This is a genomic window from Phaeobacter sp. 11ANDIMAR09 (assembly GCF_001294455.1).
Lineage (GTDB): Bacteria > Pseudomonadota > Alphaproteobacteria > Rhodobacterales > Rhodobacteraceae > Pseudophaeobacter.
In genome coordinates, this window is sequence record NZ_LIKT01000003.1 from 225,971 (window position 1) to 266,584 (window position 40,614).

Sequence of the window (40,614 nt, forward strand, 5' to 3'; positions counted from 1 at the left end):
TGGCGCGCCATTTTGGATATGGGGGAGCGGTTGAGCCTGTTGCCGCCAAGCAGCCGCAGCACGGTGGAAAAGATCCTAAACCTGTTTTCCACCGGATCCGGCAGCGACGCAAAAATCGACACGACCCTGCGCTTCCAAGATGGGCAGATGTGGGCCGGTCCGCTGCCGATTGGCAAAGCTCCGACACTCGTGCTGCGATAGGCCACGAGCGTTTCCCTCCACTCCAGGCCAAACCATCGCTAACAAAAAAGGGGGGGCTCCCGCCTGATCTGGGACTTTCCACAGGAAAGCCCGCCTCAGTTGGGCCCGGCGCCGCGCCAGGCGCGGCGCGGTCACGTTTCGTTGCCAAGGTGTCACAAGACAGGAAGTGCAGCGCCTCCGCTGGCACCCTGCGCTGGCCGCCCACCTAACGGCAATAGGCACCGCCGCGATGCCGCGCCACGTCCAGATGAAAATGATCGCGGTGATACCGGTCCGCCTCAGGTCCCAACACGGTTCCAAAGGGCCCACAGGCGGCTTTCCAGATCCGCCTCATGGATTTGCGGGTCTCGCGGGCAGTCCAGCCCTGAAGCACTGTTACCAAGGTGCCGTCCTCCAGCTTGAAGCCCGCGATATCAATCGCCTTGCCACGGCCATGTTCCGAGATCCGGGCCCCAGGGCGGTTGTTGCGGGTGCGGCAGGCGTAATGCGCCGCGACCCGCAGACTGACGACTTTGTTACGCCGCCCAAAGGCCGTCTCCACGTCCTTGGAAACCCAGCGTTTCAAGGCCTTTGCCATTTCGCAAGTCATTATCGAGCCCTGGCTGAGCGTGACCCCAGCGACGGAGGTCACCCGCACTGCATCTTTGGCGCCGCAGCCAGGTATTTCAGCCGCCACCGCCCCAATGGGTTTTCCCTGGATTTCGATATCACCGCAGACCGCGCCCCGGCGCAGCATGCGGCGCTTGAACAGGGCCTGTTCGACAATTGCCTCCGGTCGGACCAAGGGCACCAAGGACTGATCAATCCTGTTAGGGGCAAGCCCTGCGGGCAGAGCCGCCGCGGCCAGAACCTGCTCTGACACGGGACGCCCCACAGGACGCACCCTCGCGCCCACGACCCTGCCTGCGGATTCGAGATCAGCCAGCGCTGCAACAGTAGACTGCGGGCGTGAGGCCTGCGGGGCCTCCATCGCCACAGGACGCAGCGAGGGGCGCAGCGAGACCTCGGGCGCCTGAGAGGCCTGTGCCACGGGAAGACCCATCCCAAGTGCAACGGCGACAAGCCAGGGCGCCCCCCCGGTTGGGCTGAGATGCAGAAATCTGCCTGCCCTGCGCCCGTTCACGATTTATCACTCCGGCCCAATTCACCCCGACCGAAGTTGGGCGCAGATGTATCCTGCCCAGCCTCGATAATGCCGCGCCGAATGGCCCGCGTATGGGTGAAATAATCATGCAGATGCTCGCCATCGCCAGTCCGGATAGCCCGCTGCAGCGCAAAAAGCTCCTCGGTGAAGCGTCCAAGAATTTCCAGCGTTGCCTCCTTGTTGGTCAAAAAGACATCACGCCACATGGTGGGGTCCGAGGCGGCAATCCGGGTGAAATCGCGAAAACCCGCCGCCGAGTATTTGATCACTTCGCTGTCGGTCACCCGGCGCAGGTCATCCGCGACCCCAACCATGGTATAGGCGATCAGATGCGGCGCATGGCTGGTCACCGCCAGCACCAGATCGTGGTGATCCGCATCCATCTCATCCACATTGGCGCCCATGCCCTCCCAGAGGCCACGCAGCTGGTCAACCGCCGCCCGATCACTACCCGCCACCGGCACCAGCAGGCTCCAACGGTTGTCAAACAATTCGGCAAAGCCCGCCTCGGGGCCGGAATGCTCGGTGCCCGCCAGAGGGTGGGCCGGGACAAAATGAACGCCCTCGGGAATATACGGCCCAACCGCTTCAATCACATGCGCCTTGACCGAGCCCACATCCGAGACCGTAGCTCCGGGTTTCAGGGCCGGGCCGATTTCGCGCATCACCGCTTCCATAGCCCCAACGGGCACGCAAAGGACCACCAGATCGGCTCCCTCAACAGCCTCAGTCGCGGTGTCGCAGACCCGGTCGCACAGGCCGATGCGGCGCGCGGTCTCGCGGGTCTCATTGCTACGGGCATAGCCGGTGACCTCTCCGGCCAATCCGGCACGTTTCATCGCCCAGAACATTGACGACGCTATCAGCCCCAGGCCAATCAGGGCGACGCGGTTATAGATGACATTGCTCATGTGGCAGCCTGCTGTGACTTGAACTCTGAGATGGCAGCGATCAGAAGACGACAAGCCGCTTCATCGCCAATTGTGATCCGCAAGGCGGTGGGCAGGTTATAGCCAGCAACCCGGCGCACAATCAGGCCCTGACTCTGCAAATAGATATCGCAGGCCTCGGCCTCGGCCTGGGAGGCAAAACGCGCCAGAATGAAATTGGTGCAGGAAGTATCCGAGGCCACGCCCAGCTCCGCCAACGCTGCGGCCAGCCAGCTGCGCCATTTGGCGTTCTCTGCGCGGCAATGATCGATATAGGAGCGGTCCCGCACAGCGGCCTCGGCCCCGGCCAGCGCCGTGGCGGAGACGTTGAAGGGCCCCCGCACACGGTTCAACACATCGACGATTTCCGCCGGGCCATAGCCCCAGCCGATCCGGGCTCCGCCTAGCCCGTAGATCTTGGAGAAGGTCCGGGTCATAAAAACATTGCTACGCGCATTGACGAGGGAGGCCCCCGCATCAAAGCCTTCGACATATTCCGCATAGGCCCCATCCAATACCAAAAGCGCCCCGGCAGGCAGGCCATCTGCCAGACGCGCCACTTCGGCGGCGGAAATCATCGTGCCGGTGGGGTTGTTGGGATTGGCGATGAACACCAGTTTGGTGCGCTCGGTGCAGCCCGCCAGCAGGGCGTCCACATCGGTGACCCGCTCGCGCTCGCGCACTTCCACCGGGGTGGCACCTGCCGCAAGCGCACTGATGCGATACATGGCAAAGCCGTGCTCGGTATAGAGCACCTCATCCCCCGGACCAGCAAAGCACTGGCACAAGAAGGCAATGATCTCGTCGCTGCCAGCGCCGCAGATGATCTGTTCAGGGTTCAGCCCCTCAACCTCGCCAATTGCCGCGCGCAGAGCCAGATGATCCGAGCTGGGATAGCGATGCATATTCGCCGCCGCCTCTTGCATGGCTGCAATTGCAAGCGGGCTTGGCCCAAGTGGATTTTCATTGGAGGAGAGCTTGACTGTGTTGCTCACCCCCGCCACATGGGCCGCGCCGGCCTGATAGAGAGCGATATCCATAATACCGGGCTGCGGCGTGATCTGGGTCATACTTCGGGCTCCTTGGTTCCCCCTCGTAATAACGAGGCCCAAGCCAATGGGAAAGCGGCAAGATTACTGCGCCTGCGCAATTGCCACAGGAACGGGCGGCAGGGGTCGAAAATGCAAAATCACCCCGCCTGAACCAGGTTGCCAGCCCAGTGTGCTCACTTGGCCTTTTGCAATTTCTTCAGTTTGGCCTCGGCCTTTTTCTCCACCATAGCGGTAAGATCTTTGCGCAGTTTGGCATCCTTGCGCATGGCTTCCTCCATGGTCTTTTGCAAAACCTTGACAGACTGCGAGCCATCAGAGCCTTCCAGAGCCTTATTGGCAAAGGCCACAAAGACCTTGTCTTGCAAAGCCCCGGCCACCTCCGCATAGATCGCGGGGCCGTGCTTTTTGGCAAACTCTTCCACCGCATCGGCGCCGTATTTCTTGATCAGATCCCCCTTCCAAACCGGATCCATCACCCGTGGGATCAGTTTTTGCGCCAGAAAGCTCTGCGAATTGGCCAGGTAGCTGGAACCAAAACCAGACACCGCCTTCATCGGCCCAGAAGCCATAATCCCCCCGGAAAGCACCTTGACCACCGCATCTGTAAATTCTTTCTGGTTCGGTGCGCGTCCCTTTTCCACCAAAGGCTTGAACAGCATGATCGCCTCTTTGGCGGCATTTTTGACCATTTCGGCACCGACACCGGTGGTAAAGACCTTCTCCATAAACAAAGTCAGCGACTTTTGTGAAAAGGTTTGAAACATCTTTGAGGGCAGTTGGGCCGCCACCTTGGTGGCAATGCCTTTCAGAAAGGTGCCGCTCAGCTTACCACCCGCAGCCCCTGCGGCCCCGGCAAACATCGTGTCCAGCGCAACCTTCTTGGCCGCCCCTTCCCAGGTGACCTTGTTGCCCGCCAGATATTCCCCAAACTGCCCGGCGCTGGATTTCATCGCCTCGGTGCCCGCCGCCGCAATCGCATGGGCTTTGACAGGGTTCATGCCCTTGGTCGCAACCAGGCGCGCGGTCGCATAGACTTCGATCACCGTAAAGGAGGTCTCGCGCACAATTTCCAGGGTAAAGACCGCTTTGCTCGCGGTGCCAATGCGCGCCTTGATAAATTTATCAAAGGCCTTTTGCCCAGTGTTGTAGACCCGCGTTGCCTTGGCATCCTGCTTTTGCACCTTGGCCCAATCCGGTTTGGAACGGCTCACCAGGGCTTTCAGGCTGCTGGCCTCAGAGCGTGCGTTCAGGATGGGTGTCCAGGGTGGGTCGGTGTTTTCGTTCAGCGTCGACATGGTGAATTCGGCAATCGCCATCATCATGCCGTCTTCAGCCTGACGGGTTTTTTCCACGTCATTGCAGAAATCCACCCAACACTCCGCCTGGCCCAGCATCATATTGGCCTTGGACAGGATCTCATGTTTGAGCGCCTTTTCTCCCGCCTCGAACTCGCGCATCTCGACCTGCTTGGTCTTGCCCTCTTCCTTGACCTCATAGACCGAGATCTTTTGATCATTTGCGATCATCGCCTGCAACTTGGCCAAGCCCGCCTTCCAGGTGCGCATGCCAGGGTCGACGATGCCATCGGGCTTCTTGAACCCGAGGGCATTTTTTTGAAAACTGCGGATATCCTTGATCAAGCCCGCATCGCATTTTTGCGAGATGGCGATTTTGCCAAAGCCATTGGCCTTCAGCATCAAGCGCACCAGCTCCACATCAGCGCCTGCGTTTTTGACCGGTTTGAACTTTCCTTCACCAGACTTGGCATCTGGTTTGGTAATACGGTTTTTATCCCCCACAGGGGCCGACAAATTAAGTGCCATAACAGGGCTCCGAGTAAAAAAATAAACAACTCAGTCAGCCTGCCACAGGATTTTTAATCTGTCATGGGGGTTTCGCCTTTGGTTTTCCCCGTCATGCGGCGCGGGGTTGAAAGCGCGCAGTTTTGGGATCTGCCAGATAGCTTTGGGCCAGATCTTCGGCGCGCAGGGTCAGCTCGTTCACGCTGTCGATGATGTATTGCACCGTCTCATCCTCCATCAGGTAGGAGAAGTTGAGCCTGACCCAGCCAGGTTTCTGCAACTCCAGGCCAGACTGCAACTCTGCAAACAGAGCGTCAGACTCGGCGCGTTCAATATCCAGCAAACGGTGCGCATAGGGGCCGGCACAGGCGCAGCCGCCGCGAGCCTGAATGCCGTAATAGTCGCTCAGCATGCGGGTAAAGAGCTGTTGATGCACAGCCTCCCCCGAAACACCTTTGACCGTGAAGGAGAAAATCGGCAAGCGATGTGCGGTCTCATGCCCCAGCACGGTGAGCTGCGGATTGTCCGCCCAGCCCGCGCGCGCCATACTGGCAAACCGAGCCTCCTTGGTGGCGATTTCGACCTCACCCACGGCTTCTTTTACCAAAAAGGACAGCGCGGCGCGGATGTCCCCAATTACATTCGGGGTTCCCGCTTCTTCGCGGGCAGCCAGATCTTCGCTGTATTCATGCCCCCAGGGCGAGACAAAGCTGACAGTCCCGCCCCCCGGCCAAGAAGGGCAGCGCCGCTGCACCACTGATGTGTTCACCAGCAATACCCCGGACGCCCCAGGCCCGCCGGGGAATTTATGCGGCGAGACGACAACGGCATCCTTATGGGCGCCATGTTCCCCTGCCATCGAAATCGGCAGATAGGGACCGCCGCCCGCATAATCAAAGATCACCAGCCCGCCAGCGGCATGCATCATGCGACTGATCGGATCGGGATCGGTGACAATCCCTGTCACGTTTGAGGCCGCCGAGAAACTGCCAATAATCAAATCGCAGCTGGCGTGGTCGTGCAGCGCGCGCTGCAAAGCCGCCAGATCAACACCCCCCTCAGCCGCTTCCGGGATCTCGACCACCTTGGCCTTGCTCTCCCGCCAGGGCAGAATGTTGGAGTGATGCTCGTAGGGGCCGATAAAGATCACCGGATTGAAGGCCTCATTCACCCCAAACAGGCTGACCAACCGATTGAGCCCAGCCGTGGCGCCCGATCCGGCAAAGATCACCGCATCCTCTGACCCACATTGGGTCACCCGTGCGATCTCAGCCCGCGCAGCGCGGCGCAACCGGGTGACATAAGAACCGCAATAGGACGCCTCGGTGTGAGAATTTGCGTAGAAGGGCAAAACCTGGTTGCTGATAAAGTCTTCGACCTGACGCAGGGCCCGACCCGAAGCCACATAATCGGCATAGACCAGTGCTACATCGCCACCCGGTCCTGGGATCATGACTCCATCACCAATGACGCCGCGCGCCAAACTGCCATCAGTTGCGGCTAGGGCCAGGTCTTTTTTGAAGGTTTCTAGGGGCATGCGCGCGTCTCCAATTGATCGTTTCACCGATATTCCTATGCCAGATACCCAAAATCACCCCCAATGACTGATTGATTTCACCTATTCTCGTGTCATATGATCTAACGATGACCAATTCTATAGATCATATTGACCTGAACCTCCTGCGCGCCCTGCAACGGGATGCCAGCCTCTCTCAACGCGAACTGGCAGATGTGGTGGGCCTCTCGCAGAACGCCTGCTGGCGGCGATTGAAGGCTTTGAATGACAAGAAGGTCCTGCAAGGTGCCACCATGCGCCTGGACCGCGGCCAGCTGGGGCTGGATCTGGTGGTCTTTGTGATGCTGCGCACACGGCATCATTCAGCGGAATGGCTCGACACCTTTCGCCGCCATGTGCTGACCATCCCCGAGGTGGTGGATTTCCACCGAATCGGCGGCGATTACGACTATCAGCTCAAGGTCGTCACCCAGGATATGGGCAGCTATGACCGGGTCTATCAGCGGCTGATCAGCGGCGTTGAACTGGACAGCGTGACCTCCTATTTCGCGATGGAGACCATCGCCGAGGCCCGCCCATTGCCCCTGTGACCCACATCAGGACATCCGATTCATGACCTCATTCAGGCCTACACTGCAAGTGATCTGCGGTAGAATTGCCGCAGGAAAATCCACCCTGGCCGCCAAACTGTCAGAGCCTGACGATATCATTTGCATCAGTGAAGACGCCTGGCTTTCCACGCTCTACGGTCCACAGATGCAAACCGTGCAGGACTATGTGAAATTTTCCGCCAAGCTGCGCGGGATCATGACGCCGCATATTTCCCAGCTATTGCAAGCTGGGCTCTCTGTGGTGTTGGACTATCCTGCAAATACCATCGACAACCGGCGCTGGATGCGCGACTGCGCCACCCAGGCCAAGGCCGAGGTTCTGCTACACCTGCTTGATGTGGACGAAGCCACCTGCTGGCAACGTCTACAGGATCGCAATGCGCGCGGGGAGCATCCGTTTAAACCCAGCCGAGCGCAGTTCACTCAGATCTGCCAGCACTACACTCCACCGCAGGCCGAAGAAGGCTTTGCTATCCACATACACAAACCTGAATAGCGCTAGCCGGGCCTGTGATGATGACAGGAGGTCGCGCAGGGTCAGTGGCCAAAGGCCTTGTTTGGCATCCAGCGGGGGCGCTTGCCCTGGGGCCCCATGCGCATATGCAGACAGGCAGTACCAAGCCGCTGAAAATACAGGATATCCACCTTGTACCAACCAGCCGATGGCACGTCGACTTCACTCATGATGGTGCTGTCGCAGGCCTGACGCCCATCAAACTTGCCGACCACCTGCCCGCCAATTCTGGCTCGCAGACCGTCATTGGTGAGGAAATCGATGTTGTGGATGCCCGGCTTGGCAAAATGCACATAACCCTTGATCCCGGCCACAACATGTTCAGCACGTTTTGAGGTCAGGGTCTTCTCACCCTCATTGGTGTCACGATGATCCAGCCCGGCCAAAGGTTGCCCGCGCTCTGCGTTGATCTTCAGCGCTGAAGAGGCCTCGACCAGGTTCCTGACATCCACCGGATAGGCATAGCGCACCGCCAGCCCCGGTTTCAGCCCCGAGGGCTGCGGATTGGCGGGCTGCAATTTCAAAGGCGCCGCACTGAGCGCCGTGGCACAGGTTACAACAATGGCGGCAATTGTACCGGTCAAAAGACGTTTCATTTCACACTCCCGTTTTGCCGAACTTCTATATGGCCCGGCGAATTTCCCCCACGGTAGCGACGAGTTCTGGCCTATGACAACCGCTTTTCCGTTTTAGGCTCATCACAAGCCTCGCCTCCCCCTCAAGGCGAGCACTCTGATCTGCAGCAATCTGACGATACGGGAGGCCGAGAACCCAGAAATTCAAAAAGGGCCGCCCAAAGGCAGCCCTTTCCTCCAACACCCAAAGGGCGTGTGGATTAGTTTTTGGCGTAGAATTCGACGACCAGATTTGGTTCCATAACAACTGGGTAAGGCACATCGGCCAGACCAGGCGCACGCACAAAGGTGGCTGTCATTTTGGAGTGGTCAGCTTCGATGTAGTCAGGCACATCGCGCTCGGCCAGAGCAACGGCTTCCAGCAGAACTGCCAGCTGCTTGGATTTGTCACGAACAGCGATAACATCACCCTCTTTCACACGGTAGGACGCGATGTTAACGCGCTTGCCGTTGACGGTGACGTGGCCGTGGTTCACAAACTGACGTGCCGCAAAGATGGTTGGCACGAACTTGGCGCGGTAAACAACAGCGTCCAGGCGGCGCTCCAGCAGACCGATCAGGTTTTCACCGGTGTCGCCTTTGACACGCTCAGCTTCGGCGTAAACGCGACGGAACTGCTTTTCGGTGATGTCGCCGTAGTAGCCTTTCAGCTTTTGCTTGGCGCGCAGCTGAATGCCGAAATCGGACAGTTTGCCCTTGCGGCGCTGACCGTGCTGGCCGGGGCCATATTCACGACGGTTCACGGGGGACTTAGGACGACCCCAGATGTTTTCGCCCATACGGCGGTCAATTTTGTACTTGGCAGCTGTGCGTTTGGTCACGGCTGTTCTCCTTCGTTATAGTCGCAGCCCAGAAAGGCCGCTATGAAGGGCGTTGTCCTCTTAGGGTTGGATCAATGATCCGCGCCTATGACAGGAATCCCCTTGCGGGGCCCACCAACACCAATGAAGTGGCGCTTATATGCGCAAAGGCAGCAGAGTCAACACTGCCGCCTTTGGTTTTTCATCCGCTTTTTGATTTTTGCGCCCTAGGCGGCCTCATGCATCAAAATGGCCGCTTCCGAGCTGCTGAGATTGCGGCGCGCATAGGCCCCATAGCTCATTGGATCATGCTCGACCTGCGGCAGCAAACCGCCCAACCTGATGCGGTCTTCCGCATCCAGCGCCGACATTGCAGCGCTGGCGGGGTGAAAGCTCTCGCTCTCAACCCCATTGGCCCAAAGCACCTGATGGCTGTCCAGCAACAGATGAATATAGGTGACTTCCCGAACGGCGCTGTCCACGGCAATCGTGCGCCCATTGATCAGATCTCTGGCAGCCACCAGAACCTCATCGGTATTGAACAGGGCCTGGACCTGACGCCCCCGCAGCAACATGCGATGTTCGGGCGAAACCAGCAGCTCTTTTTCTGGCCGGTCAATGCCCAGCGCGCCGGCGCGAATGCGTACGGGCCGCAGTTTTGGAACCACAAACAGCCGCGCCCCGCTGATCCGGCGCGCTCCGATCCACTGGACCTCCTGCGCGCCGCTGTCGCGGGTTTGCACCTTGTCGCCTTCGTGCAGATCCTCTATCCGGCGCGGCCCGTTGGGGGTGGCAATCTGAGTGCCGGGCGTAAAACAAATCACACCACTGCCGGGTTGGCCTGGCATGGTATCCGCAGGGCAGCCAATACTGCCCAATGAGTGATGCACCACCCAGAGATCCGTGCCCTTTGGCGGGATCTCATTCACGAACATCAGCAAAGGCCGCGTCGTGTCGCTGACCTCGATCAGGGTGACGGTGTAGCTCTGCACCCCATTTGTCACCACAAAACTCTTGTCCAAAAGCGGATCTTCTACGGTGACATCCTGCAGGTCCGTACGATTTTGCACCGCCGCCCCGACCAGTCTGCGCACCGAGCGCGCAGCCCGCCGCCTCAGATCCGTTTCTCCATTCGCCATACCCAAGCGCAACAGTTCAGCCGGGCCATCAACCCGCACTGCTTCACCTTGCCACGACCACGCGGCCCCGACATCGATTGACTCGACCGGTGCGGCCCAAAGACCGTCTACTTCTGTTTGCGACCAAGAAATGACGAACGTGCCCTGAAAGCCCGTTTTCATCTGCCTGTGTGCCTGCTCTTATTTTTTTATTAACCAAAACTTAACAAAATCGCCTGGTCAGATAAAGAACAAAGTCACCGCAAGTCCTGCCCTCGCATGGGGTGTGTTTTCAAAACCTCAATTGCAGCTGCAAAGACCCCGTCAACTGGCCCTCGCTTTGGCTGGAGAATTCTTTTCCAAGATAGGTAAGCCCGTAGAAAGCAGTGGTACGCTGCCCCTGCCAGTGCAGTCCCAAACGGGCTCTTTGGCGAGTATTTTCCAGGGAGTATCCGCTGCTGTCGGGCAGAAAAACCGAATTTGAAACATAGGCGATATCCGCCCCCGCTGTCAGCGTCAGCCCCTGCGCTTCTCCCTTTGCAGTGCGATAGCGCTGGCCTGTGATGCTCTCGCGCACCAAAAATCCCTGGGACAATTGGCCGTAGGAAAAGTCCACCCCGGCGCGCATATAGGTCTCGTCCCCGGCGCGTGCCTCGACAAAGGGACGCAGGGCGGCACGGTCAGACAGCGGCAATTGCCGCCCGATTTCCGCAGACAGTACCGGTCTGAAGCTGTTGCCGATTTGGCCATTCAGAACTGCGTCCGAGGGCTCTGGCGCGCCAGCCAGATCATGTAACCAGCCCTGTATCTCGTCCAATTGCGTCTGAGGCCCCAGCATGGTCACACCACCGCCCAGTGCGATCTCGGTGCCGTTTCGCTGCACGTGGCTGTTCAACTCGACCGTCAAGGCGCCAACCCAGGGGCGATCTGCCGGGTTTAGCTGAGTCAGGTCTGAGGGCGCGATGATCTGGCCTTGGATGCGCAGTTCCAGCAATTCTCCAAAGGTCGCGGGGGCTTGTCCCTGCCAGTCCTGCCCATAGATCCGCGAAGAGGTCAGCGACCCAGTGCGCCAGCGATCCTTGCCGTCGCCCAACAGGTCATTGGAAAACACCAACCCATAACCGATCCTGTGGCGAGCGCTCTCCTGCTCCAGGGGCTCAGCGCTTGCCTGCAGAGCAAGGCAAAAAGAAAGAGCCATGACGGCCAGCTGTCGATACATCTATTTCATCCTGCTTAATGCGCCCAGTTCTGCCAGGTTTACCCAAATGCCAGCGCCAGTGGCGGATCATGCAGGTGGGTCGGCACAATGGTTAATACCGCAGTAACACTCTCGCAGATCGGCGCACTAGTGCAGCAGAGCCACAGATATTGGATATGGCCGAACCTCTTGCCCGCCGAGCGCCACAGTCCTGCCACAGTTGCAGGATCTGACAGCCCCTCCACCGACAAACCCTATGGGAAACGCCCTCCAGGACGCTGCGCCCGGCCTTGGGCGCTCCAAAATCCTTGCCACAATTGTCCTGTCTTTTATGAAAAAATTACAGCCTTGCTTGGATTCGAATATGACAAAACCGCAAACAGCGCTAGCCCAGGCACAGCGTTGCCCGCGGCTAACATAGTCGACTGGTTTCTTAGCGCCGTTACGCCTGCTCGAGACGCAGACCGATGATGGTGCCAACAAATTCAAGACCGATCTGCGACAACTCCCCAGCCGCAAAGGCCTCGGGTAGCGCGCCACCCTCCATCCACAATCCGTCGATCAACGCGTTGCAGGCAGTGGCCAACTGATACAGACGGGCCGGGTTTGCTGGCCTACCGGCTTCCTCCAAAGTTGCGCGGATCAAATCCTGCAGCTGATCACGAAAGTGGAGATAGGTGCGGGCATGAGTTTCCTTCATCTGCGCATCATGCTGCACCTTGTTGAGAAACCCAGCCCAAAGCGCGATCGAATGCGGATCCACCACCGGCGGCATCAGAGCGGACTGCACAAAGACCCTCAACCGATCCCGCGCAGATCCTTTGACCTCTGCCACAGGCGCAAAGGTCAGGTTTGCCATTTGTGTCATGTGGTGATCAAAAGCGGCTGTGATCAGATCCTCTTTTGAAGAGAAATAATGCCTGATCAAGCCCTGCGTCACCTCGGCACGCTCGGCGATGCCGCGCACGGTTGCCCCCTGAACACCTTTTTCTGCAACCAACTGCAGCGTGGCTTCGATCAGGGCCGCTTTGCGTTGCTCAGCCCCTTCACGCGTGAATTTTCGGCGGTCATCGCTCATCCCTGCCCTCACATCGGCTTGCTTCAAGTCTGTCAGGCGCAGATCTGGCACGGCGCCCTGTCTCCCAATACCTAAGGCCGGGCAAAGATGCCAACAATTGCCTCGCTCACGCAACAACGCGCAGGGCACTCTGCGGCAGGGGACAGGCAAGCCCTGTGACAATCCCCCTCGGTCACCACCTCCACGGTATCAGCCAGGCCTGGAGATCATGCACTGCGAGCTTCAGCTCTTTGCTTCTACCTCACCGGGTTGCCGTCTGAACCAGTTGAGTTGGACGACCGTCGAGAAAGAAGCCCGCTTTGATCCAGCCTTCCCGGATCTCTGCGGCGTCCTGCCAGGCCTCTTCGACATAGGCGCGCGGTTGCTGAAGTTGCTGCGCCACCACGCCCAGCGCCGCCTGAACGGTCCTGCCGCGGCACATTTCCTGCACAAAGAGGAAATGGGGCAAGCTGAGCGGGATGGTATGGGTGACATAGTCCTTGCGTAAAACCGCCAGATAGACCTGTTCACGTTCTGGCGGGGAGGGGGACAGATCTTGTCTAACCGCATGGTAGTAGCCTCCCACCGCAAACCCATAGGCCGCGACCGAAAGGCTGGGCTGCGGACGCAGCGCAGTATCAGGGGTTGTCAGCCCGGCCAGCTGCAAGTCTTCTGCTCCGGGGCAATCAAACGTGGAAAACACCTGCCGCTCAAACCGGGCCAGGTCGATGATAAAATCCACCCAGGGCTCAGGCTCTGACGCCTTCAAATCAGGGCGGTTTGCCTGCAGATAACCCGCGAACCGACGCCCCAGATCGTACAGCGTATAGCTTTCCGGAGGCGCCTGCCGGATGTAATCGGCAACAAAATCGTTGAACAATCCTTCGCCCAAAGCATAGCTCAGCGCCGGGAATTGATCGCGCATACAGGCTGCAATGCGCAGGCTATAGCTGTTTTGGTAGATCGACAGCGCCGCAACGGGCGTAAGCCTAGAGGTGGCCCGCACCCGGCTTTCAATCTCCTGGCGTTGCGTCCCCTGCGGATCCACCAGGGCCGCCTGCATCCATTGCTGCAGCTCTAACAATTCTGGCGGCGCGCTCACCCCTTCTTCATCTCTGCGGCGCCTGCCATAACATCCGGCACCATGAAATTTACCGGATTAGAAATGGCCAGTGGTACCGGATCCGGTGTCAGCCTGTTCACCAACTCAGACAGGCCGCCCTTCATATAGGCCTTGGACTTCAACAGCTCCGCATGACAATCCTCAAACGAGGGGATATTCCCGTCCCATTCCAACAGGGTGGCCGCCCCCTTGCTGCGCGTCCAGGCCAAGGCAAAAAGCGCCCAGACCTCGGGCCGGACCGGCTGGTCATGGGTATCGATCAGATGGGTGCCACAATCCGTATGCCCCGCCAGATGCATCTGCACCACACGGTTCCATGGAAAGCTGTCAAAATAGTCAGCAGGATCACTGTCTGCATTGAAACAGCTGACATACACATTGTTTACATCCAAGAGTAACCCACAGCCCGTGCGCGCGCACAGGGCACGCAGAAAGTCTGGTTCCGAAAGGGTATTGGCGCGAAAATCCAGATAGGTAGAGGGGTTTTCCAGGATCAGCGGGCGATCCAGAACCTCCTGCACCCGATGTACGCGGGCCGCGATGTGATCAAGCGTGGCTTCGGTCAGGGGCACCGGCAACAGATCATGCGAGTTCACCCCCATGACCCCGGTCCAGCACAAATGATCGCTGATCCATTGCGGCTGCACCTCCTGCGCCAGGCGTTTCAGGCGATGCAGGTAGTCCATATTCAAAGGGTCACTGCTGCCAATGGACAGGGACACCCCGTGCAGCACAACCGGGTAACGTTCGGCCACTTTGCGGATCACCTGGCGCGGGCGGCCGCCGGAATCCATGAAGTTCTCCGAGATCGCTTCGAACCAATCCACATCCGGCCAGCTGCTCAGTATGTGGTCAAAATGACTGTTGCGCAGCCCCAAACCAAGGCCAAGCCTTGGCAGTGCGGATATGTCCCCTGGTTGCGGTGTCACGAGCAACTGCCCCCGCCCGACAGCCCGCTGGCGCCACAGGCTGCAAAACTGTTGCAGTTCTCCGTGATCCAATGGGCTGTTGGGCCTGTCTCGCGAAAGGGGGCTGGGGCCTGGCCCGGCGTTTTGCCCGCATGTTTTTCCGCATAGGCCGCCTCAAACACCTGGCGAGCGCGCCCCCAAACGCTCATGCCTTTGTGATCACCGTCGGTGATAAAGCGTTCGGCATTGATCGGCGTGGCACAGGATCCCATCGAGCGGCATTCGTTCTGGCCCGGCTGATCCATATCCGGCCCCCAACCATAAAGGCCGCAGCCTCCCTGATTGGCGCAGTTGTTGTTGGTGTGACAGGAATGTATTTCGGTGGTGGCGCAATACCCCTGCCCGGCACAGCTGTTTGGATTGTTGCCATTGGGACCATGCACGCCATAGCGGTCCTGCCCCTTGCAGGAGTTCAACCCCAGACAGGCATGTAATTCAGCGCCCGTGGGCAGCTCCATCGGCCCCCCGGTCTTGCCATAGGGGGTGTCTTTCCAATTGAAGGGCGGCGGCGCAACAGGGGGCAATTCAGCCTGTGTTTCTGCGGGCATGCGGGACGTGGTATCAGACATTGGTTTTGTCCTTTCGGGCGTCTTCAAGTGGCGTGGTGGCCAAGGTGTTTGCAATCTATTCAGACCTGGGTGCGCGTGCTCTTTGCTAAGAGTTCGACCAATACTGGCTGACATCCGGCAGATGCATGCCCTCACCATCTGATGCTGTCTTATTGACAGTCAGCGCCACCAAGGGCGCGACAGAAGCGTTCAGCCCGCTGTCTCCCGCTGTCGCCAATAGCGCTTCAGCTCCGAGTTGCTTGAGCCTGCCAAAGGCCCCGTCGCGTGACCCCAGCCCCTGCCCCTCGGGGCCAAAGCCTGCGTTGTCAAAACTTGGGGCCAGAGCGATGGTTGACCCATCTTTCAGCGTCACCTGCCGAGCGCGCATCAAGGCAATGAATTTGTCCAGAATCCAGATCATCGAACGATGCAGAGCAATGTTGAAAAAGTACTTTTGATACGGGACGGTACCGTCTTTTGTCACCTTATCTGCCCCGGCTTTCGCCGGGTCCACATAGGTCGGTTCGATCTTGTAGATCGTCTCCGTCAGGATCAGCATGTATTGAAACAATCCACTGCAAAAATCGTTCAATGCAGTCGCCACTGGATCATGGGCATAAAGCGCCCGGGTTGGATTGGCAGGGTAGTCGAATAGCAAACCCTCGGCCTTGAGCGCGCCCGAGGTCCATTTGTTTGCCTTGCCCTTTACGGCTTCACCCAGCCATTGGCGGTCAATCTGGCTTTCCATCCAGGGCGGCAGGCTTTCCAAGCTCTGGGAAAACTCCTCGAACTGCATCTGCAACTCCAGGAATTTGTCAAAATGGCTGTGCTCTGCCTCTGAATTTGGATCATCCCAGATTGCCTCCGCGCCGCCGGATTTGGCCGAATAGCCCTCGCCCTGCTCGCAGATGGTTTCCAGGGCCAGCATGACATCCTTGCGGCTGGAGATGGCCATCAATTCAAAGGCGCCGGTAACCTCATGCCCTCTATGATCTTCGACCGGCCGCAGGGGCGCATCCGAGCTGCCCTCTGCATCGGCATAAACTGCGACTTCGGCCGCCCCCGGCAGCCCTATTGCCGGACATCCAGACCCGCCCCCCAAAGACGAAGGCGCCGGTTTTGACTTATCAAAAGCCTTGGCAGGATATATCGTGTCAATATTGTTTGGGGCATAATTATAGGGCTGAATTTGCTGCTTTGGGTTGCCGGCCTGGAAATCTTCGTCAGTGAAATGCGCCGAAGCTATGATGCAGCGAATAAATGAGTAGAACTGGCCAATAGAGTTCCAGTTCTGATCCATTGGCCATCCATGCTGGTTGAGAAAAGCCATCGCCTCCTCAGAGGGGAGATCAGCCAGATAGGCCATCAGCTCCGGCAGATCCTCAATCGGAATCTCGCTAAAGAACGGGTTATGCGGATACTCGATCTGCAAAAAATGCCACAGCTGATCGGAACAGAGGGGCCGCAGAGGGATCCCGCCCTTGACCTGTGGGTCTGGCCCCTCTGGCACCACGGGGTTGTGATGCGGCAGCAAGGCAGGATAGCTTTGGGGGGCGGCCTGATAGAGTTTTGGCGGCTCCCCTGTCAGAGCAAAATAGATATTGCTGGACAAAGACATGTGCAGCATCTCTTCGACTGCAACCGACATGATGACTCCGCCCGCCTCATTGGCAAAGATCTGTTCGGCATTCAGATTGGCGTCCTGCAGCTTGGTACGATTGATCGAATAATAGCTGTAAAGATAGAGCGGGATTGTTGCCAGTTCGACCTGAATCGCCGCCTGCAAATCCGCGACCAAGCGCGCTTTTAAACTGGTTTTGTCCCCTAGCAGCCCAGCATTGATAATGGTGACCATCATAACTTCTGCTGGGGATAAATCGAAGGCCTCACGCACATTCAACACGTGTTTCAAATTCGCGTCCACGTCCATTTAGCTACCCCAACTGATCAAAATACTTGGTACTGGCACCCCACATTTCCACCCTAAGGAGATTCAGTCAAATAGTTTCACTCCCCTTAAGGCTGCATTCCTTCAACGAGACTGAATATTGCGGCTTTGCAGTCTCGACGGCTGGCGCTCATTGCTCCTGCCGGATTAGACGCACAAAAGTTGGGGCAGCCGGTACTGATCGTAAATGCGCTGAATGAACCGCCCGGTGGGGCGTTGCCTGAGCTCTTGATAGGTTTGCTGCATAAACACCGGGCAAAGCGCATGGTTGGGCAGCATCCCATGATAACCCTGCGCCAGGATCATAGGCCCCCCAGAGGTTGCCAGGGCCAGATCTGCAAAACTCAGACGATCCCCAACCAGATACTCCCGCCCGTCGCTCAAGAGCGCATCGAATTTGTCCCAGCCCTGATGGATCCTGTCCAAGGACGCATTGGCAACAGATTGATCCAGCTTCAACCCTCGATACATCAAGGCCCGAACAACTCGGAAAGCCACAAGACAGGTCAACTTTTCATAGACTGGCACCTGGGTGGTAATCGACGGCCAGACCACTGATTTATATTTCAGAAGGTTCCAATAGGACCAGTTCACTACATCACTGCCCATTTTCCAGCGGGCATAGTGTTGCAGCTCATCAACCTGCTTATACTGCGCGGGATTTTGGTCCGGATCGGGCAACAGCTTGAGCGCTGCAGGCGCGGCGGCCTCCAGTTCGGGGAGCAGCTTTTCAATGCCGCCAAATTTGTCCCCTCCGCGCACAAACAGCGGGTAGTCATCCGCCCCGACACCCCAGGACTTGAGCGCCAGAACATGGAAAATTGGCGCGTGAGGGCGCTCCGTATAAGAAATCTCATAGTGGCTCAGCAGCCAGCGCCCCAGATCGACATCAGCCGAGGGCAACAAAGTGATCAAAAGCGGGTCTGCCATGGCACCTCTCCTAGGGGTCGAATTCAAGATGAAAATGCTGTGGAAAGCTGGAAGTCCCGGTATCAATCTGGCCAGCTGCCCCAGCGGCCCGGCGGAGATTCTTCTGCGCAAGCAACGGCTTCAAAAGGACCGGAATAACGGCCTTGTTGATGGCAGCGCCAAAACAGGTATGCATGCCATAGCCCCAGATGATGTAGTCCTCCCAGGGGCGATCCGTGCGGAAGTCATTTGGGGATTTCACCTCGAACCGATCAAAACAAGCAGAAAAATTGGCAGCAAAAACCATTTGCCCTTTGCGCAGCTTTATCCGTCGGAGGGTCGAGGCCGCCACCTGGGTGTCGCAGGTCGCGCGCCTGTAAATAACGGGGTTAAAGGGATTAAACCGCAGGGCCTCCCAAATATACTGGGCCAGCAGTTCGTCATCGCCTTGTCGAGCGGCCTGTTGCGCTCCGGCAAGAGCAGCTGGCCGATCAAGTAGCTCATCAAGCGCCAGGCAACTGGCCTTAGATATGGTGGGAACTGCCCCGATCAACAGGCCCAACATATTGTTGCGAATGCCCAGATCGCTCATCCCTGGCGTTTGTGCTGATTGCAAAGCGAGACAGCGGTTCAGCACGTCTGCTGCCTCGCTTGGGTTCGCCTTGCGCGCGGCAATCGCGCCATCCAGGTAAGACCGCAGCTCCGCGGCCTGCTGCATCGCCCGCGCGTCCAGATCCGGGTCAGCCACAAGATCAAGGAACAGATAGGTGAACAAGGTTGTTGTCCATTCTTGCATCTGCGCTCGCTTGGCACCGGTGCCAAAATAGCGATCCGTCATATCCCAAGGAATTTCCAGAGTGAGGCTTGGCACGATATCGATTTGCCCCTGGCTCTGCGCCACAGCCCGCTGCGCCAGGAGCGTGGCACGCGGTACCACAATATCGGCCACATCTGTCATCCGGGCCGCCAAATGCATCGCCGAGGTGTCACGGGTGTAATCCCATCCTGGCTGCATCCCGAGAAAGAAGTTCTCTCCGGCGGTCAGCTTTTTCATCCGCGCACCATAGACCACTTCAAAATCTTCGTTGCGATTCAGCACTTCCAGACAGTCTTCTCGCCGGGTCACCAGGGCCGTGCCGGTATTGTCATAGGCTTTCATCACCACTTTGCTGATCGAGATATTGGGCCAGACTCCACGCAACAGGGCAAAGACCCAGCGCTGTGTTTGCGGTTTGAGAAAAAACGCCGCTACCCCGCCCTGCGCCAGGGCAACACCGCCCATCACGACCAGCTTGGCCAAGGCCAGCGCAGATTCAGCCCAAAGCGCCACCCGCTGGAGGATCCAGATAAAGACATTTGCCAGGGCAGTGATCATTGGCGCCCCCTCAGGTCGGGTCAACGATGCCCATCGCAATCATGCGTAGGGCAGTCATTGAAGGGATGAAAAAATAGTCACCGCCGCGGCACTCCACAAAGGTCTTGAGCTTGCTCATGACATAGGGGGGCCGACCACTTGCCGGATCCGAGGGAATGGTATGGCGCTTGCTGTGATCATGATTGCCCAGCATCGGGCAGGTATTGTTACCCTGATGAAAATCTAGCCCGTACTGAATCCATTGCTGCTGCACGAATTCAAACTGGCGCTCTAGGCTGGTTCCGACGATCAGCATGATCACACCCTGTTCGGTCTCATCGTCCTTGTGCTCGAAATTGGGTGGCCCGTAGGGCAATCCCCGCCTCAGAATGCGCCGCCGCTTGTTGAGCGCGCTTGTCGCTGTCTCGTTTTTGTAGGGCGCGCCGGTTGCGGGGTCTGTGCCGCTTTTGTTCAACGGGTCCAGATAGTCCCGCGTATTGACCCGACGCATATGGGCACCGCCCGGGCATTTGGCTCCGGACATATCATCGCCATACCGGAAATCGCGGGCTTCCGGTGAGCCAATGTAGCTGAGATTGTTTTTATAGCCGTCCAGGGGTGTCACGTCGCCACCGCGAAACTGCATCTTCTCTCCAAAGGCAACCCACGCGTCATAGGTTGGCACTTTGGACAGGGGCACCCCATCCGTCCAACGCCCGCACATTTTGGCGCGCAGCGTCTCCTGCGCCTCTTCTTTGCTGACCCCCATGAGTTTTGCATATCGAGCGGCCTCTTCCGCCAGAACCGCCTCAAAGCTGCCGACATTTTCATGCAGTTTGCGAAAGGCCATAAAAGTTCCGTTATGCATGAATTCCGGAGGCTTTGCGGTCGGCGGCAGCTCCTGGCTTTCGTCCGGATGCCCCAGGATGAACTCCCCCGTTGCAAGAGGTTCCCAGCCCTTGCTTGTCAGTTTCCCGCGCCCAATAACCGTGTCTGCCGAGCCCCTATTGCCGTGTTGCCCCTCAAACACCGGGTCGCCGATGCCATCGGTAAAGCCAAGGTGTTCCTTGGCTGTTGGCAGAGTGAGCGGGCCAAATTTATCAAACACGGCAGACGCGTCTTGGAACCGGGCCTTGCCATCTTTGCAAATGCCATCCAATTGACGCACCCCCACTTCTTGCGCCAGCGCCGTCAACCAATCAATTCGCCCCTGCAGAGCAGGATGTGGCTTATCCGCCTGTTCAAGACTTAAGGACTGTGCATTCAGCGTCACCAGCATGTGCACATCATCCTTGCCGCCCGAGCCCGGCTCCCGGCTTTTTTGCCAGATCGGATCCCAATGAGCGTCCCAATCGTCGCGCAGTGCTTCTTCCTCGGTCTTGTTCTGGTCGCGGTCCCCCAGAATAAAGGCCCGCGCCTTCATTCCTTCGATAAAGGCCGCCGGCATCTGTTGCAGCATGCGCACCGGCAATTGCAAAACCAAAAGACCGGGAAAGGTCAGCGCCACGTTTGTGGTGCAGTCCGGTTTCTTGTTTGCCCCCTGCCATAACGCTGCTGTGGTCACCTTTTGACGCACCGCATCAACAAAATTCCGCCCCGCGACTGCATTGGGGAAATGAAAGAAGAAATACCGCGCAAATGGAAAACTGAACCGCCCATAGGCGCGGGTCACGTTCCCCTGAATATCGTCAAGATTGAGATCACGTGTCATTGTCGCCCACCAAATTCTAGGAAATCACGTTCTTGGGATCTGCCGAGGAAATCACCCCTGGCTTCTGCGTCATGGATTGCATGTTTTCAGGTTTGTGTTCTTTGATGAATGCGCCAAAAGCCGCATGCAGCTCCTCTGCTGATGCCCCCTGCTGGTCGACAAAAAAGGCAGACATTTTCTGCTGTATATAGATCGCCTTGAGCACCGTGGGCAGATCATCATATTCACCAGGCGCCAAGGGTTTTTCCCCGTTTCGAATGGCAAACCGGATCGCCAATAGTGCCAATACTCCGCCCAGGATGAAGGCTCCGACAGCAAGCTTCAGGCTCGACCAGCCCAGAAATGGCAGGCTGCTCCAGCCAAACAACCAAAGCACCAAGGCCAGCAAGCCGATGATAAGCGGAGTCAATACGCCGTAGATCAGCGCTTTCAGCGGCAGGGTGTGGAACTTGGGCAATTGCAGGTAATAGTCATGGAAGGGCATGGTGGTTTCGACATGGCAACGGTCCAGGTAGTCGGCAAAGCCCTCGGCGCTGTTCACCCCTTCAAAACCGTGACAATTGGAATAGAGATCAACCAGTTCCTCCTTCATCGTGCCCCAAAGCTCACGCGCATAAGACGCCCTGACCTCACGCTGCTGTTGGGTTGTCAGGTTCGTGGGCAGGGGATCGCCCGGTTGCGTCACCGCATCCACATCCGCACAAAAGATCAGATAGGGCGTCTTCAACCGATCGACCGGCTGCGGCACCGCCGGGTTTTCCCCCTCGATTTGGGAGACCAGTGTATTCTGCGTGGTGCGGCCATTGTAGACCACATCATGCAGGACAAACATCCGCGCCAGATGGTTCCGCATATTGCGCGCAAAGGGGCTGTTGAACTCCGCATTGCTGGTGGCGGGCGACTGACGTGCTGTCGGCAGGACCGCCAGGGCCATTCTGACCCGCTGCTCATAAGAGGTATGCGGATCCTCTGGCGGCGCCCCCTTTTTGATCGGAGCAAAGGTCGTCAGAAAGATATGTCCAGAATCAAGATCAGGCATGGGTCACTCCTGCCGTCCGGTGGTTTCTGAGCTTTGTTTTGCCGCCTGCCGCTGCTTGGCAAAGGCGCGCTGACTGTCAGAAATATAGACCGCCAGATTGACGTCATCACGCTCGGTGTCCAGGCTGGCCACCGGACCAAAGCCAAGATCCCCCAGCCCGATCTGCATCTTGTTGGCCGCAGCATCATAGGCCTTTTTGAACTCCTCAGGCGGCAGAGTTTCGTGCTTTTCAGCCAGGCTGAGGATCTGGTCATAGATCAGCAGGCTGGTCTTGATATCGCGCTGCGCGGCGCCGGGCGTGGCATTGTAGTAATAGTCTGTCTGGATTTGATTGAAGGTGATGTAATTTTTAAAAGGCGTGACCGGAATTGATTTAGGATATTTCGTCGCCGAATACCAAAACAAATCTAGTCCGCTGGGAATGCCATCAGAAAACGCGTCAATATACTGATCCCAAGTCCCGTTAAAGTTGGAGCAAAACAACATATAGTCATTCCGCAAAGCCTCCTTGCCCTGCCCCAGATCCGGCCAGTCGTTGGGTCTTATAATCACCCAACGGGCAAAATGGATCAAAGATAGCCCCAATAGCCCCATCAGATTTTGCGGCAAACCGCGCGCCGCCATAAACAGCAACCTGTTAATCCACGTAACTCTTGGGTTACTGGGTGTCACCACATTCATGGCATAGGCTTTACCGGCGATATTCGACATAACTGTCCCCCACCCAAACTCACACTGAATACCCTTTAAATTGCATTCAACTTTACACAACATATTAAGATTGTATACGGGTTTTAATCTCAACCCCTGCGAGCAGGGCGCGCTCACCAGCCCGCTGCACAGTTCTGACGCCAGTTCACTTATGCTACAAAGGTAGGTCGCCGCTCGGTGAGCAGCGATAGGAGCCCTACAAGAGCCAGCTTGCGGGACAGGCGAAAACTGAGGCACACAACCAAAGACCCCGCAGCAAAGTGGCAGGGCGGTTTCCTACAGGTTCACCTCTATTGTTTCGGTTTTCCCGGACAGTGCAGGTGTAACGGATCACCGGGGCAGACCAGCAGTGTTGATAGGCGAGCCCGGGTCGAGTGTTACTTTTTCACAGCATAGCCAACAGCGCCTGCCCCAAAATCACCAGGCATCCACATACCGCGGGTTTGCAGAATTGCCAGAGGTGGTGGCCAAAACTCGGCCTATTTCATCACGGGTTTGGGTCGGGTCAATTACCGCATCAAATTCCAGCAGGCTTGCCGCGTTCAGGGCTGATCCGTTCTCGTATAGCACGCCAACCAGCCGCCGATATTCCGCCTCACGTTCTACCGGATCAGAGATGGCTGCCAGGTGATCACGGTGACCCAGTTTAACCGCCCCCTCCAATCCCATGGCTCCGACCTCTCCGGTTGGCCAAGCGCAGCAAAAATGCGGCCGATCAAAGCCGCCACCCGCCATCGCCATGGCGCCTAGCCCATAGGCCTTGCGCAGGATAACCGTCACCAGGGGCTGACTGAAATGGGCTCCGGCCAGGAACAGCCGAGAAACATGAGCCACCTGCCCGGTCTCTTCAATTTCAGGCCCCACCATAAAGCCGGGCGTGTCGCACAGGGTGACAACAGGCAAGGCCCAGGCATCACAGAGCTGCAGGAAGCGCGCGCCCTTGTCTCCCGCGGGTGCGTCAATGGCTCCGCCCAGGTGCAACGGATTGTTTGCCAGAACACCCAGTGCCTGACCGTTGATGCGGAGAAATCCGGTAATCATTCCTTGGCCGAAATCACGACGGATCTCCAGAAAGGTGCCGGAATCCCCTAACGCCTTGATGGCCTGACGCATATCGTAGGCGCGAGTGCGATCTGCCGGGATCACGTGACGCAGACCCTCGTCCTGTTCCGGCTGGTGCACAGACGCGCCTGCGAAAGGCAAGGCCAGCAGTTCCTTGGCTGCGGCCACTGCCTCCGCCTCATCCTCGCGCAGAAGATCAATGACACCATTTGCCCGCTGCACTTTGGAAGGCCCGATCTCCTGCGCCTTGACCTGCCCCAAGCCGCCACCTTCGATCATCGCCGGACCTCCCATGCCGATCCAGCTGTTTTTGGTCGCAATGCGCAGATTACACAGACCAAAGAGTGCGGCATTTCCAGCAAAGCAATGCCCGGCAGCGATACCGATCTTGGGACCTTTGTAGGCGGCAAAATGGCGAAAGGAAGGGACATTCAGCCCCGCCACCATGAGCGGGGCGAGATCATAGTCGTTTGGCCGCCCGCCGCCACCTTCGGCGAACAGGACAATTGGCAGATTGTCCCGCTCGGCGCGCTCGATCAAACGGTCCATCTTGCGATGATGATTGTAGCCCTGAGTGCCCGCCAAGACCATGTAATCCACCGCCATGGCGGCGACAGGTCTCCCCTCCACCGTGCCAGTTCCGCAGATGATCCCATCCCCTTGGGTACGCGACTGCAGCTCTGTCAGAGGGCGTTTGCTGCGTTGGGCCGCCACCGCGAAGGCGCCGTATTCGGTGAAGGAATCTTGATCGAACAGATCCTCAATGTTTTCCCGCGCTGTTCGCCCTCCCGATTGATGGCGCTTGGCGACCGCCTGTGGCCTGCTGCTGTCCGCCAGCAAAGCCAGGCGCGCTTCGAAGGCGGTGAAGGCCTGGCGCGGGCCCTGATCCTCCTGCGGGGCCTGCAGCGAGACCTCAGCAGGTTCAAAACTGATCAGGGGCTCACCGCCACGCAGCTCATCCCCGGCACCAACATGCAGGGTCTTGACTACGCCGCTTTCTCTCGCGCGGATCTCGTGCTGCATTTTCATCAGCTCGGTCACAAGCAAAACACTGCCCGCTGTGATCTCATCCCCCAGTCCAACCCGAATTTCGGCAACAATGGCGGGGTTTTCAGCTTTGATGGTCTTCACGGCGGTCCTCTTTGCTTGCTGCCTCCTGCTTGATCGCACTGCAACCCGGACCAAGCCAAGGCGGGGGTCAAAGCCCAGCATGCGCCAGTTGTCCCGCCCTGTGCAAAGGACGTTCCGTCACATCGCAAAGCGGCGCTTTCTGCCCTGCCAAGGCGTTGACTTGCAAAACCCGGCTGATCAACCCTAGCCGCAACGTCCCTGCCGGACGCCCGCCTTCCTACAGCCTGAGAGGTCACAAAATGCAGATAACTTCCATGATCAAACGGGCCGCCCAGATCAATCCAAACGGGACCGCAACTATCTTCAAGGACCGCCAGCAAAGCTGGAGCCAGATGCTGGACCGCGTCGCACGTCTGGCAGGCGCCCTACAGGCGCTGGGTATGCGACCGGGCGACCGCGTAGCGCTGATCTCACTGAACTCGGACCGGTTCATTGAGTATTACTTTGCTGTGGTCTGGGGAGGCGGCGCAACGATGCCCATGAACATTCGCTGGAGCGCAGCCGAATGTGCCTATGCGCTGAACGACGCCGGGGCCGAAATTCTGATCTGTGACGAGGCTTTCAAAGCTCTGGCCGCCGAAGTGAAGCCACAGGTCACCAGGCTAAAGACCTTGATCTATGCCGGTGACACCGCGACGCCTGCGGGCATGGACAACTACGAAGACCTCATCGCCGATGCCCAGCCTGCCGCCGATGCCGAGCGCAGTGGCGATGATCTGGCCGGGGTCTTTTACACTGGTGGCACCACAGGTTTTCCCAAAGGGGTCATGCTCTCTCATACCAATATGTATGTGGGTGCGGTGGCAAATGCGCATGACATTAACATGCAGGACAGAACCGTCTATCTGCATGCAGCACCGATGTTTCACATCGCCGATCTGCTCTGGTTCACAGCCGTTACCTTGATGGCGGGCACCCATGTGGTCATTCCAATGTTCACCCCCGAAGGCACGCTGGCCGCGATCGAAAAACACCGCCCAGACCAAACGCTTCTGGTGCCGGTCATGTTGCAAATGGTGCTGCAAAGCGACAAGCTGGCCCAGACGGATATCTCGTCCCTGCGTCAGATCGCCTATGGCGCCTCCCCTATTACCGAAGCCGTTCTGAAGGAGGCCTTTAAAAAGTTCCCGAATGTGTCCTTCCTTCAGGCTTTTGGTCAAACCGAGCTCAGCCCTGTGGCGACCATTTTGCCGACGGATTATCATGTTTTGGAAGGCCCGAAGGCAGGCAAACTGCGCTCGGCGGGACGAGCCACACGGGTCTGCGAAGTCCGCATTGTTGATGACCAAAACCAAGAGGTAGCCCGCGGCGCCGTTGGCCAGATTGCCGTCAAGGGACCAACAACCATGCTCGGCTATTGGAACAAGCCCGAGGTCACAGCCGAAACCATTGTCGACGGTTGGGTCATGACCGGAGATGCCGGTTACATGGACGAAGACGGCTTTGTCTTCTTAGTGGACCGGGTCAAGGACATGATCGTATCTGGCGGCGAGAACGTCTACTCCGCTGAAGTGGAGAACGCCCTGGGGCAACATCCCCAAGTTGCCACCAGCGCCGTCATCGGCATCCCCAGCGATCAATGGGGTGAAAGCGTCCATGCCCTTGTCATCCTGCATGCCGGAGCCACAGTGACCACAGAAGAATTGCAAGCCCACTGCCATGAGCTGATCGCCGGCTATAAATGCCCCCGCAGCATTGAATACCGGACCGAGGCGTTTCCTCTGTCTGGAGCCAACAAAGTGCTGAAGACAGAATTGCGAAAACCTTACTGGCAAGGGAAGCGCCGTCAGATTTCCTGACGCACTCCGCGCGGGAGATTAGCCATGCCAGTGAACGAGTTCAACGAACAGAACCCTCGCATCGCTGTTCACGATACCGCTAGCCACAAAGCCTGTTGCGCCCATCTTTGGCCCATAGCCTTGGTAGGTCAAAGGTGGCATCGGCAAAGCGTCAGTGATGGCGCATTCGACGTAAGGCGTTGGAAGTATCGGGGCTTGGAAAGGACCTAGGCCAAGAGGCTAAAAACCGGAGGCTGTGAAGACCGAGCTGAAGAAGATCTTGCCCCAAGATATGCTTGATGTGGCAACGCTGAAGCAGATGCTCGAAATGGAGGCAAGTGCGGGCATCTCATTTAGCGCTTGAAGTCGATCACGTGGAATTGCAAAGCACTCCGTTCAGGCGCCAAATTTAAGGTGCTAGCATTCTTGTGTAGGCGATTTGATAATGCGCTGCGGCTTCCAAATTCTCAACCGCAATCGCTGAGTGGATATTGTTGACATGTGCGTCAAGATTTTCACAGGCAGACCCAAACCAAACGAAGTCCTTTGCCAAACTGTGCAACTGATGCCGCGTGGTTCGACCGTAGTAACTTTTTCCGCTGGCCCGCAGGGCGAGGTTTTCGGTAATTTCGACAAAGGCATCAAATGCCTCCATGTCAAGCCGCGCAAAGTCGACGACATTTGGTTTCGCTTTCAATTGAGCGCAACGCTCAGTCAAGGCTTCAAAGCGAAGTGAGGCAGTTGCCAGATCAGTTATCGGGTCGACTTCAATGATCGAACGTTCCAGTGTCGTTCGCACGACAAAGCTTTGCGCAAGGGAGGCAGAATCCATCTCAGTCACAAAGGTACCAACCCCCTGGCGGGATGCGATAAGCTCTTCTCTCTCTAGCCAGGCCAATACGCGGCGCAGGGGCGTGCGACTACAGGCGAACTCCTTTGCCAAGTCCGCTTCCGACAGGCGTAGTCCTGGCGGGTAGTGCAGCGTGCAAATACGACGCCGAAGAGTATTGTACATGATGCTCAAGCGATCCTGGACACCTTCCGCGGCCTCCAGAGTTTTGACCAGCTTATTCATATCCAGTCTCCTGGCGATGGATTGCTTGCTGCCATTAAAGGAGGCAGGTTCTCAAGAAATCACACCTGCCTCCTCTGGCGAAAGACTACGCAGTTTCAAGCTCTAAGGCGTAGGAACCATCCTCTCGATGGGTTTCATTGCCTGTTACCGGCGGGTTGAAACAACAGGCCATGACCAGTTCTTCTTCAGCAACAAGAATATGGCGGTCATGTTTGTCCAAAGCATACATAACCCCTGGGCGAATGAGGTGGATCTCACCTGTCGCGAGGTCCGTGATCGAACCGGTTCCTTGCATGCAATAGACACTCTCAAAGTGATTTTTGTACTCAAATGTGTGCTCGGAGCCAGCCTCGAGGAACGTGATATGGAAAGAAAACCCCATTTGATCTTCTGCCAGCAGCATCCGCACGCTGCTCCACTTGGCGTCTGAGACGACGCGGCCACGTTCGCTTTTGATGATTTCGTTGAAGTCTCGTACAATCATAGCCTTACTCCGCGGCAAATTTATGGGCGCCAATCACATCCTGTGCGGCGTTGATCAGAATAGTGAGCCCGCGCTGCAGCATGCTGTCAGGCGTTGTAAGGGGCGCAAGGATCTTAACCACCTGATCTTCGGAGCCGGAGGTCTCAATTATGAGGCCCTGTTCAAAGGCCCGCGCGCAGATCTTGCCTGCCAGATCACCACATCGCAGGTCCACGCCCCGCATCATGCCGCGCCCCTTCAGGCGCGCGCCAGGAACCATCTCCGCAAGGGATTGCAATCCCTCGCCAATGATTTTGGAACGGCGCAGAATATCCTTCTGCAAACTGTCGTTCGCCCAGAATTTTTCAATTGCGACGGTGGCAGTCACAAAGGCATGGGTATTGCCCCGAAATGTCCCGTTATGCTCGGCCGGCCCCATGACATCATGTTCTGGCTTAACGAGCACCAGCCCCATCGGCAGTCCAAAGCCAGAGATTGATTTCGCCAGCGTCACGATATCAGGGCGAATGCCAGCCTCTTCAAAGGAAAAGAAGCCACCCGTGCGCCCACAACCTGCCTGAATGTCATCGACGATCAAAAGCGCACCGGCCTCCTGCGCCAGCTCTGCGACCCTCTGCAACCAATCCGTCGTGGCAGCATTCAACCCGCCTTCGCCCTGAACCGTTTCCAGCAAAATTGCCGCAGGCGCGTCCAGGCCCGAAGAGCGATCCTTAAGCATGGCCTCCAGAAAATCAGTCGTGTTACAGGACTGGCCCATATAGCCGTCATAGGGCATCCGCGTCACATTGTTGAGCGTCACTCCGGCACCGCCACGGTGATAGTTGTTGCCAGTTGCTGCCAGGGCGCCCTGGGTGACACCGTGAAACCCATTGGTGAAGGAGATGATATTGCTGCGCCCAGTGGACTTGCGGGCGATTTTCATCGCCGCCTCAACAGCATTTGCTCCCGTCGGTCCGGTAAACATCACCCTGTGATCCATCTCACGTGGTTGCAAGATAAACTGCTCAAAAACCTCAAGAAACCGGGCCTTCGCTGCTGTGTGCATGTCCAAACCATGGGCAACACCATCGGCTTCCAAATGCGCAATTAGGGCGCGTTTCATGTCTGGATCATTGTGCCCGTAGTTCAAAGACGAACACCCAGCAAGAAAGTCAATATATTGCCGTCCGCTCTGGTCCGTCATCTCGGAGCCCTTGGCGGAGGTGAAGACTGTATCAAACCCGCGGCAATAGCTGCGGGCTTCGGATTCCCGACGACCAAAAATGGCCTTGCTGGCAAGCTGTGTAGACATAGGGTTTCTTTCAGATTTGAGAGGGGGCAGGAAGAACTGGCTGGCAAAAAACGGCATACGCATCGTTCAGGCAGCGAGCGCCTGCCGCTTTGTCAGAGGAATAGTGACAAGGTTTTCCGTCTTGTGCCGCTCTTGGAAATGCAGGGCCTGCGTGTAGTAGGGTTGGATGTCCATCTGGCTATCTTGAAAACTCGCGAACCTGCGAAACAAGGACCAGGATGCATTGTTGTCAGCTGTGATTGTGGTTTGCAGGCGGTTTACGTCTTTGCACTGCGATCGCCGCAGAATGGATTGCAACATCATGGAGCCCAGCCCGCGTCCGCGCGCATTTTCAGCCACAGCGACCTGCCAAACAAACAGCGTTTCAGGATCATTGGGCAAAACATAGGCAGAGACCCAGCCCACCATCTCTTGGGACAATTCTGCCAAACAACAGGTGTCTGCGAAATGGTCGCTCTGCAAGAGATTGCAGTACATGGAGTTCTCATCAAGCGGTTTGCAAGCCTGCACCAGCTCCCAAACCTTAGCGCCATCTTCAGCGACTGGCCTCCGAACTGAGGGGAGATCGATGCGCATTGGGTCAATTGGGGATTGCATGTTGGGCTTCTCCTGTCGCTTTGAGTATCGAAGTATCAGGCACCTGACAAAACTTCAACAGTCAAAGCAAAATTACCAAATAATCACGTTATATAGCCGTATTTAGGAATTATATGTCGCAAAATGACCAGTAAATACTTCGAATCCAGAAGCTATTTGCGAATTGAAGCCACCTGACCGCCACTGTATGCTTTGACACCTGAACTATCGGAGATTTCATGGACCGTATCGACAGCAGCCTGATCGCGCTGCGCCGCATCATTCGTACAACTGAGCTGTTTGGACGCGAAATTCGTCAGGCAACGGGCGTCACCCCCGCCCAGTTCCGCGTTCTCCAGATCATTTCGGAGAGTGGCTTTGTGACGGCAAAGACAATTTCAATGCGCATGCAGGTCTCACAAGGGACAGTTACTTCTCTGGTTGATAAGCTTGTCCGGGATGGTCTGGCTTTGCGGCAGAAATCCAGTGAAGATCGGCGACAAATTCATATTTTGCTGACCAATGCGGGGCGGGAAACTCTTGTTGACGCGCCCGACCCGCTACAGCAACGATTTGTACGCAAATTTCGGGCCATGGAGGATTGGGAACAGGCGATGCTGGTCGCCAATTTGGAACGGGTGGCAACCATGTTGGACGCTGAAGATCTGGACGCGTCTCCTGTTCTGGCGACTGGAGAAATTCGCCCCGCAGGCGCCTAGAGAAATCATCAACGAGTGCCTCCGAATACCTAGCGGTTTGTAACGTCCGCAGCCTCACCTGTAGTCAAAGAAACACGCACCTGGTAGAGGTTCCGCGCAATGGACCTCAGCAATTGCTTTGTGACAAAGCCACGTCCCATCTATTCCCGCTTGCCAAGCGTCAGCGCCAAACAAGATCGCGCCCAAACTATTGGCCTGATGCTGCTAATGGGCTCAAAGAAGGGATAGATCGACGAAAATCCGCGATCAAGCACAGGTCCAATCAAGCTCATCGGCTCTCCCTGCCGCAAGCGCCTCCATATCTATATCTTCATCTTCGCCTTCTGCCACTCTGAGAGAAAAACCCGCCACCGATAAGCCATGACTTACACTCCTAAGGGAAGGGTTGCAGTGCGTTGTCGCGCCAGGCACCGACCTCCCTGCAAGCGCGACATCAGGGGAATGATAGACCACGGCCTCAAAGAGATCTGCGATCAGCTCAACACACGCCGCGCAAAGGCTTGAGCTGGAAGACGTCTACCGCTTGGGCTGGTAGACGCCTATCGAAGTATTTAGAGCAAAGATGGTGGAGGAAATAGGCCGCTCCCTTACCCTCAAAGCCAATAGGAGTCGTGGCTCAGGTATCGCTCACCCCCACACAGAATTGGCGTTTGCGCCTCTGTAACTGAGCTGCTCGATCATTGCCCTCAAATCACCGCGACCGGGCAAACCCTCGATACTGTCCAGCAAGTCCTTTGCCCTGCGCCTACCCATGGCGGGTTCGGTCAAGTGCAGGAATTTCCTGCGGATGACCTCGTGGTCCAGCCGCTCTTCGGGATCGCCCTGCGCTTGGGTGATTTCTGACGCCAGTCTGCGCCCATCCGCCAGACCTATATGAGCTTGCGCCAGACGGCGGGCGGGGAAGGCTTCGTTAAAAGCCGCAGTTTCTTCTATTTCGACCATGCGGGCCAAGCGCAGGATATCTGGGTTATTGAGGCCCGGCGTCATGACCTCATCAACGCCGATCGTTCCGGCCACCAGCGCTGCTCCCACCGAAAACGGCAACGAATATTGCGCTTGTTCGGTTGTCGTCGGAATTGCGGTCAGACGCTTGGCTTCGTGGAAGCTTTCGATCCGGATCGAGGTGACCTCGGTTGCGTCAAATTTATGAGTATTTTGCAGGGCCAGGACCGCTTCAGCGGCGGGCTGGGCCCAGCGGCAGACTGGATAGAGCTTGATGTATTGCTCCTGAATGTACCAGTGCTGGCCGATATCACGCCAGATATCCGCAAGATCGTCTGCTTCCATGGTAATCGCAGGGGCGCCAGTGAAGCCCTCGCAGGCCAGATAGGCCGCCGAGACACCCGCCATTGCCCCCCAACCCGAACCATCCTTGACCATTGTTGGGGCATCGATTGTGCGCATCATCTGGCTGCGGGGACCGTGATATTCGGCGATCCCGAGCGCCTCGCGCGTTTGCGCCTCATTCAGCCCCAAAATCCGCGCGCCCATAGCCGCAGCAGCCAGAGCAACCCATGCGCCCGAGGTATGGTAGTCGCAGGCGCTGCGGTGCAGAGCGATGCCCGCGCGGGTACCGATTTCATAACCGATGGTGACTAGGGTCAGAAACTCCTGTGCATCCGTGAGGCCCTCGGCCTGCGCCATTGCGATAGCCGAAGGAATGACGCCGCAACCCACATGGCCTTTGGTCAGCTTGTGACCATCGTGGGCATCCAGTGCATCAATGGTCATGCCGTTCGCCAGTGCCGCACCTGCAGCGCTGGCGGTTTTGCCTTCTGGCCAGATCTGCGCGGCCTGCCCGCCAAACATGACCTGCGCATGGGTCTGAATGATCCGCGACAGGGGGGTCTGAACTGCGCTCATCCCCACCCCCAGCGTGTCAATCAAGCCCCGCACCGCGTCTTGGACCACAGGCGCTGGCAGGTCATCATAGCTGGTGTTCAGGATGAAACGGATGACATCGGCCATGTATGGGTCCTCCTGTTAGCTGGGCTGGAAGTCTTGAAACGCGCTAATCGCCGCGTCGAGCGCGCTGTGGCTGACATCCCGGTGTAGAACCATTCTGATCGCGGGAGATTGCCCTCCGATCTTGATGCCAGCCTGCGCCATATGGCGGGCCAGGCGACTGTGATCCTCGGGCTTTGGTGTCAGGAACACCATGTTGGTTTGAGAGGTGACCTCGCCAATTCCAGTGGCCCGCAATGCGCCTGCCAACCGAGCTGCATGGGCGTGATCCTCGGCCAGTTGCGGCAAGTGATGCTCCAGCGCATAGAGGCCGGCAGCGGCGAGCACACCCGATTGCCGCATTGCACCGCCGAGGATTTTGCGGTTCCGCCGGATCTGGCCCATCATTTCAGAGGGACCAACCAACAGGGATCCCACCGGCGCGCCCAAACCTTTGGACAGGCAAACAGAGACCGTATCGAACGGCGCCGCGAAGGTCGCCGCATCACACCCCAGGGCCGTGATGACATTGAAGAACCGCGCCCCGTCTAGATGCACGGCCAGTCCCGCGTCGCGGGCCACTTTGACACCCGCATCGATCCGGTCCAGCGGCACAACCCGGCCGCCAACACTGTTTTCAAGGCTTAGCAGACGGCTGCGCGCATAATGGGGATCATCGACCTTGATCGCTGCCGCTATGTGCTCAGGGTCCAGACCGCCATCGTCCGAAACGGGCACGGGGTTCATCGCGACACCGGCCAGCACAGAGACGCCCGCGGCTTCGTCGCAAAAAAGATGATAACTGTCCCCTACGATCATCTCGTCGCCGCGCCCACAATGAGCCATGACGGCGGCCAGATTGCTTTGGGTGCCGGATGGGAAGAACACCGCAGCCTCCTTGCCCAGACGTGTCGACAATTCCTGTTCCAGTTGGGCGACTGTGGGGTCTTCGCCATAGACATCATCGCCCAGAGAGGCAGAGATCATCGCCGCGCGCATGCCTGGGCTGGGTTTGGTCAGTGTGTCACTGCGCAGATCGCAGATGCAGTTGGTTTCTGTATGTGCCGCAGCATTCCCGTAAAGGCTCATTCCGTGACCTGCTCGTAAGCAAGAGCGGCAACGATATGAACCCGTTGATGCTCTCCGCCGTTCAGGGCGGTGTGATAGGCGCGTGTATCTGTAAAATACACGGAACCATCGGCCGGCAAGTGGGTCACATGATGGTTCACAATGAATAGTGCCCCAGGGTTTGAGATCAGCGGGATATGCAGGCGTGGCTCTGGGTCACGGTGCCACGAGTTGCAGTTGTACAGGCCTTTCGACAGGATGCGCGTACGCCCGATGGGAAAACGCTTGGTCAGCTCTTCATGCACATGCTCGAAATATGTGCCGCTAAATTTGGGGTTAAACTCTGAAAAGTCGATTTCGGGCACCAGATCCTCGCGCGGTTCTTCAACATAGCGATCATCCGCGCGTAGCCAGTAGCGGCCTGACAAGTCATTAGGGGTCCATTCAGTCTGGCCAGGCCGCTGAGTCAGCGGCAGCGCAGCAAAACCCTGATCCTGCATTCCACCCATAAAGGCTTCGCGCTTTAGGCATTCTTGCAGCGCGTCCTGCAGTTTTTCGATATCGAACTTCAAATTCAGCCGGGCGATGCCGGGGCCGGGAACAAATTCGGCCACCGATTTATGATCCGGCATGGCAGACATGGCGTTCTGTATCAGGTCCACGTCGCTGTCTTCGATCTGGGCCATAAAGGTCATCGGGCAATCTCCCATTCGCGCTGCACTTGATGCAGCCTTATTCGGATCGGGCAATTGTGGAAGTCATTTTCCATCATGACTTGATGACAAAACCGCATCAATATTCCAAACGCGTGAACCGCAAAGGAGATTGAGGTTGGTTTCAAACTAAGCTAGGGACCTTGCCAGCACGCTCTAGAATCCACCTGCGCATGCGCTCAATTCGCGCAACGCCGATTTTGGCTTCTGGCGTGAGTAGAAAATAGGCGCTGCTGGTATGCGCCTCGAACATATGGACCCTTACCAAAGAACCGTTGTGTAATTCTTTTTGGATCAGAATGTCGGGAATGATTGCGATGCCATGTCCGGCCTTGACGGCGTCGATCAGCATTTCGAACTGGCTAAACATTGGCCCAATAAGCTTGCGCGGTAATTTCAGGTCCTGATGTTGAAACCAAATCTGCCAGGACAGTGGCCGCGTCGCGTGCTGCAAAATCCGGTAATCCAGCAAGGTGTTTGGATCCTCGATCGGTTCGCGAAATTGATCCGGGGCCCCTACGGCCACCAGCGTTTCAGGCATGAGCCAGTCGGCGCGATAGCCTGGCCAGCCCTCGTCGCCCTGCACAATGGCAAGATCCACCAGGCTTGGATCAATCTCAGAGTTCTTAAGGTACGTCACAAGATTGAGCACCTGCCGGATTTTTTCAGCCTCGGGCCCCATGATGATTGGCATCAACCAGCGACTGCCCAGGGTCGGGTAGACGCCAATGTTCAGGCTTCCCTCAGCGCTGTCGTGCGACCTGGTTTTGAGGATGGTCAGTTCCAGTTCTTGCAGCAGCGGCGACAGATCAGCGAGGAGTGCTTTGCCTGCGGCCGTCAGCTTGACCCGTTGTTTAGAACGGCTGAACAGCGTTTGCCCAACAAAGGCTTCCAGCGTCTGAATCTGGCGACTGATCGCGCTTTGGGTCACGTTCATTTCCTCCGCCGCGCGCGCAAAACTCTCAGCTTTTGCCGCTGTCTCAAAGCAAAGCATGGAAGTGATCGAAGGAACTCGTCGACGCATTGGCAAGGCTTTCCTATTGGTTGACCTCTTCAGGTTTAGTGTCAAAAACTCACCATGTCACTCCAGTGGTAGATTGTGTGGCGAATTCCCCCCCCAAACGGCCGGATGCGAAGAACGCTCTACGTAGCGGTAAACCATTCACTGAGTTCACAAACCCATGCTATTTTTAAAGGGAGGATTGACGAGCATAGACAGCTTGGTCCGCTCGGCCCATCTCGGAGATAGCAAAAGCGACACCAAAATGTTGCCCTGTCGCCCGAAACTTCCCTCACCTTGATGTAAAGTTTACTCCACCTTTTAAAGGTGGAAACAGGTGCGAAAGAGGCGATCAAACGAAGACCAAATTATTAGGGTGATCTGTTCTTCCGTAAATCGTGCCTTCATTTGTCCACTCTTTTGCTGGGCGGACTCCACACAGATTTGGAGGCGTTATGGGGGTTCTGGTCGCGATGTAGTCAAGTCTCTAGACCGGCAGTGTAAAAAGGCGCGCTCATTTTTCGCGACAAGCTTCGGGTGAACGTGAATTGCCCGTCGCCCTTCGGCCTCAAAATGACCCCATGCAAGACTTTGAAGGACTGAAGGAGCGCTTACACTGTCCTTCGCACCTATCTCTGGCACGGGGTTCAAACTGAAGAAGTCGCTTAGAACTGCGTTGTGAGCCCAACCCAGAATGTGCGCCCGTTTTGGGTGGTGCCGTGGTCCGTGGAGTTTATCTCTGTATCACCCAGGTTGTAGACAGCGGCATTCACAACAAGGTTGTCATTCACCGCGTAGTTCAACCCGACATCAAGCGTCGTGTAGTCCTTGTATTCGGTAACGCCTACAGCGCCGGTTCGGGTTTCGGATACGGAGGTTGCTGAACCGACATAATTTGCCTCGCCCCAGACCGCCAGGTTCGTCACATTTGTTTTCCAATCCAGGCGCAGGCTCGCTTGATGTTCTGGAGTGCGGTTCAGCGCATATCCCGCAAAAATGCCGCTCAACTGTTCTGAGTGGATGTAGGTATAGCTGCCACTAATCTCCATCTCCGGCGTAATCTCATAGCCTGCCGAAAGCTCAAGCCCGCGGTTGCGGACTTTGTCGACGTTTATGTAGCGATAAAGATCCCCCCCTTGAGGAGCGCCGCCAACCGTCACCAGCTCATTGTCGATCTTATTGGTGAAATCGATCTGAAACAGTGTTGCGGTCGCATAGGTTCTGCTGTTGTCAAAGCGAAGACCAATTTCGTAATTGGTACTTTCCTCCGGCAATAGGTCAGGGTTGCCCTGGATTGCATCGCCGCTGCGGCTGCCATTGGTCGGCAGATAGTAGTTCTCATTGGCGTCGCGCAGTTCGGGCGTTTTATAGCCAGTCGAAATCCCCCCCGCCAGGTACAGATCAGGGGACAGAGCATAGGTTGCATAGAGGCGGGGCGTCACCTTGCCTCCAAAGCGTTCGTCGTCGGTATAGCGAGCCCCAAATGTGAGGTTGAGCTGATCGTGCACCTCCCAGAGATCTTCGGCAAAGACCGACCATTGGGCATTGCTGAAAGTGAAATGCTCGGTTGTGGTGGCAGACCCCAGATTTAAATCTGTCAAATCTGCCTGCTGGTACTGCCCCCCAAGCGTGAATTGGTGGAGCCCATATAGGTCCAACTCGCGAGAGGCTTTGACGTCAAAGGTTGTGGTGTCAAATTCGATCACACGACCAACTGATGATGTTGGGGTTTCGCGCTTTGACTCTTCGCGAGATAGCAAAGCCTTAACATCCCATATGCCGACACTGCCGGTGTAGCCCAAGCCCAGTGCGCGGCGTTCGTCGTCGCGAAGGGTTGATATAACCCGAGAACCACGAAGGCCATTGGTCTCATTGGTGGTTTTGGTTTCACCAACAGTCAAAAAGACCTCCTGGTTGGCATTGGGGGTCCATGACAGCTTGGCATTTGTGTCGGTAACATCGCGCTCAGAGGTTTCAGCGCCCACACCCTCTTCACGGGTGAGGCGGCGTCCCCAGATCTGCAGGCCAAGTCGATCTTTGACGATGGGCCCGCTTAGGAAATAGGACCCCTGCCTTTCTGCAGAATCCGCCGCGGCAACCGGGCTTGTGCCCTCGATGGTAACAGAGCCTGTCCAGGCATCCCCGACAGGTTTGGTGATGATATTGACCACCCCACCCAATGCCTCGGATCCATGCAACGAAGACATCGGCCCCCGGATGATTTCAATGCGCTCAATCGCAGCGGCAGGTGGAACATAGAGCTGGTCCAAGCCCCCAGAGCCATTGGTGCGGGACTGGCGAGTGTTCACGCGCAGGCCATCGACCAGAATCAATGTATCTTCGGGGCGCAGACCGCGGAATGTGATGTTGTCATTGTTGTCGACAAAAACACCTGGCTCAGCGGTCACAGCATCTGTCAAATCTGTAAAGCGTTTGCCTTCAATCTCTTCGCCAGTCACGACGCTAACACTGGCGGGTGCTGTCACAGGATCAACGCCAACACCTGCTGCGGACACAAAAATAGGATCGAGTTCAAAAGCTTCTGTTTCCTGAGCGCCAAGCACCTGTGGCGCCACAGTGATCAAGGTTGTAGAAAGCAGGCCCCGAATGGTGGCAGATGTTAAGCGCATAATGTTCCCCAGATTGTAGATGATCTATCTGGGGAACGCTCAGCCACGTCTGCCTGGATTATCGCGAGCTAGATACGTCCAGCGCGATTGTCAGGCAATCTCACCTGGGGCCGTTTAGCATAATTTTACTTATCAACACATGGCTTTTGCTTATCACTCCTCGGATTGGGCCAGAAACCGCTCCGCTTGGGCCAATGCGCAGTGTTCCAATACGTCAAACAAGGCATACCCCCCAGCCCCACGCACAAAGGGATGCGCAGCTTCATTGGCTCGGGATGGCAATTGTGCCAATAGTTTTACAGTGCCGTCTCGGCGCGGATGACCGGATAGGAACACATCAACACCAGAGGCTTTTGCAATCTCGCGCATTTTCTGCGCTGAAGCCGCATAGGTCTGAAAGATCTTAACATCCGGGCCAAAATTAAATCCCGTACCGCCCCACAGCATGGCAACGTGCTGACTGTCGCCATCAGACACCTTCAGGATAGGGGAGATCGTCCCCGGCGTATGGCCTGGCGTGAGGTAGAGGATCATCTCAGAAGAACCGGCGCGCAGTACGTCGCCATCTTCAACAATTCCTCCGGTTCGGGGCGGCGGTCCAAAACGGGGATGCATCCCGAGGGTCGCCACCAGATCCCAATCCTCTCGACTCATCAGGATGTCCACTCCCAATAGCTCAGCGAGATAATCGGCGCCGCCGTAGTGATCCCCATGCCCATGGGTTACCAGGATTGCCGTGATCGCTGAGGGAGAGAGCCCGGTGGCCTCCATGCCTTCAATCACATATTTTTGGGCCTGAGCATCGGTTGTGAGCCCATCAATCAGGACATAGCCCTCTTCGGTGCCATAAAGCCAGGTGGTGGTCGAAGCCGTGCCAAGGAACCATAGATTGTCAAAAACCTGGGTTGCGGGAATATGGGCTGGCTTTGGCCGATACCCGTTTGTGGGGCGGCGTTCGCCTTGCTTGGCATTCGCTGGTTTGCGCTGTTTGGGCAAATTTACATTCCGAATGCGTGCCTCCAGGTCACACAGGGAAGCATAGCCCAGGTATTGTCCCTCTGCGGCCTCCACGCCAAGCCGCGCATGTGCCTGGGCGGCGGACATATCTTGCCCCAGCGCAGGTTGCAAAGTGACCCCAAGCGTGAACGCCGCTGCAACAAATGTTTTCTTCATATCTTTCCCGTCGATCCGATCAGCCCAAGACAGAGCTCTGCGCGCCTCTTTAATCACAAATGGATCTGTAGTAGATCACCTCATGCAATAATTTACCAAAACAGTCGATAAGAGAATCCCATACCTATATGCTAAATGCTTCCAACCTTCTGAACCGCTTTATGTTGCGGGCCAAATTTCGTCACATGCAAATTATGGTGGTACTTGCAGACCTTGGCAGCATGCGGCGCGCGGCTCAGCACTTGAATATGACCCAGCCAGCGATCTCCCAAATGGTGGCAGAGTTAGAGCGTTTGGTGGAGGTTGATTTGTTCCTGCGTCACGCCCGAGGTGTGCGCCTGACAGCCCCCGGCCGCGAACTTCTACCCGCCGCAGAAAAGATCATCTCGACAATCGGCGATGCTGCCGAGCGGGTCACAAATGCCAGTCAGAACGGGGGCGACATTGTACATATTGCCGCCAGTGCCTCCGCGCTGGGGGTGCTATTGCATGGTCGCATGGCCGAGTTTTCAGCCCAGCACCCCAATACCCATCTCCAAATCTCCGCTCTGGACGGAACAAACGCGGGGAGCGGGCCCAAGGAAGCCTCACCTGATCTGATTTGTCTGCGTGAACCCTCGGTCTTGCCTGAGGGGTGGAGTTTTGTACAATGCGCATCTGATCAGCTGGGCGTGGTGTGTCACAGGTCTCATCCATTCGCCCAGAAGGGCAAAGCAAGTTTGCAAGAACTTGGTCAGAGCACTTGGTTGATGCATCGCGTGGGATCAATTGCGCGCAGACACCTTGAGTATTTGGCCGATGAAAACGGATGGGATGAAATCAAATCCTGCCGCATCAATTTGCATATTCCCGAGCTCACGCGTGAAATACTGTCCAGCGGACAGTATCTTGCCCTCTTGCCTGTGAGCGTCTTGCGTCCCTGGATTTCAACTGGAGAGTTCGTCGAATTGACCACGCCTGCAGCCGAGCCAATCGCGCCGCTTGGCGTGCTATGGAAACCAGACCGTGCTGGGGTCAGTACGCGGAAAGTCTTGGAGTTTCTTTCGCAGCGATGTGGATCTGCTGGAAGCATAGCTGAGTTT

Annotated in this window: 36 protein-coding genes (1 of these 36 running past the window's edge); 6 read left to right on the top strand and 30 right to left on the bottom strand. The window is 57.0% G+C overall.

What is annotated here, in order from left to right; translation table 11 throughout:
- Positions 1-201: the end of a DUF2125 domain-containing protein gene (locus AN476_RS04030; protein ID WP_054459679.1), read on the top strand. Its footprint begins 801 nt before the window's first position; the window shows 201 of its 1,002 coding nt (coding positions 802-1,002); the start codon falls outside the window, past its left edge; it ends in the stop codon at positions 199-201.
- Positions 202-406: 205 nt separating this feature from the next.
- Here the strand turns inward: AN476_RS04030 and AN476_RS04035 are convergent, their stop codons facing one another.
- The 5 genes from AN476_RS04035 to AN476_RS04055 form a co-directional block, all read right to left on the bottom strand.
- Entirely contained in the window at positions 407-1,243 is an 837-nt protein-coding gene (locus AN476_RS04035) for an extensin family protein (RefSeq protein ID WP_083464228.1), read from the bottom strand.
- 77 nt (positions 1,244-1,320) lie between these two features.
- Positions 1,321-2,256 carry a prephenate/arogenate dehydrogenase family protein gene (locus AN476_RS04040; RefSeq protein ID WP_054459681.1) on the bottom strand — a complete coding sequence of 312 codons (936 nt, stop codon included), beginning with the start codon at positions 2,254-2,256 and terminating at the stop codon, positions 1,321-1,323.
- Entirely contained in the window at positions 2,253-3,344 is a 1,092-nt protein-coding gene (gene hisC / locus AN476_RS04045; RefSeq protein WP_054459682.1) for a histidinol-phosphate transaminase, read from the bottom strand. Before hisC ends, AN476_RS04040 begins: the two co-directional genes overlap by 4 nt.
- Before the next feature lie 155 nt (positions 3,345-3,499).
- Entirely contained in the window at positions 3,500-5,149 is a 1,650-nt protein-coding gene (locus AN476_RS04050) for a peptidoglycan-binding protein (protein ID WP_054459683.1), read from the bottom strand.
- A gap of 91 nt (positions 5,150-5,240) precedes the next feature.
- A complete protein-coding gene (locus AN476_RS04055) occupies positions 5,241-6,665 on the bottom strand; it encodes an aminotransferase class V-fold PLP-dependent enzyme (protein ID WP_054459684.1) in 1,425 nt (474 codons plus the stop codon).
- 107 nt (positions 6,666-6,772) lie between these two features.
- Here AN476_RS04055 and AN476_RS04060 point away from each other — a divergent pair, with 107 nt between their 5' ends.
- Entirely contained in the window at positions 6,773-7,234 is a 462-nt protein-coding gene (locus tag AN476_RS04060) for an Lrp/AsnC family transcriptional regulator (RefSeq protein WP_054459685.1), read from the top strand.
- A gap of 22 nt (positions 7,235-7,256) precedes the next feature.
- On the top strand, positions 7,257-7,751 hold the full coding sequence (locus AN476_RS04065; protein WP_054459686.1) for an ATP-binding protein: 495 nt from the start codon (positions 7,257-7,259) through the stop codon (positions 7,749-7,751).
- A 41-nt stretch (positions 7,752-7,792) separates the two neighbouring features.
- Here AN476_RS04065 and AN476_RS04070 read toward each other — a convergent pair whose 3' ends face one another.
- The 15 genes from AN476_RS04070 to AN476_RS04140 all read right to left on the bottom strand — a co-directional run bounded on the left by AN476_RS04070 (position 7,793) and on the right by AN476_RS04140 (position 25,081).
- Complete coding sequence (locus AN476_RS04070; protein ID WP_054459687.1) at positions 7,793-8,365, bottom strand: hypothetical protein; 573 nt, start codon at positions 8,363-8,365, stop codon at positions 7,793-7,795.
- A gap of 239 nt (positions 8,366-8,604) precedes the next feature.
- The gene (gene rpsD, locus AN476_RS04075; RefSeq protein WP_054459688.1) at positions 8,605-9,225 is read right to left on the bottom strand and encodes a 30S ribosomal protein S4; all 621 of its coding nucleotides are present in this window, start codon (positions 9,223-9,225) and stop codon (positions 8,605-8,607) included.
- 206 nt (positions 9,226-9,431) lie between these two features.
- Positions 9,432-10,505 (bottom strand): Hint domain-containing protein, encoded by a 1,074-nt coding sequence (locus AN476_RS04080; protein ID WP_054459689.1) that lies wholly within the window; start codon positions 10,503-10,505, stop codon positions 9,432-9,434.
- 109 nt (positions 10,506-10,614) lie between these two features.
- Positions 10,615-11,541: a lipid A-modifier LpxR family protein gene (locus AN476_RS04085; RefSeq protein WP_054459690.1), complete on the bottom strand. Its 927-nt coding sequence runs from the start codon at positions 11,539-11,541 to the stop codon at positions 10,615-10,617.
- 421 nt (positions 11,542-11,962) lie between these two features.
- Positions 11,963-12,598, bottom strand: a complete 636-nt coding sequence (locus AN476_RS04090; RefSeq protein WP_054459735.1) for a TetR/AcrR family transcriptional regulator — start codon at positions 12,596-12,598, stop codon at positions 11,963-11,965.
- Positions 12,599-12,839: 241 nt separating this feature from the next.
- A complete protein-coding gene (locus tag AN476_RS04095; RefSeq protein WP_054459691.1) occupies positions 12,840-13,679 on the bottom strand; it encodes a DNA-binding domain-containing protein in 840 nt (279 codons plus the stop codon).
- Positions 13,676-14,629, bottom strand: a complete 954-nt coding sequence (locus AN476_RS04100; protein WP_253279827.1) for a DUF692 domain-containing protein — start codon at positions 14,627-14,629, stop codon at positions 13,676-13,678. The genes AN476_RS04095 and AN476_RS04100 overlap by 4 nt, the downstream gene beginning before the upstream one ends.
- The gene (locus tag AN476_RS04105) at positions 14,626-15,237 is read right to left on the bottom strand and encodes a hypothetical protein (RefSeq protein ID WP_157063671.1); all 612 of its coding nucleotides are present in this window, start codon (positions 15,235-15,237) and stop codon (positions 14,626-14,628) included. The genes AN476_RS04100 and AN476_RS04105 overlap by 4 nt, the downstream gene beginning before the upstream one ends.
- An 85-nt stretch (positions 15,238-15,322) precedes the next feature.
- The gene (locus tag AN476_RS04110) at positions 15,323-17,074 is read right to left on the bottom strand and encodes a ferritin-like domain-containing protein (RefSeq protein WP_054459693.1); all 1,752 of its coding nucleotides are present in this window, start codon (positions 17,072-17,074) and stop codon (positions 15,323-15,325) included.
- Positions 17,075-17,311: 237 nt separating this feature from the next.
- Positions 17,312-18,094: a glutathione S-transferase C-terminal domain-containing protein gene (locus AN476_RS04115; RefSeq protein ID WP_054459694.1), complete on the bottom strand. Its 783-nt coding sequence runs from the start codon at positions 18,092-18,094 to the stop codon at positions 17,312-17,314.
- 10 nt (positions 18,095-18,104) lie between these two features.
- On the bottom strand, positions 18,105-19,448 hold the full coding sequence (locus AN476_RS04120; RefSeq protein WP_054459695.1) for a cytochrome P450: 1,344 nt from the start codon (positions 19,446-19,448) through the stop codon (positions 18,105-18,107).
- A 10-nt stretch (positions 19,449-19,458) separates the two neighbouring features.
- Positions 19,459-21,138, bottom strand: coding sequence for a peroxidase (locus AN476_RS04125; RefSeq protein WP_054459696.1), 1,680 nt, complete (start codon positions 21,136-21,138; stop codon positions 19,459-19,461).
- Positions 21,139-21,154: 16 nt separating this feature from the next.
- Positions 21,155-22,177: a hypothetical protein gene (locus tag AN476_RS04130; protein ID WP_054459697.1), complete on the bottom strand. Its 1,023-nt coding sequence runs from the start codon at positions 22,175-22,177 to the stop codon at positions 21,155-21,157.
- A 3-nt stretch (positions 22,178-22,180) separates the two neighbouring features.
- Positions 22,181-22,888, bottom strand: coding sequence for a hypothetical protein (locus tag AN476_RS04135; protein ID WP_054459698.1), 708 nt, complete (start codon positions 22,886-22,888; stop codon positions 22,181-22,183).
- Between the two features lie 417 nt (positions 22,889-23,305).
- Positions 23,306-25,081, bottom strand: coding sequence for a carboxyl transferase domain-containing protein (locus tag AN476_RS04140; protein WP_054459699.1), 1,776 nt, complete (start codon positions 25,079-25,081; stop codon positions 23,306-23,308).
- Positions 25,082-25,320: 239 nt separating this feature from the next.
- Between AN476_RS04140 and AN476_RS04145 the strand changes: the two genes are divergently transcribed.
- Positions 25,321-26,880: a long-chain-fatty-acid--CoA ligase gene (locus AN476_RS04145; RefSeq protein ID WP_054459700.1), complete on the top strand. Its 1,560-nt coding sequence runs from the start codon at positions 25,321-25,323 to the stop codon at positions 26,878-26,880.
- 388 nt (positions 26,881-27,268) lie between these two features.
- Here the strand turns inward: AN476_RS04145 and AN476_RS04150 are convergent, their stop codons facing one another.
- The 4 genes from AN476_RS04150 to ectA form a co-directional block, all read right to left on the bottom strand.
- Positions 27,269-27,934 (bottom strand): GntR family transcriptional regulator, encoded by a 666-nt coding sequence (locus AN476_RS04150; RefSeq protein WP_054459701.1) that lies wholly within the window; start codon positions 27,932-27,934, stop codon positions 27,269-27,271.
- 85 nt (positions 27,935-28,019) lie between these two features.
- Positions 28,020-28,418, bottom strand: a complete 399-nt coding sequence (locus AN476_RS04155; RefSeq protein ID WP_054459702.1) for an ectoine synthase — start codon at positions 28,416-28,418, stop codon at positions 28,020-28,022.
- 4 nt (positions 28,419-28,422) lie between these two features.
- Positions 28,423-29,709 carry a diaminobutyrate--2-oxoglutarate transaminase gene (gene ectB, locus AN476_RS04160; RefSeq protein ID WP_054459737.1) on the bottom strand — a complete coding sequence of 429 codons (1,287 nt, stop codon included), beginning with the start codon at positions 29,707-29,709 and terminating at the stop codon, positions 28,423-28,425.
- A gap of 66 nt (positions 29,710-29,775) precedes the next feature.
- Positions 29,776-30,306, bottom strand: a complete 531-nt coding sequence (ectA, locus tag AN476_RS04165) for a diaminobutyrate acetyltransferase (RefSeq protein ID WP_157063672.1) — start codon at positions 30,304-30,306, stop codon at positions 29,776-29,778.
- A gap of 218 nt (positions 30,307-30,524) precedes the next feature.
- Between ectA and AN476_RS04170 the strand changes: the two genes are divergently transcribed.
- The gene (locus AN476_RS04170) at positions 30,525-31,004 is read left to right on the top strand and encodes a MarR family winged helix-turn-helix transcriptional regulator (RefSeq protein ID WP_054459703.1); all 480 of its coding nucleotides are present in this window, start codon (positions 30,525-30,527) and stop codon (positions 31,002-31,004) included.
- A gap of 627 nt (positions 31,005-31,631) precedes the next feature.
- Here AN476_RS04170 and AN476_RS04175 read toward each other — a convergent pair.
- The 6 genes from AN476_RS04175 to AN476_RS04200 form a co-directional block, all read right to left on the bottom strand.
- The gene (locus AN476_RS04175; RefSeq protein WP_054459704.1) at positions 31,632-32,972 is read right to left on the bottom strand and encodes an MmgE/PrpD family protein; all 1,341 of its coding nucleotides are present in this window, start codon (positions 32,970-32,972) and stop codon (positions 31,632-31,634) included.
- Between the two features lie 15 nt (positions 32,973-32,987).
- Positions 32,988-34,037: a low-specificity L-threonine aldolase gene (gene ltaE / locus AN476_RS04180; protein WP_054459705.1), complete on the bottom strand. Its 1,050-nt coding sequence runs from the start codon at positions 34,035-34,037 to the stop codon at positions 32,988-32,990.
- Complete coding sequence (locus AN476_RS04185; RefSeq protein ID WP_157063673.1) at positions 34,034-34,711, bottom strand: aspartyl/asparaginyl beta-hydroxylase domain-containing protein; 678 nt, start codon at positions 34,709-34,711, stop codon at positions 34,034-34,036. The genes ltaE and AN476_RS04185 overlap by 4 nt, the downstream gene beginning before the upstream one ends.
- 142 nt (positions 34,712-34,853) lie before the next feature.
- The gene (locus AN476_RS04190; protein WP_054459706.1) at positions 34,854-35,753 is read right to left on the bottom strand and encodes a LysR substrate-binding domain-containing protein; all 900 of its coding nucleotides are present in this window, start codon (positions 35,751-35,753) and stop codon (positions 34,854-34,856) included.
- Between the two features lie 641 nt (positions 35,754-36,394).
- Positions 36,395-38,359, bottom strand: coding sequence for a TonB-dependent receptor domain-containing protein (locus AN476_RS04195; protein WP_054459707.1), 1,965 nt, complete (start codon positions 38,357-38,359; stop codon positions 36,395-36,397).
- Positions 38,360-38,512: 153 nt separating this feature from the next.
- Positions 38,513-39,532 carry an MBL fold metallo-hydrolase gene (locus tag AN476_RS04200; protein WP_054459708.1) on the bottom strand — a complete coding sequence of 340 codons (1,020 nt, stop codon included), beginning with the start codon at positions 39,530-39,532 and terminating at the stop codon, positions 38,513-38,515.
- A gap of 128 nt (positions 39,533-39,660) precedes the next feature.
- Between AN476_RS04200 and AN476_RS04205 the strand changes: the two genes are divergently transcribed.
- On the top strand, positions 39,661-40,614 hold a 954-nt coding region (locus AN476_RS04205; protein WP_054459709.1), incomplete at its 3' end, for a LysR family transcriptional regulator.

What these genes read in the sequence shown, in the direction of transcription:
- AN476_RS04035 (WP_083464228.1), bottom strand. Translation starts at nt 1,243, where the DNA reads ATGGGTCTTCCCGTGGCACAGGCCTCTCAGGCGCCCGAGGTCTCGCTG.
- AN476_RS04040 (WP_054459681.1), bottom strand. Translation starts at nt 2,256, where the DNA reads ATGAGCAATGTCATCTATAACCGCGTCGCCCTGATTGGCCTGGGGCTG.
- hisC (WP_054459682.1), bottom strand. Translation starts at nt 3,344, where the DNA reads ATGACCCAGATCACGCCGCAGCCCGGTATTATGGATATCGCTCTCTAT.
- AN476_RS04050 (WP_054459683.1), bottom strand. Translation starts at nt 5,149, where the DNA reads ATGGCACTTAATTTGTCGGCCCCTGTGGGGGATAAAAACCGTATTACC.
- AN476_RS04055 (WP_054459684.1), bottom strand. Translation starts at nt 6,665, where the DNA reads ATGCCCCTAGAAACCTTCAAAAAAGACCTGGCCCTAGCCGCAACTGAT.
- AN476_RS04060 (WP_054459685.1), top strand. Translation starts at nt 6,773, where the DNA reads ATGACCAATTCTATAGATCATATTGACCTGAACCTCCTGCGCGCCCTG.
- AN476_RS04065 (WP_054459686.1), top strand. Translation starts at nt 7,257, where the DNA reads ATGACCTCATTCAGGCCTACACTGCAAGTGATCTGCGGTAGAATTGCC.
- AN476_RS04070 (WP_054459687.1), bottom strand. Translation starts at nt 8,365, where the DNA reads ATGAAACGTCTTTTGACCGGTACAATTGCCGCCATTGTTGTAACCTGT.
- AN476_RS04080 (WP_054459689.1), bottom strand. Translation starts at nt 10,505, where the DNA reads ATGAAAACGGGCTTTCAGGGCACGTTCGTCATTTCTTGGTCGCAAACA.
- AN476_RS04085 (WP_054459690.1), bottom strand. Translation starts at nt 11,541, where the DNA reads ATGTATCGACAGCTGGCCGTCATGGCTCTTTCTTTTTGCCTTGCTCTG.
- AN476_RS04090 (WP_054459735.1), bottom strand. Translation starts at nt 12,598, where the DNA reads ATGAGCGATGACCGCCGAAAATTCACGCGTGAAGGGGCTGAGCAACGC.
- AN476_RS04105 (WP_157063671.1), bottom strand. Translation starts at nt 15,237, where the DNA reads ATGTCTGATACCACGTCCCGCATGCCCGCAGAAACACAGGCTGAATTG.
- AN476_RS04110 (WP_054459693.1), bottom strand. Translation starts at nt 17,074, where the DNA reads ATGATGGTCACCATTATCAATGCTGGGCTGCTAGGGGACAAAACCAGT.
- AN476_RS04115 (WP_054459694.1), bottom strand. Translation starts at nt 18,094, where the DNA reads ATGGCAGACCCGCTTTTGATCACTTTGTTGCCCTCGGCTGATGTCGAT.
- AN476_RS04120 (WP_054459695.1), bottom strand. Translation starts at nt 19,448, where the DNA reads ATGATCACTGCCCTGGCAAATGTCTTTATCTGGATCCTCCAGCGGGTG.
- AN476_RS04125 (WP_054459696.1), bottom strand. Translation starts at nt 21,138, where the DNA reads ATGACACGTGATCTCAATCTTGACGATATTCAGGGGAACGTGACCCGC.
- AN476_RS04130 (WP_054459697.1), bottom strand. Translation starts at nt 22,177, where the DNA reads ATGCCTGATCTTGATTCTGGACATATCTTTCTGACGACCTTTGCTCCG.
- AN476_RS04135 (WP_054459698.1), bottom strand. Translation starts at nt 22,888, where the DNA reads ATGTCGAATATCGCCGGTAAAGCCTATGCCATGAATGTGGTGACACCC.
- AN476_RS04145 (WP_054459700.1), top strand. Translation starts at nt 25,321, where the DNA reads ATGCAGATAACTTCCATGATCAAACGGGCCGCCCAGATCAATCCAAAC.
- AN476_RS04150 (WP_054459701.1), bottom strand. Translation starts at nt 27,934, where the DNA reads ATGAATAAGCTGGTCAAAACTCTGGAGGCCGCGGAAGGTGTCCAGGAT.
- AN476_RS04155 (WP_054459702.1), bottom strand. Translation starts at nt 28,418, where the DNA reads ATGATTGTACGAGACTTCAACGAAATCATCAAAAGCGAACGTGGCCGC.
- ectB (WP_054459737.1), bottom strand. Translation starts at nt 29,709, where the DNA reads ATGTCTACACAGCTTGCCAGCAAGGCCATTTTTGGTCGTCGGGAATCC.
- ectA (WP_157063672.1), bottom strand. Translation starts at nt 30,306, where the DNA reads ATGCAATCCCCAATTGACCCAATGCGCATCGATCTCCCCTCAGTTCGG.
- AN476_RS04170 (WP_054459703.1), top strand. Translation starts at nt 30,525, where the DNA reads ATGGACCGTATCGACAGCAGCCTGATCGCGCTGCGCCGCATCATTCGT.
- AN476_RS04175 (WP_054459704.1), bottom strand. Translation starts at nt 32,972, where the DNA reads ATGGCCGATGTCATCCGTTTCATCCTGAACACCAGCTATGATGACCTG.
- ltaE (WP_054459705.1), bottom strand. Translation starts at nt 34,037, where the DNA reads ATGAGCCTTTACGGGAATGCTGCGGCACATACAGAAACCAACTGCATC.
- AN476_RS04185 (WP_157063673.1), bottom strand. Translation starts at nt 34,711, where the DNA reads ATGACCTTTATGGCCCAGATCGAAGACAGCGACGTGGACCTGATACAG.
- AN476_RS04190 (WP_054459706.1), bottom strand. Translation starts at nt 35,753, where the DNA reads ATGCGTCGACGAGTTCCTTCGATCACTTCCATGCTTTGCTTTGAGACA.
- AN476_RS04195 (WP_054459707.1), bottom strand. Translation starts at nt 38,359, where the DNA reads ATGCGCTTAACATCTGCCACCATTCGGGGCCTGCTTTCTACAACCTTG.
- AN476_RS04200 (WP_054459708.1), bottom strand. Translation starts at nt 39,532, where the DNA reads ATGAAGAAAACATTTGTTGCAGCGGCGTTCACGCTTGGGGTCACTTTG.